Origin of the sequence: Paenibacillus sp. MER 180, assembly GCF_023713665.1 — a bacterium.
Lineage (GTDB): Bacteria > Bacillota > Bacilli > Paenibacillales > Paenibacillaceae > Paenibacillus_B > Paenibacillus_B suaedae.
The window spans coordinates 288,358-346,028 of the sequence record NZ_JAMAVT010000006.1 but is presented as its reverse complement, the minus strand read 5'-3'; the positions used below and the strand labels follow the sequence as shown (position 1 = coordinate 346,028).

Genomic DNA, 57,671 nt, shown 5'->3' with positions numbered 1-57,671 from the left:
ACATCCCAAACATGTAATTTCAAATGTTCTCCCTCTTCTCTAACGCAAACATCCGTATAGGTCTACGAATATTCACCGTTTTCCCCGGCCAGGTAAACCAATGATAAAGTACTTGGGAAATTAAATATAGACTTATAATTTTTAATAAGTTATACTCATAATATGGAAATCGATGGAACCCATTTTTAATTTAATTGCTCCAAAAACGAACATTTGTTCGGAATAAACTCATAAAAAAGACGCTCTTTATGTGAGAGCGTCTTTGTTCGTATGTTCACGATCTCTTATGTAACGCCACGAACAGCCGAAGCTCCTCGTCACTCTAATCTTAATCTCTAACAGGGCCGCATAAGGATCGCCGCCAATGTTCAGCCATTTAGCACTGGATGGCGCTGTCTTCAAGCCATGATTGTTGGTGGAAACGGCTATCGAGTCGTCGCATCTCGCCTATGCAACTAATCACTTAGCGTTGCAGATTGTCCTATTTTTCCTCTTCCATTTCACAATCGTTTTCCTTTAAGTGATACTTACTAACAACACTATTAGGGCCAGAGAAAATGGAACCGCCGTTGCGAACGGTATCGCGAATAAGTCTGATCATCGATTCTCGATCGGCTTTCACCGCGGAAATCCATTCCTGTGGCGCATCAGTCACAGGGTCGTACTGGGCGCCCCAATCGGCTAAATCAAGCAAAATTGGTATTAAATCCAGGCCTTTGTCCGAAAGAATATAAACCTCTTTGCGTTTATCAGTAGCGTGGGGTTTTTTTATGAGAATGCCTTTCAACTCCAAATGAGCAAGGCGGCTAGCCAGTATATTTGACGAGATTCTCTCTTCAGACTCAATAAACTCCCCGTATGTGTTCTTTCCGAAATACAAGATGTCTCGGATAATCAGCAACGACCAGTGATCGCCAAAAGCCTCTAAAGAAAAATTAATCGGGCAGTGTGATTTCGTATCCAAACGTTTCATATGACCAACTTATCATACTTGCATAACGAAAGCAATATCACTTGCATCATGAAAGTAATAATCGTATACTGAGGTCATTACAGCATGTTTAAAATTTCCAACTCATGTAGGGAGGAATGGATTATATGAGCATTTCTTCAATGCCTCGGATCGTTTCAGAAGAAGAGTGGCAGATTGCCCGTCAAAAACTGCTCGTCAGAGAAAAGGAGCTCACCCGCGCGTTAGATGCACTTGCTGCGGAACGTAGAAGACTGCCGATGGTGAGAATTGAAAAAGATTACGTGTTCGAAGGATCGAACGGCACTGCAAGCCTGCTTGATCTTTTCGAAGGACGGCGCCAACTCATCATTTATCATTTCATGATGTCTCCAGGCTCCGATCATCGCTGCCGCGGCTGCTCATCCTTTGTTGACAACATTGGCCACCTATCTCATCTGCACGCCCGTGATACTTCCTTCATACTCGTTTCGCCAGCACCCTTTACTCAGATCGAATCATTTCGAAAGCACATGGGCTGGACTATCCCTTGGTATTCCTCAAACGGCGACAATTTCAATTTCGATTGCGGTGCAGGCAAGGGATTTGGTTTGAGCATCTTCCTCCGTAATGACGATAGTGTGTTTCGAACCTACTATACGACTGCACGCGGTGTGGACAGGATAAGAGCCGATTTCAATCTCCTCGATCTTACGCCTTATGGTCGTCAAGAGGAATGGGAGGATTCTCCTAAAGGGTGGCCGCAAACACCTCCATACACGTGGTGGCGATTACATAACGAGTACGAAGTGAACCAAGATGGAAAATAACCCTTTCATATGTCCCGTTAAATGAGGAGAACTGTTTAGGAAAAATGCTCGTTTCCTGCAAGAACTAATGGATACGATATTCACGGTTTGGTACGACCCCTAACCCGTTCCAATTCAGAGATCAGAGAAAATGAGGCTGCCGTTACATGTCGGTAGCCTCGTTCCTGGTGATTGTTATCTCCGAAATAAACCGCTTTACCCTGGCAAAAAGAAATTAGAACGTTACGCTTGTTCTGCCCAGTTAGCCGGATATGTTACATAGATAAATCGTGCATATTCTGGCACAGAAAATTGAATCTTACTTCCATTTGGAATCAGGATCACTTCTCCTGGACCAGCTGACACCTTTGTACCATCAATGATAACATCCAGATGTCCCTCTATCACATAATCAACTTCATCATAGTTAAGTGTCCAGTCAAAGGTGGTTTCTTTCATCTCCATGATACCGCAGCCAAGTCTTGGACTTTCCTGTAGCGAGAAAAGATCCTTACAATAGACGATATCATTCGGGTTGCCTGTATCGAGACGATCCTCTTCCGTTACTTTCATATTTGGCACTTTAACAGAAGTAATCCCTCCAGGACCTCTATGAACGTTCTGTTCAATCGCATCAGCCGCTATTTTTTCCATGATGATATTACGAACCATCTCTTCAATCATCTTTTTATCGATACTCATAGGTATCCTCCTCTAATTTCTAGGTGCAGTTTTTTTGGAACCATTTTACTTGGAATGAGCATAGCAACCATTACAGCCAGAGAATAAACACAAAGAGGCCTAAAGTTATACCGATTCCGTAGGAATGTTATAACCTTAAGCCTCTTTGCTTTAGTAAGACTACGCCTTTGTAGTCCTCTATTACATTTTAAACGTGATGAAACTGTTGTTCTACGCTGTAGATTCCAATTGTATGCTTTCTTTTAGTTTATCCTCTACATAGCTATTTACAATAGATAAACCTAAACATTTTTGTGAACATTCTTCAACATTGAATCCTTTGCCGTCATCTATTACTCCAATCGTGCTCAACATTTGATATAACTTTGTATCCAACCGAAATTTTGGTGTCCTAAAAGGAATTATTCGACATCATCTCCTACTGAACCTATGTGAAATAGAGTAAATAGAAGTTATAAAGTGATATCTGTATATTGCTGTCGTTGATTACGCTTACCTCGGGATTGAACCAGTTTTTACCTTATCTTATACTGACAATTGTTAGCCTAGTTATTTAGCTAGCAACAAAAGAATTCAAGAGAATGGAAAGGAGAGATTACGATTATACACACCTATTCCCGATTTAGGAAAACGTTGTCCGTCGCTCTAGCCTCAGCCTTGCTTTTTTCATTAGGTACTTGGTCAAATGGAGCTTACGCTTCAGAGAGTGGACAGTCCTTTCCAACGAGCAAATCATTCTCCAACACTGCAACTTCAGTATTCGAAGAAAAAATTGTTGTCAAACTTAAAGAACAATCCTTCCTTCCAAGTGAGGAAGGAAAACTTCAATTGCAACAAGAAGTATCCCCCCTCTCAGCTATACCAGAATTATCGTTTGACCCGCTAATCTCAGAGGAATTCTTACCGTCAGCTAACAAAAGCTTAGCTGCTAATCCTTTTGCATCCGTGTTTGATCGCTATTATTATTCCAAAATCCCCGCTGGTGCTGACGTCGAACAGTTATTGCAAACGTTGCGAAGCTTCCCGCTAGTTGAGGAAGCATACGTAAGTAAAAAACCAGAATTGGCCAATGCGCCTCTTCCGAACACAACACCAGTCCTTCCAAGTGATGATCCGCGCTTCTCCTTGCAAAGTTATGCGCAAGCAGATCCTCTAGGTACTAACGCTCCCTATGCTTGGCAATTTGAAGGTGGCGATGGCAAAGGCACCAAGTGGGCCGATATCGAGTGGAATTGGGCACTAAATCATGAAGATTTAGCCGCTCACAACATTCAGCTTTTGCCCGGCGGCACTAATGATGGAGATGCTAGTCACGGTACGGCTGTACTCGGGGTTGTATCCGCGGTTGACAATGCTATTGGCAATATCGGGCTAGCTAACAAAGCTACGCCGATTGTATCCTCTTTAGTTCGTACAGGTGGTACAGCAGAAGCAATTTTAGCGGCCACACAAGTATTATCTCCGGGTGACGTTATTCTGCTCGAAATACAGATCGGTTATAACGGCGGCCCTTGGTTACCTATCGAAACACAGTCGGCAGAGTTTGATGCAATCCAATATGCAACAAGCCTAGGGATTGTCGTTGTAGAAGCGGGAGCCAATGGTGGTGTTGATCTCGATCAGTACAAGCATTGGGATAATAAATACATCTTCAATCGGGATCTCCCAGATTTCAAAGATTCTGGAGCAATACTAGTTGGAGCGGGATCATCAACTGCACCTCACTACAAACTCGGCTTCAGCAGCCATGGCAATCGAATCGACGCTTACGGTATTGGTGAGAACGTTGCAACTTTAAGTTCAACAAGCACTGCTTCGACAACTGGTTATACCGACTACTTCAATGGAACATCTTCCGCTTCACCTGTCATTGTAGGTTCGATTCTACAACTGCAAGGGATCGCGAAAGCCAAATTCGGCGTGCCGTATTCGCCAGATGAAGTTCGTAGAATACTGAGATGGTTACCGTTTAATACCCCGACTTCCGATTTAGCAAATGACAGAATCGGTACCCTACCTAATTTGCAACAAATTATAACGAATTTACCTACGCCAGGTGCTGTACCTACCGATACAGAAGCACCACTAGCACCAACCAATCTAATTGTTAATACTACCTCTGGCACAGCTAGCTTGAATTGGACAGCTTCTACGGACAATGTTGGATTGATCGGCTATGACATTTACGTAAATAACGATCCTTTTGCTAAAGCAAGATCAACTAGCAACTCTGCTACGATCAGTGGATTAACTAGTGGTTCATATACGTTTACTGTCAAGGCTCGGGATGGCTTTAGTAATTTGTCTGCGGCAAGTAACTCGGTGACCGTTCAAGTACAAGTTGACCCCTGCCCTGCTCCATGGAACGCTTCCTCCACTTATGTTCAAGGTGACATTGTTTCTTATAATGGAGTGAAGTATCAAGCCAAATGGTGGACGCAAAATGAATATCCAGATCTGAAAAATGATCCGAACGATGTTTGGACTGTGCTCGATCCATGCTAAAAGAATAAAAACTTGATTAAATAAAAGAGAGGTAGGGGCATATCCATTCCCTATCTCTCTTTTATTATCTTCGATACCCCCCCACTTCAGATACTACTTTCAATCCAAAATAGGCAGAGAATCAAATCAATCAGATATTAATTTTGAATAAATATTGAGATCGTTAAACTTTCCATCTACTCTTTCATATTGTCTGAGTGTTCCTTCAAACGTAAAGTTGAGCTTTTGTAATAGCTTCATAGAATTCACGTTTCTGGGGTCAACCCTTGCTTCGATTCGATTCAGCTTTAAAGATGAAAATCCATGTTCGATCAAAGAAGAGATAGCTTCTGTAGCGTATCCTCTTTCCCAAAATGATTTAGCAATGTCATATCCAATTTCTGCGCTGCTATTTTCAAAATCTAAGGCATTATAACCACAAGAACCTATAATCTCATTGGACTCTTTTTTAATGATGGAGAAACGAATAGCCTTACGATCTTGAGAAAGATCATCAAAGAGATTAATCATTTCCTGTGCTTGATTTTCATTAGTAAAAGAAGAAATATTCATAAATTTAGTAACGTCTGGATCTGACCAAATTTTAAACAAACTAGACGAGTCCGCTATCTTCATTTTTCTCAAATGTAAACGTTCTGTGTGTAACTCTGTAATCAATACTTTTACCTCCATTATATTTAATAGTTAGGTTGAAAATATTGACATCTGCGCATAGTTCAGTCCCTTCATTTTTGAAGATAGTTTCATTATATAAGAGGCTATATGCTTTATCTACGCTTATCCCCAAAAAAAGGACAGGGTGTAGGCAGGCAGATCTTCTTCCTTGTTCAAATATTTTCTTTCTCACGACATCATCAACTAAAAAATGTTAATAATTATTTTATTCCGCCCGTAAACCCCCTAATTTTTTCAGAGATTTCTTTTGGATGGGAACGATATAAATAATGGTTCGCTTCCAATAACACCATTTCTCCATGTATAGAATCCTTTATTTGCTTCTCATGTTCGGGGATCCATCGATCCGTCACAGGATGATTCGCTTGGACAAAGAAAAGAACAGGTAAATCGGGAGGGAAAGATTGCTGTTCTGCTGCTTTAAAGTTGGAATACATGCTCTCTGCCTCATTTAATTGAGTTGTATTATACATGTTTTTCCGTATCAAAATGTTCAATTGTTCTTTCGTTTGTTCATCATAAGGCAGTCCATCATAAGGGTCAGCACCCAGTTTCAATTGTATACGGGCGAAGCCCAAGTCGCGGAACCATTTAATCGGTTCTGTCACAGACGAATCAATCTTCTGTTCACTCAGCGAGGGAACACTGCTATCCAGCCCGATAAACGCTCTCACTTCGTTAGGATATTGGTTCACATAATCCAGACTGTAGATCCCCGAAATTGAATGGCCCATGAGAATATAACGATTTATATGGAGACTTTGTAATGCTTCATGAATTTCACTTACGATATTGGCTGTACTGCGCTCCTTCTCGGACTGTTCGCTCAATCCATAACCAAAAGGTTCAATCACGACGACTTTATAATATGGAGATAACTCTACTATGAGTGGTTTAAAATCAAGTGCAGGTGCCGCTGTTCCAAAACCGGATAGAATCACAACGGTTTCTTCGCCTTGACCTTGAATGAAAACATTCATCTGTTTCCCATCTACAGACACATGCTGACCATAAGGTTGCATTCTTTTTTGCTCCGAATGACTGCTTATTTTATTAACGGTATACACGATGGCAACAAAAAGCAGGATCGCTATAACTACTGCGACGATTACTTTAAGCAAAATACGTAGTACACTCTTTGTTCTTGTACTATTCCTTACTTCCGTTCCTGCTGGTTGTGCCAAACTCTTCAGCTCCTCTTGTTATCTGTACAATGTCCCTGCGATCCACCACTGCAAGTCTAGCCAACCAAGATGTCCTCACAATGAATGCAATATGAACGGAGCATGAACAACGTTTTTTGGCAATCGGGACAAGAACTTGTCACGATTAAACAATAAAAACACTATATTAGTTGTCCAGAGAAAATAAAGTGCTAAACTGACGGTATTAAGGCCGATTAAAAGCAAAATAGCCCACACCTCGATAACAAGGTGAGGGCTATTAGACACTTACTAGTAAAGCAACACAACAATACTATTTGATAAGACGAGCATTTACCCAATCGGCATGGTCACTATTTATACCATCTCCACCATCTGTGACAATGAGTTTTAGCTCATTCTTTCCAGATAGATTAACGTTTACCTCTTTTGCCGCTGTATTTTTATTCATTACGCCACTAGTGAATACAACTTGATTGTCTACAACAACTTTGAACTCCACAGTACCTACAGTACCTACCTCACTATCTACTCCAACTAGCGCGGCAAAGGATGTGTACTGCCCATTCAGTTTGTAGACAATTTCACTGTTAGCATGTGTGCCCAAACCTTTTGTATAGGTCTTGTCATTTAACTTGAGTGTATTTCCATCAACACTACGATCTTTTTGGACTGTTCCCCAACCTGCTGTGGCAGAAAACCAATTCATATCGCTGAGATACGTTGTAACAGGTTGTGGTGCTTCAAAGAGTTTAATCTCACTTGCAGATGCAAAACCATTTGTGCCACCACCTTGAGGTACTTCAAGTCGAACATATTTGGCAAGAGTAGGTGTGAAAGTGGCTGTCTTTTCTGTTTTGTCCTTTGCCCAAGTGCCTGTGGCAACCTCATTGAAGGATACTCCATCAAGACTAGTTAGGATTCTATATTTTGTAATAATTCCATTTTCTTCACTTTGTCGTGGTAGATAGGTTAGCTTGGTGAATGTTGTAGGATTTAAATACTTTGCTGTAATATGGTAAGGAAACTGATTTGGGTTATTCCATGCACTGTGCCAAATAGTTTTTGTATCTCCATCAAATGCATATGCTGCGGCATTACCCTGTGAAGTCTCTTCGCTATTTGCTGTTGCGGCAATGATACCTCCAATACCTTTTACCTTATCCATTCCATCTGTCGGTTTAATGATGTTATAATCTGACCCAAACCAAATTGGTGCGGTTAGAAGAGGTAAACCCAATGCATTAATCTTGTTTTTTGTTTCATTTGTTGCAGGTAAACCCCATTTATCAAAGAAAGGCGTCAAGTCATATTGAGCTACTTTTGAAGTGTTGAGAATAAATGCCTGTTTTTTCTGATCATCTGTAGTTGGCAGATCTGCTTGCGCTAACTCACGATATAATCGATGTAACGCTGGATAGAAGTTATCCCCAAATGCAAGATTAAGCTGCCACAGCATTTCTAATTTTGAATTAGAGTCTGCAAAATTCTTGGTTGGCTGATCTACAAACGTGAAAGCAGCTAAGTACTCGCCTTGGGATCTTGCAGGCTCAGTAGGTTTAAGAGCCTTCTTAGCGGCTATAGAATATATATTTACATTCACCTCAGTCATCCCATCCCAATTCCAAGGTGCTTGTTGTCTCAGATGACCTGCCTCATGATACTGACCCCACCCCGTTCTTGTAAGGTCTAAAGCATCGGCACTTGCTCCAGTATCTTTAGGCATAATTGCCCCATCCCAATTTGCATATGCATACGCTCCTGGTATGGTATTTTCTGATTCAATAAAGCCAATCAAATGCCTATCTAACCGATGCCTAGGATCAGGATCAGAACTAGATAGTCCAGATATTTGATCCTGTGCTGTAATAAACTTATCATAAGTCTGTAAAAGAGTAGTTGGGTCTTGATTCAAGATATGATCTCTAGCAGTAGCATAATAGAAGACAAAGAGAGCTCTTTCAGATTGAAGAACAACAGAAGGTGCATTAGGATATGCATTCATCATTGCCTGCCAATCCGCATTTGTATTCTTGCCTAATACAAAGAATGGAACAGGACTCCCCCCGCTCACTACATTTACATTAATACTACCTTCATTGTTGCTGTTATCAAAAGACAACAAACCGCCATTTGGTGAGGTAATTGTGTTTATGCCTGGTTGTAATGGATAAAAAAGCGCCCATTCTTTATCATGACGATGGATCCCAATAACCGCTGTAATTGGTTTGTCACCTGAAACTTCAATCTTAATTTGTTCATTGGGTTTTGCATATAAACCTGTTGGCTGATATATTTTTCGAGCATTTATGAATCTACGTTCTCGGTCGCCTTCCGCCCATATATCTCCAAGCGCTTTTACTTCAAAATTTCGCTGAACAACAAGATTATTTAGCTCTGTAATGGCTTCCTCTGATGGTTTGATGGCTGGCTCCGTTGGCGTGATGACTGGCTCCGTTGGCGTGATGACTGGCTCCGATGGTGTAATGACTGGCTCTGATGGTGTGATGACTGGCTCTGTTGGTGTGGTGACTGGCTCTGTTGGTGTGGTGACTGGCTCTGTTAGTGTGATGACTGGCTCTGAAGTTTGGGCTAGTGCCCAAGATGGCGAGCCAGCTACAACAACCGCTGTTACCACCGTAAGAGATAAAACCTGAAGTGACTTCTTGAGTTTTCTCATCAAATCCTCCTAGAACAAATGAAATTTATGCATAGCTAGCATTTAAATGCTGGCATATCCATCTTGGTAAGTAATAAATGGATTTCAGACTAAAATGATACTTTTTCATTCCACTTTTTTACATTTGTTAAATAACACCGTTTATCTCTATTGCTTCAATTCCACCTTTATTCTGCTTTTAATAAAAAAAACAAACTCACAACATAAGCTGTAAGTTTCTATTGACAAATCGATTGATTCATCTCATCATGAATGTCGGCAATGTTCTTGCCTGAACAAAAAAATCCTAATGCTACGAAGCAGGCGTATGCCATTTCCATAGCAGAAGGATTTATTAGACAGGATCTACAAATTTCTCATCTCATAGATTTTTTGCAAGGTATTAAGGTGCAATGATTTATTTTCGGGCGACTCAGCGAATTTATACCACTCCACAAGCCTATATCCGAACATAACAAGGATTAGTTCATAAATACAATGATCGGAATTGTGGGACACATCCGCATATTCCGAAAAACCCCTGTAATACGCCCGAACGCATCTTTGGTAGTATTCAACCATATGACAGACATCCGCTTCGTCCGCTATTAAACTCGCAATATCCTCACCCATATACCCCCAACCGGCGGTATCCCAATCAATAAGTACGATTTTACTGTCCGAATAGAATATGTTTGCCACCCAAAAATCTCTGTGACAAAGTACTACTGGCAGCTTTTCAATGCGACTGAATATTTCGTCCGCATTGTTATCTAAGTCTATAAGCATTTTACATAGGTGCTTCGGAATTTCGCAGTCTTCGGAGCGTATGTAATCATACAAAACATTCCATGACCGATATCGCAGATAGTAGTTTTTTGTAAACTCAACCTTGCTTAAATTGGTCAAACTCTGCAATATGTTTGGTCTTTCAGCGTACAGCTTGCCTTGAAACCGCCCCAATTCCTTGGCTGCACGTTCATACATTTCGGAGGTCAGATTTAAGCCTGACACACCATCAATATATTCCATCCACAATTGAATCTCATCGCCATTTATTTCGGCGTGATAACACTCCGGCCACCGGAGCGAGTCGAAGAAAACCTGTTTGAAATCCGATACATAGAGGTCGTATTCCCTACGCCATGAATCCGGATCACCATAACGCTCAAATTTTTTCTGTGTTTTCCAAACCATCTTATACGGCAGATTTTCACCATCAGAAGTTTCAGCCATACCTGTTACAAGCCGAACAGTTCCTATTGTCCCGCCTTGCAACTCTGTGAGTTGATAATCTGCGCGGATTATCGTCTTGTCGAGCATTTTACTCAAAACAAGCGCCAGTGTTTCGGGCTTAATACACCTTTCATCATGGTTGTTCATTTCTTGTTTCCTCCCTTTTTACCCTTATGCTGCATGGCAATCGACTTTTGCCGTGCCCGTTTATCGATGAGGTACCCCGATTTATCATTCACAAACTTGTTTTCACGCTTCTGTACAAGGTAACGCTCCCAATGCTCTGGCGCCAATGATCCATCGGCAAGAGCGGCAAGAACTGCGCAGCCCGGCTCCGACTGATGGCGGCAGTCACTGAAGCGACACTGTGTGATTAAATCCTCCACATCGTGAAATCCCGCGCTGATCCCGTCGTCCGCACCGAACAACCCAAGTTCACGCATTCCCGGTGTATCAATAACCATCGCGCCTGAAGGGAGCATGAAAAGCTGGCGATGCGTTGTTGTGTGCCGACCCCGGCTGTCGGCCTCGCGGATACCCTTGACAGTCATTACATCCTGATTCATCAATGCGTTTAGCAGCGAGGATTTTCCAACGCCGGACATGCCGAGGAACACCACGGTTTTTCCAGGTTGCAGATATTCACTCAACCCGTCTAAACCACTCCCGGTATGACTGGAAACTGCGTGCACCGGCACACCAGGGGCGGTTTTCTGAACCTCAGCTAACGATGCGCTGAAATCCGGGGCCAAGTCAGCTTTTGTTAAGATTACGACAGGCTGGCCGCCGCTCTGCCGTGTCTGTGTCAGATAGCGCATGATACGGCTGACCTTGAAATCCCAGTTTAGGGACGACACGATAAATACGTAATCAAAATTCGTTGCTACGACTTGCTCAAGTATGGTTTTGGCATACCCTGCTGCGTGACCCGAATAGTCAGCGCGGGAAAATTTCGAGCGGCGAGAGAGCAACTTGGCAATGCGCGAAACGCCGTCGTCATTGTATTGTATAAATACAAAATCGCCAACGCACGGAAAATCCTCCCGACTCCCCACAGTGTGGTAGAACGCGCCTTTCAATACAGCTGTCACTTCTCCATGTTCGGTGATGACGGTATATTGATCTCGCTGAAGTTCCGTAACCCTTCCGGGTATCAAATCTATCGGCGGCGTCTCGGAATCGATATAGCCATATTGTTTCAAATCAATCATTGAACCGATCCACTCCTAAAAAATTCAAGTTGTTTTTGGGCATAAAAATACCGCGAACAAGCAGCCTCCTAAGAAGCTGCTGTTTCGCGGCGACAAGCCAAAAGTCGGCTTATAATCAAAAAGGGATACGACCTACATCGTATCCCGCTAACAGCAGTATTCACGAAAGGTTACTGTTTACGGCATAGCAAAGAAACACGGGTAATATTCCCGATTGTCTCATTCCAAGCTATAATCAAAGATTGGAATTTACTACGCCCGATATTCGGCTAAGTTAAAATCACCAATACCATATAAGCAGCCATTTAAAACATCTCCTTTCGAGGGAAAAAGTGGAATTGCAATTTCACTTCTATAGTTTTACATAAACCTTTGTGGAAATCAATAGGAAATTAGTATTTGATCTTTCGTACATATTGATCCTCGCCCTGATTTTTCACAACGATTCCTAGTTCACGTAAGTCCATTTTTAAATTTGTGGCCTTTTTCTTATCCCCTTCCCTAATTGCATTTCGACGTTCATATAAGATAGCATTCGCATTTTCTCCACATGCATGATCATGCAGGGTCCAAAGATTGAATTCATCTTTATACGGATCCTGTTCACTCCATGGGTAATGATGATACAGGAAGATTTCCCGTATTTTCTCCTTCTTGATGTCTGTCTTTTCTCATAAGCCCCTTAATGAACTTGGACACTAAGAGTGTATATGATTTACACTAATAGTTGACAGGGGATGATGAAAATGAAACGAACGAAACATTCAACAGACTTCAAATTACAATTGGTGAAAGAAGCACTGGAGACTGAAAATACAGCGGCGGTTGCTCGCCGCTACGAAATAGCAACGAATATGCTCCATCGTTGGATTAAAGAATATCGTGATGGGAAGTTCGGCGATGTTCAGATGGAACAAATCTCGGTGTTTGACTCTAAAGCAATAGCTGAAGAAAATGATCAGTTAAAAAAATTGCTGGGAGAACAAGCACTAGAGATCGCGATTCTCCGTGATCTTATAAAAAAGAAAAACCCTCACTTGCTGAAAAAATTGAAGTAGCCGATTTCTACATCGAACAAGGATATAGCACCCAGCTCGTTCTGCATCTAGCTAACATTCCACGAGTTATTACTATCATAAGAAAGCACAATTACGCAGCAAATTAGTGAGTGAGGGACGCCCAACACCTGGATTCTCCCAGCTTACAAATGGTTGCACAATATCTGATGAACAAATTAAAAGAATGGATTATGGAGCTTATTGCTAGCGATGGGGCTGGTTATGGTTACCGTAAACTGACGGTGGCATTGCGTGAGCAGTACAAGCTTCGTATAAACAAGAAGAAAGTTTATCGACTGTGCAAGGAACTAGGTATCCTAAAGCCACAACGTCAGAAACGAGTTCGATTTCCGAAAAAAATCGCGTCAAATCGAACAATAACGAATTCCAATAAACTGTTTGAAACCGATATTAAATACGGTTATATAGCAGGTGAACAGCGATTTTTCTTCATACAATCCATTATTGAAGTTTATGATCGTGCAATTGTATCTTTTCATATTGGCCTTCGATGTGAAGCCAAAGACGTTGTACGAACCATACAAGCCGCTTTGTTTAAGCGTCAGTTGTTTAGCTCTCAGACGATGCCAGTAATCCGTTCAGACAACGGCCCTCAGTTTATATCAAGCACTTTCGAGGAAGCTTGTATCGACTTTGGTATGGAGCATGAAAGAATACCGCCCAGAACGCCAAATATGAATGCCCATATCGAGTCATTTCATCGAATATTGCAGGATGATTGTTTGAATAAATACGAATTTCAAACTTATGGTGAAGCATATCAAGTGGTATCCGAATTCATACGATTCTACAATGAGCGCAGGATTCATTCCAGTATTAGGGATATGGCACCAGAGAAATTTTACAACCAGAATCAAGTGGAAGCGATTCCAATCAAAATGGTTCGGGTTTAAACGAAAATGAATGAAAAAGAAAGAATTAGTGTCTATGTGTCCAAATTTATGGGGTTAATCCGCGAACATATGCTCACTCAGCAGCACGACGTCCGGCTTGTGCTTGTCCAGCAGTTTTTCCATATCTGCTGCCGTATCCGCCTCAGCAGTGCTAATGATTTCAACCTCAACATTCGGGAATTTGACATTGAAATAGCTTCCGTAATCGCGGTAGAACGATTCCTCACCGTAATAAGTCACTTTTATTTTCCCCTTGTCCTCATCCAATGGATCCAATAACGGCTTTTCCAAAAAACATCCCGTTAATACAGACAACATGCTCAGCAGCAATATGCCCAACCTACATCTTTTACTCAAGTCTTTCTCTCCTCCTTGTATTTGAATAGCCTCTCGGCATTCACCGAGGCAGATGGGACAAGGGATTCCTTGAACCATCAATCTTGTCATCCTCCTACTTCCATAGGAATAAAACACTTGACAAATTCCAAAACCCTCCAAAATCGCGAAAAGGGGTAAAAACTCATGCCCATCAAGCTAAGATTAAATAAAATTCCGTTTAACTAGGTTTTTTTCTAAAGATCCAGTGTAAGTTTTTCAAAGATTTGCATACCAAATAAACCCTATCGGAGACTACTGCAAAACGAATACAGTTTATGTAAAAAGCAACCCAGTACCGAGTCGGTACTGGGTTTGTTGTATACTGGGAGAAAAGGGAAAGCGAGATGAGAGGATTTGCTGCAGCCAGCCAAACAATTAACCGCATCGTTTCATGCGGAGTTATATAAACTTGTACCAGAAAACCACCTGCTTCGCAAAATACATGCCACTGTAGATTTTGGATTTATTCATGAACTAGCAAAGCTTTCCTACTGTAAGTATTATGGCAGACCGGCAAACGAACCGGAATTACTGTTTCGTTTCTTACAGATCCTGTACAATCTCTCGGATGATCGAATCATACAGGAAGCTCAAGTAAATCCGGCATACAAATGGTTTATTGGGATCAATCCAGAAGACTCACTTCCAGATGCGTCACAGTAGTCACGGTTCCTAAATCACCGCTTGGGAGCCAGCCAAGTTGAAGATGTGCTGAAACATGTGGTTGGCCAATGCATGGAACAGGGATTGGTGAAAAGCAAATCCATCATTATGGACGCAACACACACGCAGGCAGGCAGCCAAAAGCAACGGCCGCTCGACGTATTGCGTGGTGCAGCCAAACGACTGTTTCGAGTTGTCACCAAACATCATCCCAAGCTGGAGAAGAAACTCCCTAAGCTACCATCCGTAAAAAGTGAGCAAGCGTGCCGAGCAATTCATGCTGGCCTATTTGGCGCAGCTTGGCCAGACGGTAGAGAAGCTCTTGCCGGATCATGAAGTTGCGGTGAGCGATAAACTTGGCATCGCTAAGCAGATTGTCGAGGACGAGCGGCTACTCTCACATAAGGGGATTCTCTCAGCCATCGACCCAGATGCGCGCTTCGGCTGGAAGAGCAGTTCCAAATCGTTTTTTGGGTACAAAGAACATATTGCAATGACGGAAGAAGAAATCATTACCGCCCTAGAGGTGACACCGGGAAGCACCGACGGTGGAGACAGTCGCTCTCTCGTGTATTACTTTGACGTCGAGAAGTGCAAGACGTGTCCGATGCGTGAAGGATGTTACAAGCCAGGCGCCAAGAGCAAAACCTACTCGATTCGAATCATCGCCGAACATTTCAAGGAACAGATCGAGTTCGAATTAAGCGATGCGTTCAAGGAACGAATCAAGCGCAGACCAATCATTGAACATAAAAATGCAGAAATGAAAAGATTCCACGGTATGGGCACGGCTAAATATCGAGGTCTCTTTCGTATGCGAATACAAGCCTACCTCACCGCGTTCGTTGTAAACGCAAAGCGGATGGTAAAGCTAATAGAGCAAAAGCAGCCTATTCCTCAAGTGAGGATAGACTGCTTTTTTCTCTTATGAGACTACTGCAAAACGAATACAGTTAACGTCTATTTGCTCGTTCTGATGTACACGGGTTTCTTTTCAGCATCCAACGCTGCTTGCAATACCGTCTCTTTACCTTTAACAAAATAATAATCTTTAAATAGGTTGTCCCACTTCACTTCACATCCCGAAATATCGATATTGAATAATTCCTTGGCAAGCGGAGCGACCACTTCCTTTGCATCTTTTTCCGTAACCTCTTGGTTGGTCGTTACCTTTTTTCTTGTATTATTAAATACGTTCAAGACCTTTCCCTTTTTTGCTTCCATCTGAAGTGAAACATCGTTATCCTTAAGTGATAACGTTTGAACTTTGTCACCTTTAGAATAAAGTTGAGCTTCTGTGATTTCAAAATCATGATCAAATGCCGTTTTCATCGCTTTTGCTGCCGTTTCCAGCGACTTTGAATCGAGCTCTTCCTTGGCAAGCTTTATTAAAACTCTACTCTCAAATTCCGCCTTACCCGATGCTTCCCAATGTGCCTCAAAATCCTTCCCTGTCAACCAATACGAAAAATAATCATCTTTTAATTTTTCATTTTTACCATCATAAAGGCGACTCAGAACCACTTCTTTATCAAGGACGTATGTTTTCTTCGCGTATGCACTTTTCAGTGCTTTCAGGATCTTCTCCTGATCCTGTTTGCTGATTTTATCGATTGGGATCGTTCCGTCGATCTGCCTTACTTCTCCTTTTTTATAATCGAAGTAGACGACATATTTTCCATCAATCGATGTAACCTTTGCATCTGTAGCAAATGTAGTCTCGGCAGCCTCCTGCAACTTTATCTCTTTCTCCGCGAATTGCTTTACCGCTTTTTGCAGCTTGGCCGCCAGCTTCTGGTCGATCTGAACCTTCTTATTATCCGTTTGCTTCTGCGCTTGCGCAGCCTCGGCTCCTGCAGCAATCGGGCCTGCCACGGCAACTAACATACTGGATACGATCATAGACGCTAGAATTGCTTTTTTTAAATTCATACTAAACCCTCCTACATATTCTCATTGCGTACCACTGGTGTATCGCCTACAATATATAACAGTTTCAACCCGCTCATTTGTGACATCATATCTCTAACACTCTGAATTCATTATCATACACGCCATGAGATTGGTGATACGGATCAACATTTTTAGTCAAATACACAAAAAAATCCACCGACATATGGAAGCCAGTGGATTATTCGATACTGAGTCAAAATATAATTAAATGGTTCATTTGCAACGTTTATTTAGATTTCACTTCCATATCTGCTACATAACCGTCGAACTGCGCATCAGCAGCTTTCCCGGCGCATATGTATACAATCTTTTTATTCGCATCGAGCGCTGCTCTCACATTCATGCCATTTTTGCTGGTGAAATAATAATCCTTCCTGTGTTCATCCCATTTCACGCTATGTCCATTCATGTCGATATTAAATAATTTCTTCGCTAACGGGGCAACCGCTTCTTTCGCCTCTTTTTCTGAAATTCCCTTATGATCTCGTACTCTTATTCCAAACTCATTGTACATGCCTTTTATTTCTCCTGTATTGGGATCCGCATAAACCGTAACTTTGCCATCATGAAATACCCACGCTGCCTCTGCTTTATTTTTCCCATGAGCCGTTATTGGGAATACATTAACTGCAAGCTGAGCACTTGTCATTTCAAATTTATGTTGAAACGCCGTCTTAGCAGCAGCTATAACTGTTGACAGCAATTTCGGATCAAGCTCTTTCTTATCAAAATCAATACGGAGATAATCAGTTTTCAGTTGACCATCATCATCAAAATCGATTGAGAAAGTGGAGAAATCTTTTCCTTTCAATTCGTACCGTTTCTCCTTAGATAGCTTTACTCTGTCAAGAGGATTAAATGCTCTAACGTTTAGTTTACTCACCCAAACTTCTTGTTCAAAGGCGTACTTCTTCTTTGCATACTTGGCATACTTCGCATCTATTACTTTCAACCACTTTAAGACTTCTTCTTGATGCTGCTTGCTGATTTGGTCGATCGTGGTTTGGCCGCCTACCCACAAGATAATTTCCTTATCCTTAAGACTGTCAAATTGTACACAATATTTTCCATCTACCGATCGAACTTCTGCCAGACCTGCAACAACCTTATTATAAATTAATTCACGCTTGCCCACCTTCTGCAATTCAACATCTTTCCCGGCAAATAATTTTATCGCTTGATTCAGCTTTTCAGCAAGCTTCGGATCTATTTGAATCGTCCGGTGATCCGATTGTTTCTGTTCTTGCGCCTTGGCCCCCGCAGGAATCGGGCCTGCCAATGTAGTCAGCATGCTGGATACGACCAGTGTTGCGACGATTGCTTTTTTCAAATTCATGATAAATCCTCCTATGTAATTACTTGAATATAAAATCGATTAGATATTTTAGCGTAGGAATTGGTAAATAACCACATAACATTCCATTAACATCAATTAAGAACACGTTACTATTCCTTAAGGCTTCTTACCTGACGCTGCTCGCGCTTGTATAAGCAACTCTTGCGCCTTGGCCTCCAATACGGCAGCCGCTTCATCCACTGACTTCTTGTTATCGACAACGGCTTGCAGCTCTTCCCGCAGCGGCTCATCGAACAGCGTGAAGAACTTGAATGGAACACGACCGCTCTGCCGTATGGAGTCAGCCTGCTTGACCTTCAGCATATAGAACGCTTCCATGCTCTTGCTCTTGAATTCCTTCACATATCCGGTACGCGAAGGCAAAGTGCCGTCCATCGTTTTCGAACGGGCATGAGCCATTTCCGGGCCGCACACGAACTTGACGAATTCCCAGGCAGCTCGCTTATTAGGCGAGTCGGCGGCAATCGCAAAGAGAGAGTCAAGGTACACGCCTGTAGATTCATCCGCAGGATCAATCGGTACCGTGACAGCTTCCCACTCTACCGGCGCCTTATCCGCGTTAAATCCGACTTCTCCCGCATGGGGGACACCTTTGAACGTTATCGCGGCCACGCCGTCGTCGAAGAGGTTTTGCGACGAATCGAGTTGAGCTACGGGGTCGAAATATACCACATTGTTGCGTACTGCATCCGTAGCCAGACTCATCGCCTCTTTCCAGCCTTTGGAATTAATGAGCACCTTCTCTCCCTTCAGATCGAACAGCTGCAATCCGTAGGTCTTGGCGATATCGTACATCAAATCGCCAACACCTCTCAAGTCATCAAGAAAAACGCCGCGCACCGGACGATCGCCGTGTTTGATATTGGAAAATCTTGCACCTAGCTCGAAAACTTCCCGCCAGGTCATCTTGTTCGTTGGCGGATCGATATGATTCTCCCGGAACAATGCGGTGTTATAGTGCAAAGCCTTAATGCCGACTGCAGGAGTCAGCCCATATAGCTTGCCGTCGCCTAAATTTTTGATCACATCGATCAGTCCCGGCATGAACCCTTTGATATCATAGTTGTCCTGCCGAATCGCTTCCTCTATGCCGTACAGCTTCCCATTGGCGGCGAATTGCTCAAAATTTTGCTGATCCAGCAATAGCACATCTGCTCCAGAGCGCTCCAACAACTTCCTTACCTCTGAATCATATTCATCTGGAATAATCATTTTCCCGAGATTTTTCAGTACCTGAATTTTAGGGATGACTTCAACTTCAATTTGCGGGTAGTTCATCTTAAAATATTTTCCATAATCTAGGTCAAATGCTTCCTCAGTCTGATAGATCACCTTGATTTTGCTTGGCTGTAAAGGCTCCAGCACTTCCTTCTTGCCGAAGCAGCCGCTCATTAAGGAAACGATCATTAGCAGCAAGATCACAATCTTCCATCTATTATGCATATTTTCTATCTCCCTCTTTGTTCAAGCGCAGTTTGCAATGAACCCTGTACTTCTTCTAGTTTCAAACTGAAAGAAAGGTTAGTCCGATAACATCTATTTGCTCGATCTGATTCAGCATCCAACGCTGCTTGCAATACCTTCTCTTTGCCTTTAACAAAATAATAATCTTTAAATAGGTTGTCCCACTTCACATCCCGAAATATCGATATTGAATAATTCCTTGGCAAGCGGAGCGACCACTTGGCCGCCAGCTTCTGGTCAATCTGAACCTTCTTATTATCCGTTTGCTTCTGCGCTTGCGCAGCCTCGGCTCCTGCAGCTATCGGGCCTGCCACAGCAACTAACATACTGGATACGATCATAGACGCTAGAATTGCTTTTTTTAGATTCATTTCATTTGCTCCTATGTATGAATTGATGAGTTCTACTTTTATGCTAACATTGAATAAATAAGATTCAACTTAACATAATCTGAATATAATTTAAGAATAAAATCAGAAATAAAATGCGGCCAGATGGAGGCTTCTTACCCATCCCATATAGCGAAGAGCCTTTTTAATTCACTTTTGCCCCTACCTGGTTTCCCGCAATCGTTCTAACATTTCTTTGCCCCTTGATCTGAAGCTCGGCAACCGCATCGTCGAGCGTTTCCTCTTTGTTAATAATGGATTTCAGCGCAGCCGACAATAACGAATCGAATTCAGCTTGGTAACGCTGGGGCGATATCCAGTTATTAAACAATTTAAACCTCGTTACCTCCACTTGAAATTGTTATAATTAAAATGTTTTTAATATTTTTATAATGGAGGGCTAGAGAATGAAAATTGCAATAGTCTGTTTCGATAACTTTACTGATATAGATGTTTTTTTACCATGGGATTTATTAAATCGTGTACGTCTAGTTGGCGGTATTTCTGATTGGAATGTCCAACTATTAGGAACGGAAAAAACTCATATATCCATGTCTGGCTTACGTATCCCCATGACAGGAAGCATATCTGATATTCCTTCCGCTGACGCTGTAATATTTGCAAGTGGTAAGGGTGTACAAGATTTATATCAAAATCAAGAATATCTTAATAGCATTCATGTAGATCCTCAAAGACAATTAATAGGCTCTATGTGTTCTGGTTCACTACTACTAGGAGCTAAAAAATTGTTAACTGGCAAAAAAGCAACTACATATCCATCCGTAGTAGAACAACTTAAAGAATTTGATGTAGACGTTATTGAGCAAAGTTTCGTAAACGAAGGAAATATCTCGACTGCCGCAGGTTGTTTTGCTGCTCAAGATCTCTCAGCTTGGATTATAAGAACCCTAATTAATGAAGAAATGGTTGACACTGTGCTAGAAACTGTTCAGCCAGTGGGCAAAGGTTTATATTTTTAATTTCAAATCAAGTCAGAAGTAGATAATGCTACACACGACAGCTACTCAACTCGGCGCCTTCGGCTACCGCTTCTGGAGCAAGCCGATGCCGAAGCTGAAACGATATCTTAAAAAGGGAGAACCACATCCGTTGGAGCAGGTCACCGACGAGAAAGACAGACAGCGGATTCGATTGACGTTTCAGGCCATCGAAGGATTCGTCATGTGCAGTTGCTTCGCAACGGGACTGGTACAGATGATCTCCTTGCGCTTTTCTGAGTGCGCTCCTAACCTGCTCTTCCGCTATCTCCGAACGCCATCCAAGACCGTCGTTTCTGAGGCGACCGTGGTGGTGTATTTGCGCAAGTCTATTTTTCGCTTGTTTGCCCAAAATCCGCATTTATCCATAACCCAAATAATTCGTTCCAAGCATGAAATGCCTGATATTGACGAGGATTTTCTGGCTTCTTAAGCGTTAGAACTTTTCACTGTCCAGTACCATACAACTCATAACTTTATATGTACCGACTGCGATGTTTCCTGTTCTTTTCTTGGTTATACATATTTAGTATTATTCCCCTTCCCCTAATTGCTTTTCTCGCTTCCATTTCTTTTTGTTGGTACTACCTGCCATATCGTACCCTTTTACCATGTCTTTGTTCTTTTTGGGCTCCATTATGTCATGCTCTCATTTGCTGCATATGCGAAGGAAATTACCGGACGGTCACTGGGTTATATTACATGCTCCCTCTACGGTTCTGTTTAAACAGCTTGATCGTGTTATCAATTTTCGCTTTGATCGTGTTGAGCGGCATTTCCGTCATCTCCGTAATTTCTTCTATCGTATATCCTTCTACATACTTCAGTTGAATAAGCAATCGCGTCATTGGCGACTGTTGTTTCATAAAGGCTTGCAACTCCAAATTCTCTTCCGTCGTTTGGCGTTTCACAAGTCCCTTAACTTCTTCATCATCGATGAAGACAATTAATTTACTATTGAGCAAATGGGATTTGCATTTATGAATCACAATCCGATTGAACCAAATATTGAATCTTTCCAAGCTATTCATATCGTCCCGCTGCGCACGGTCAATCATCATCTTCTGATCCATAGTTTCTCCTTGGCAACGAGGCATGAGTGCTCAAAATAGTTCTGGAATCTTCACATATAATTATATTCGGATGTTTTTTTAAAACGAAGATTCTGTCACTGTGGCTCTCTAGCAGCATTGTTATCATTCGATTTTTTGTTGCACTCATAGTAACCCACGGTTCCATTAAGTCTAAAAATGTCTTTGATTATAGAGGTATTGTTCGTAAAAACGGTTAATATCACGCTTAATGAGGGTAACTGACAAAGGATCTGCCTGGCGGCAGTTTTCTACCTTTCCAACAGATCCTTTGTTTTGTAAGCAGTTTATTGTAACCTTCTTATGATTTCATCGCTTTAACTTATTAATTTTTCAGGCCCTTCATCGGCCGCTGCTCGAATGTATGGAATGTCCCTTACGGATTGACAAGTGCGATAACGGTCGGCTGTCCTTGCTTTGTGAACGTATAGCGGTCGAGTTGTATCGATACCTTCGATCCCTTCAAATCAACGCCAAATAGCTGCTTTACCGTCGGCGCGGCCTTGGCTATCGCCTGTTCTGACGTGAGTATCGGCTGGGCGAACGTTTGCTTATATTCATCGTCGGATTTATAGGATTCTTCTTCCCGAAGCAATTCGGCCCCCCATACCTTCCCGGTATCCGCTCCGATATGCACGATGCGCAGGATAGAATTCTTCAATTCTTCATCGTAGAACTCCAGCACCTTTCCCTCCTTGTTCTGAGGATTATAATTTAGGTTCACCCCATCACGCACCTTTACGTCCTGCCCGCCGTTTAAGAGCTTCATCGTTTTGCGCGCTATATCAACCTTTGATTTGTCTGGCGCCTTCGCATAGCTAACTGTTGCCTTTGTTACTTTGCCGCTTTTGCCATCAATCGTGACAGAAGCGAAATTCTGACCTTGCAGGATCCATGTATCCTGTCCTCTATATGCGCCTTTCACCTGTGCCATCTTCGGATCCAATTCTTTCAATTTATTCTTGCCCGTTGTCAAAATGGACATAGGTACATCCTTAAGATCTGCAACTAAGCTGAAAGATACGATTTCTCCAGATTGCGAATTGACGACAATGTCTCCGCGTTTATCCTTAAGCTTGAACATAATGTACTCCCCATCAGGCAGATTCGGCATTCTACCCGCGAATAATCGGCAATTTCATAAACCGAATTTGGCATGGCATCTTTTATTGCCTTTTTCACCTTCGCAATGATGTCTTCGCTAACTTCGATTTTGGCCTTCGATTGTTGGGCAAAAGCCTTTGGCAAATAAGCCACTTCGGATAAAACTCCTATAGAGAGTGCACTTACAAGCATTACAGCGACAACGGTTTTCTTCACATTCATTTCGATTCCCTCCTAAAGTTGAAATACTATAAACAAATTTTCCGCAATCATGACAAAAATGTATTTCATGAAAAAGTGCGCAGGTTGATCATCGTCTAAGAACCCTTTCTTCTTACTTGCCTCCATGTCTATGTATACTTCATAATCGAACGATTGGATCGCTATAAGACAAAAGGGCAATCCTTTGTTATTCACTTGAAAGAGAACGTCAGAATACAGAAGGTTCCCCTGTAATCAACTTTTCAGGGAGAGGTCTGCTCTTTTTTCTCCCTCTCCTCTGTATGCGCCTTGTTCAGCATTTGCTGCCCCTTCGCTTCCAGCTCATTGACCGCCTCATCCGGCGTCATCTCGCGCTGCATGACCGCTTGCAAAGTTTTGTCCAACAATTCACTGAACGGTGAGTAGAAGTCTTCCGGCACATGTTTGTTGCCGTACCCTACCCAGAATCCCAAGCTCCCTTCAGCAGGCGAAGATTCCGTAGATGACCTGGGCTTCAACATATAGAACGGTTCTGTGCTCCTGCCCTCCAATTCCTTGAAAAATTGGTTTCTCGTCGGCAAAGTAGATATCGGATTGCGGGAAGCAACCTTCTCCATGCTCGATCCATTGACGAATTGGACGAACTCCCAGGCAGCCCGCTTGTTCGCGGAGTCCGCCATTACCGCAAAAATTTCCGACAAGCGCACCTTAGAGGACTCGTCAGGTCTTGCTAGGTCGATCGGTACCGTAACGATATCCCAATTGATAGAGCTCAATTTTTTATCGCGCAGAGGGGCACGCCGCAGCTCTTTGGCGAACCAAGGGCCATCCATGACCATGGCCGCCTTCCCCTGAAGGAACAGATTGTTCATTCCTTCTACTTGTACGGGCGGATAATTCCGCACCGCATCCGTTGCCATCCGAATGGCTTGCTTCCACCCGTCGGATCGGATGCGCATCTTCTCTCCCTTCGCGTCAACGACTTGAAGGGAAGAAGTCGATGCGATATTTATCAATAATTCGGAAGGCCTTTGATACAAACCGTAAATTTCGTTAGTGCCTGTTCTCATATCGTCAAAGCGCTTGGATAAAGACAGCACTTCCTGCCAGCTCATCTTGTTGTGCGGTAGTTCGATGTTGTACGCTTGGAACAAGTCGCGATTGTAATAAATCACTTGATTATAAAAATAAGGGGTCAGCCCGTACAGCTTCCCTCTTCCTTTCGTACGAATCATATCGATCACGCCCGGCATGTAGCCTTCCAGGTCGAATTTTTCTTGTGCAATAATGTCATCCAACGCATAGAGCTTTCCTTGCTGCGCATACGATTCGAACATATGCTCACTCAGCAGCACGATGTCCGGCTTGTGCTTGTCCAGCAGTTTTTCCATATCTGCTGCCGTATCCGCCTCAGCAGTGCTAATGACTTCAACCTCAACATTCGGGAATTTGACATTGAAATAGCTTCCGTAATCGCGGTAGAACGATTCCTCACCGTAATAAGTCACTTTTATTTTCCCCTTGTCCTCATCCAATGGATCCAATACCGGCTTTTCCAAAAAACATCCCGTTAATACAGACAACATGCTCAGCAGCAATATGCCCAACCTCCATCTTTTACTCAAGTCTTTCTCTCCTCCTTGTATTTGAATAGCCTTGGATGAACGGTCACTGGGTATAGTTACATGCACCCTCTACGGCTCTGTTTAAACAGCTTGATCGTGTTATCAATTTTCGCTTTGATAGTGTTGAGCGGCATTTCCGTCATCTCCGTAATTTCTTCTATCGTATATCCTTCTACATACTTCAGTTGAATAAGCAATCGCGTCATTGGCGACTGTTGTCTCATAAAGGCTTGCAACTCCAAATTCTCTTCCGTCGTTTGGCATTTCACAAGTCCCTTAACTTCTTCATCATCGATGTAGACAATTAATTTACTATTGAGCAAATGGGATTTGCATTTATGAATCACAATCCGATTGAACCAAATATTGAATCTTTCCGGATTACCGAGTTTTTGGATATTAATAACGGCTTCTTCCACAGCATCACACACCGCGTCCATGCTGGCGGCTTCATCGAGTAAATAGCTATTCGCAATTCGGTACGATTCGTCTTGAATTTGTTGTATTACAATCGCGAAGCTGTTCTTATCGCCCCGCTGCGCACGGTCAATCATCATCTTCTGAACCATAGCCCTTTTATTAAGTTAATATCACGCTAATGAGGGTAACTGACAAAGGATCTGCCTGGCGGTAGTTTTCTACCTTTCCAATAGATCCTTTGTTCTGTTTGCAGCTTATTGTGATCTTCTTATGATTTCATCGCTTTTAATTTTTCAGGCCCTTCATCGGCTGTTGCTCGAATGTATGGAATGTCCCTTTCGGATTGACAAGCGCGATAACGGTCGGCTGTCCTTGCTTTGTGAACGTATAGCGGTCGAGCTGTATCGATACCTTCGATCCCTTCAAATCAACGCCAAATAGCTGCTTTACCGTCGGCGCGGCCTTGGCTATCGCCTGTTCGGACGTGAGTATCGGCTGGGCAAACGCTTGCCTATATTCATCGTCGGATTTATAGGTTTCTTCTTCTCGAAGCAATACGGCCTCCCATATCTTCCCGGTATCGGCTCCGATGTGCAGAATACATATCTTCAATCCTGCATCAATGAACTCTAGCACCTTGCCCTCCTTGTTCTGAGGATAGTAATTCAAGTTCACCCCATTAAGAACCTTTACGTCCTGCCCACCGTTTAATAGTTTCATTGTTTTGCGCGCAATATCAAGCTTGGATTTGTCTGGCGCCTTCGCATAGCTAACTGTTGCCTTTGTTACTTTGCCGCTTTTGCCATCAATAGTGACAGAAGCGAAATTTTGACCTTGCAGGATCCATGCATCCTGTCCTCTATATGCGCCTCTTACCTGCGCCATCTTCGGATCCATTTCTTTCAATTTATTCTTGCCCGTTATCAAAATGGACGAAGGTACATCCTTAAGATCTGCAACTAAGCTGAAAAGTACGATTTCTCCGGATTGCGCATTGACGACAATATTTCCGCGTTTATCTTGTAGCTCGAAATCGATGTACTCACCTTCCGGTAAATTCGGCATTCCTACCCGCGAATAATCGGCAATTTCATAAACCGAATTTGGCATGGCAGCCTTTATTGCCTTTTTCACCTTTGCAATTATGTCTTCGCTAACCTCGATTTTGGCCTTTGCTTGCTGGGCGAAAGTCCTTGGCAAATAAGCCGCTTCGGATAAAACTCCTGTAGATAGTGCACATACAAGCATTGCAGCGACAACGGTTTTCTTCACATTCATTTCGATTCCCTCCTAAAATGAGCAAAACCTAAGTGACTTATTTGTCTTCTGTTGGCATTGGCAATGGTACTTTCCAATTCAGCTCATAGCTCTTTTCTGCCAATTCTGAAGTAAGACTAATCTTTTGAGGGAGTTCTTTCATTTCAGAACTTTGCAATTTCATTCGGATATGGTTTCTACCTTGTTCATCCTTTCCTATCATTTTAAAGTCTCCACCTGTTACATCGTATACTTTGCCCGCTTCATCCTTAATCGTCCAACCAAAACAATTTTTTTCTGTGTCATCATCCATTAAAATCGTATCTGCTATATTAATATAGGTTATATCCTTTAAATAAGCCTCTAGTAAAATCGTAGCGTGCTTCTCATTCTTCGGAGATGCTTCATTTAATGGTTCGTCTAAGGTTACTGACTTGATCTCAATTGTTTTGCCATCCTTATCTACTCGTACAGGTTTGTCGGCAAGCTGTTTCGGCTCGAATGATACGCCTAGCTCATACGGTTCTGTTTTTACTAAAGAATCCAATACTAGCGTATATTGATGATCAGGAGACAGTGGAGAAAATCCATACTGCCGATTCGAATGACCGTATTCTCCCAAGGCCTTGCGTGGCGTATCAAGCGCCCTAGTTAAATCACTTACTTTCTCTCCTTTTTCATTTTCAACATGGAAATTCAGCTTAAAATCATCATAGCGAACATAAGGATTAGCTGAATCTACTTTTCCTTTCACTTGTTTGCTTTCCTCTACTAATCCATTCTTTGCCTCTTCCGTCCATTTCGTTTCATAATCCACAAGAGCAGCAGTTGGTGAATGCATAATGCTGTTTAGTTTGATTTGCAGTCCCTGTGGTGTGGTATACGTCTTATCGATTGGCAGCACCTGAGAAGCCTTCGTTGTTTTTTCTAAATCAAAAGGAATCTTTAAGGCCCAATTTCCCTTAACCGAGTCGATCTGATTTCCCTCGAACTGTAATACAAGCTTCTGTTCTTCTGTTTCCCCTGGATTTTTTAGAGTGAGATATCCGTAATTTTCTTGCTTTTTTAACTGATATATTTTAGTTTCTTTAATGACATTCCCTTTCAAATCTGTTACCTCTACGTTACTTATTTGAAGCTTATCCGGATGAATAAAGTTCTTTTGCTGATCCTTGATCGAATAAACGGCCACAATTCTCATTGGATCGGCCAATATCTCCTCTATTTCAAGTGTATAGCCCTGATCAGTCACAGAGGCATTTACCTTTTGTGAAAAACCCTCCTGTACTGCATATTGCAGTTCTTTATCAGAACCATTAAATAAGGATTTAACATAGGCTGCAAAGGTAGGACTCACCGAAATCGTTAAAAGCAAAGCGCAGCCAATAGAGACTGGAAGTACCACGGCACCTACGCCTAGTAAACGTGACCTTTTTCTTTTATCGGCTGCCACTTGGTAAGGCATCACAAAGTTAGGATGCTCCAATTCTCCAGCTACCTTTTTTAAAGTTTGTGTAATTTGTTTGTCAAGATTAGTCATGCATGATCACTCCCATCTCGGTAATTACCTGTTTTTCTTGATTAACTTGCATGTTTTCAGCAATTAACTTTCTGGCCTTATGCAGCCTTGATTTTACCGTCCCCTCAAACACACCAAGGATTTTTGCAATTTCAGCTACACTAAACTCTTCATAATAGTAGAGAATAACTGCAGAGCGATGCTTCGGCGTCATCAACTGAATCGCTTGCCAAATTTGTTGCTCTTTCTCCCTTTGCAGAATACTCTCCAATGGGTTTTGTCCAGGGTCAATAGAGTCCATATATTCTTCTGTATTTTTCTTTCTACGCACTACATTAAGTGCACGATGTGTCACAATTTTCATAAACCAAGCTCGAAACGATGTCCCTTTTCGTTCATCATATCGATAAAGGGATTGATACGCTTCCCATAGAGCTTCTTGAACGGCATCCTGAGCGAGATGGTAATCATGGACGATCAAATAAGCAACTCGAAATGCACTAGTTAAGTGAGGTTGAACAAGTGTTTCAAAATCAACTGGATTTCCCTCCCTGGGTATTGGATAATGATTGCTTTCTTTCACTTCAAAGACCTCCTCGTTTTTCCTTTCACTTCTTATTCACCAGTTCTCGTATTTTGGTTCATAAATAGAGAAAAAAACTATTCCCTCACTTGGGTGAACTGGTTGATGATCAAATTGACAGAGCTTTTTTACATCTGTAATTAACTCTGGGAAATACAAAAAAAAGAGCCGCAACCGCGACTCAAACAAGTCAACTGAAAAAACTGCCATCAAATATGTTCCATGTACGTAAATCAACTGGTTCCAGGTATACCCATCAGGCAGAGATAGCTCGGCCGTGACATAGCCCGCGTTTCAGTGTGGTATCTGTGTCTCATCCGGATTGTCCTCTGAGAAATGCAATGACCAGCCTACAACCTCATTATAATTAATATATTGATGTAAAAGTCAACTTCTCGATTACTTCGATTTTGTTTTATTCGATTTATGCCAAAGGCTGGGCCACTGACCTTTATGCACGAATGACGCCTAATTAATGCTATCAGAGTGTCTTTCTTCAATAAACCCCGTATGAACCGACACGAGCTGAATATAGCACGAATACCGCTTAGATCGCTCTAAACGGTATTTGCAACTTGCTTCACTTATTTAGCGGAGACTCTCCCGTGCCCTTGCTTTCCTCCGAATCGATTCCCGCCTGGCATTCCTCTCCCATATCGCCATGCTTCGACAAATCAACAGATGATACGTCGATCAACTTGCTGGAGTCCGCTTGGCATTATCAAAAATAGCGGAATAGCTGCTGATGGCATCGTCGCTTACACCAGAGAAACACCATTCTGCGCGCATAACCCCACATTTCATGATTCAGGTTATTTACGTCCTGAAAAATCAAAGAACCCGAACAGCAGCAGGAACGTCTTAGTAGACGAAATATTCAGGAAATGAATTACTCCAAAATAAACGAGCAGCATAAATACTCTCTCGGCAGCCATTGCACCAAGACCAACGAGCCTAGCATGCAATTATCCCCTTCTTATCCCCCGATCCATCTGAGCAGCATTGATCGGGCCATTTGGAGCGGCCAATGATAAACCTAACAGGTAGTGATTAATCGATATATTCACTATCGTACCTCCTCATATGTACTGCTTATAGATATATGAGGGGTATACAGCAATAAATCTACTCTCTTAGAGCACATTACTTAAAAGATTCAATCTGTACCTAAATTTGTTTGACTGGATAGGAGGACTTGCTGTGACTAATCCAATTGCAACGCATGAGGTGTTGGAAATCCATGAGCTAATGAATTTCAAAAACACCTGCATGAATAAAACGGCATCTATGTACAATTTGGTTTCTTGTGAACAGTTAAAAGCATTGATGGAAATCGACATTCAAAACTCGGCTCAAGCGATAGCCGACTATAAAAACATTCTGTCTCGCATACAACAATAGTTTCTGCTGATACGGCAGCCAGCATGGTTGCCTGCAGCCAAGTAATGGGGAAATCCATTCGGGAAGACATTGGTGCATTGTTTGGAAAATACCACATGACTAAAGCAGCTCTTGGATTGAAAGCTCTTGAAATGAGTAAGGAAAAAGGGTGGCTAATTCCGCCTCCACTGCTAATAAAGAGACCGGAAACAGATTAGAAGAATAAACGACAAGTTAGAGCAAAAAACTTAACACTCCAGCTGTTGTTTAGATTAATCATCGCGTAGCGGTGAGGATATTAACGGTATCGAGAGCAGAATATTGACAATTGAGAAAAATAGAGGGTGCAGAGTTTCCTCAGCACCCTGATTTTTTTCACTAAAATATGGAGCTAGTCCTGTTTATCCTGTTCAGATCCGGTATTATTATCAACTTGATCGCCAGCCTTGTTGCCCAACGATGCGCCTACGATACCACCAACAACGGTTCCTACAGGACCCAAAGCGGAACCAACTACAGCACCTACAGCACCACCACTTACAGTTCCTACAGTCTCTCCAGTTCCCAGACCAGCCGTGTTGTGTTTAGAATCATCGTTTCGGTTACGTTCGTTGTGTTTAGCCATTTCAGTCACTCCTCATTTTGTGATAGGAAACGCTGCTGTTGCCTGCGTATCATTCCAAAACATATCGTTCCCTACCCTAACTAAATTGATTCACTGGGTGCTACTGGGTGCTTTAAGTAATCCCCTCCGAATAATTTCTCTTCTACTGAAAGATAGCCTGAAATTCACATTATTGATTTGAATTCAATCTAAGTTACGATAACGGAAATGCATAATGTAAGGACAGAAAAACAATGATAACTGTAATGAGTACCATTTATGAAATTGAGTTCTTATACCATGCATTCAGATTTCGAAAACTCATTTACACGAATTCACCTGTTGTGTCATGCGAATCAAAACGCAATTACAGCTGAGGAGATCCATCCTGAAATTAACAGCCATGGCTGTCAATTTAGCCCTCAGCAAGTAAAACAAGAACTGGATCAACTGACGAGTGAAGGTTTCAGGATTTAAAAGCAAAATTTGCTGAGCTCAGTGGAACACCATATAGGTATTTGTCATAAGTTAAATAGATGTGTTTTCAACTTATGACAAAGGAGTATACAACTCATGTATCGTTTTGAGTACTATGGCTTTCCACAAGCCGTACCCCCAGCTCCGCTTTATTATCAAAATGAAGACGTACAACGCAAGGAAACTTCGGTATATCCAGAACATATTAATTACACGGCAGCTGTGGAACCCAAATTCACCGAACAATTGATCCAATACAAAGGGTTAATGATTGTCATCACAACAACTGTCGGCAAATTGGTAGGTATTCTGGATGATGTTTTCATTGATCACGTAACCCTTATCGTTCATGGAAAAAAACATCACATTCGATTATGCGGAATCGTATATTTTGAAAAAGCGGCCGAAAAATAAGCCATGAACGGCCATAAACGTGATTTGGACTTCATCATAAAGATGATACCCTCACAAGGGATGATTGTTAACCTACTGTATGGAACTAACTAGAATCGCTAAAAGAGGCAGCCGATCGTTTCTAACCGGCCGCCCCTCTATGTGTCTAGTAGAACTATCGTTCTCCGTCTATACGATTTTTGAAAACCTGAATCTATTTATATTTACCTATACATCTCTGTAAATAAAATTAGGCACAACATTTATATATAACAGCTCCGCTATCAGTTCAATAATGGTCTGGGTTACGATCACAGACGCTGCTATTGTAGCCATCTCCCCTGGTAAGGTAAGAGCAAGAGGAAGGACAACAAGCGAATTGCGAGTTCCAGCACTGAAAATAAGTGTTCTTCCCTCTAATGGGCCTAAACGAAAAACAGTCGATATGATTCGTGAAATTACCGGAGAAATGATATGGAATAATACATAAATGGGTATCACAGAAATAATGACATGAAAATCCTTTACAACCCTGTCAATTTGAGAGCCTATCACCAAAAAGAGCACAAGTGCCATAAGCGGGACTGGCAGCCATGCTGTAAAGTCCAGTGTTTTCATGCCGCGTATATTTCTTCTAGCTACATATTGAATGATTAATGCAAAGAATAAAGGAACAATAATCAAATAAACAAAAGCTTCAACGAATGGTCCAAATCTTACGATCTCAGATGCCTCAGCACCAATGAATAACCAAAGATAAATAGGCAGTATAATCATTTGGACAATAAAAAGGATTGGAGTAGACGCAAGAATTAGCTTTTCATTTCCTTTGCCCAATTGAGTAAACACAATGACATAATCGATACATGGAGTGAGAAGTACCAAGCAAACTCCGATCAGAACCGGACCAGGCTGAGGGAAAATCTTAATTAATAGGAATACAAGCAATGGAATGAAGATGAAATTCACAACCAGCAAGACCCCTATGAAGTGTCTATTCGTGAGTGCTTCCCTTAATTTTAGAAAAGGAATTTGACAAAACATGCTGAATAAAAGAACCGCAATCGCAAATGAAACCAAGGGTTCTAGCAAGCCCCCTAATTGTGGACTTGCCAAGCCCACTCCCCCTCCTACAATTAATGCCACTGCATACACGACGATCTGATTCTTTTCTAAACTCTCCCGTGAAAACACCGATATATTCTCCTCTTTTTATTCGAATTATATCATATCGAGAAATCCATAAGTCGTGGAGATGACGTTCACTGCTAAGATCGGAATGAAATCGAATGAATCTCTAAGGGTAAAGAATTGATATTGACAATATACGAGCAGCGATGCCATGATGATAATGGCTTCCTGTGCTTTGTAAGTACGAATAGTCGATTTCAACTTTGCATAGGTATGTTCTATTCAAAAACGGAGATGTCATCAACTTCTTGTCTTTTTATTTGACCACGAAGTTGATGACATAAAGAAAAAAACCGCATTTTAGCGGTCTTTTAACGTCACTATGTTCTTGTCATCCGACAAACTAGTACATGTGACTCTCTCAAGTCTCAAGCCATCAATTGTTCAATCAGCTGCTTTACTATGTATATCGCGACAGCCCAAATAATAATGGCCGAAATCTTATTGATATTACGGATTAACCTACCATTGCTATCTAATTTTCCTACGGCCTTCCCTACAATCGCGAGCGCAAAAAACCAGCACCAAGATACAACGACGCAGGCAACAGTGAATACAAATTTTTCATTCCCCGTATAACTTAGTGAACTTGTGCCAATGACGCCTATCGTATCTAAGATTGCATGAGGATTTAGCAACGAGACAGAAAGTGCAAACAATATCTGCTTCTTGGCATTTAATACATTCCCGTCCTGCTCCGTGTTAGGAGGCTCACTCTTCCAGACGGACCATCCCATATAGACTAGAAACACCAGCCCAGCACCAAAGAGAATAAGCTGCAGCCATGCAAGCTGTAACACAACGATTGAGACACCCAGCACGGCCAGCAAGATTAGCAAGGTGTCACATAATGCGGCAGTTAGAATTACGGGTAACGCTCGTGAAAATCTCTTCTGCAATGCTCCTTGATTAAATACGAATACATTTTGCGCCCCAAGTGGAATAATGAGACCAAAAGCTAATGCGACGCCATGAAAAAATGCAACAGTCAAGATCCTTCCTCCTATTGTCCTGCTGAAATGCTATTCTATTCTTTTATTGCGGCTATTGCGGCCAAAGTGCCTTCCACAGATGTCTTCGATGGCGCTAAAGAAGCCGGGAACAAATGATTTAAAAAATCCAGTACAGTGATGCGCCTTCCTATATTCCTCGTCCTCCATTAGCAGTATATGGGCTTTCTTCAAGTTGTAATGAGGTACAGCCGGAAATAGGTGATGAACTAGGTGGAAATTGTCGTGGTGGGGATGAATTAAAAAACGTTCAAGTGGATTGCCGAACGTATTGCGGCTTGCGTACAGTTCATTGTCTGTCTTCAGACCGGAATGCTCTGCCATCTCAGCCCAGTATCGAAAGATCTGGAAGGTCGTTAGCAATGGAACAAACCAGAATAATAAGAGTTCTTTCCAAAAGCCGAAAGAAATACTACTCGCTATTATTGTAAGCCAATAAATTGACTTGGCAAGCTTTTCTGACCATGGTTCTTCCTTGGATAGGATGTTTACACGAATCGTACCGTAAATATACTTGGGAACATGTGTTAGGGTTAAGGGCTTGAAGATGTGACGAATCAGAAACTGTTTGATACTGTCCTGTGGCTTATCCAGCCCGATCAACGCGTAGCGTTTCGTATCTGGGTCATATTCTGGATCCCACAGGTGCTTGTGATGCATGTAATGTGATTTGCAATAAGTCGTGTAGGAAGTAAATACAGGAAATGCTACAAAAAAGCAAGCCATCCACTTATTCAGGTTGCGGTTCTCGAATAACAGAATATGACTAGCCTCGTGCATTAAGTTGTCGAAGGCTCTCATCCTGCTGCCAATCAAGCAGAGACTAATCAAGTACATCCACCAGCTTGGATAAGCTTTGGCGAGATAGATACCTCCTGCAATAATCAGCCAGTCGTAGCTAATTGCGAAAAAATTATACCAATTGTTCCTTTTCTGCAGCTTTTGTACTTTCTTTCGTATCTCAGTTGAGAATATCGCCTTCTTCACGATATGTTTCTCGCTGCGTACATCTTCCTCCATCATTATGCCTCCTTCTTAGGTTTCTCTACATCAACAAGGATTCTGTCTTATTAAAGAAGTAATGATACTAGGTGACATATCTTGATGGGCAACGGGTTGAATTCGCCGATTATCTCCAATACAAGCCCTCCACCACCTTCCATAAAGGGGCTTATAATGGTAATTTTTTATATATTTAACATCTATATATTACCTTATCTGATACTTTGTGTAAACATCTCTTTAAAGGTTTAACGATGTCAAAACAAATCCCCCTGATTTCAACTTCATCAGGGGGATCTTATTAATTATTAGTCAGTTTAGCTACACTAACAGACAGCTTTACCTCCTTGAATTTATAGTCGCTGGAATAATCACGTGGCGACACATTAACGGTCATATTGCCATTTATCTGTTAAGGACTGATCGGATCCGTTTACTTTAAAGGTAATGCCGTGATTGAGATAAGCGTTGATATTCTCCATATACACCGGCGGCTCCCGATAGAGTCATTCCCAATACGATAGTGGATAGAAGTACTTTTTTCACAACGAATCTCTCCTTTTTATTGAACAAATTCATCTTTTGAAATCGACAATATGGGTTACGGCAAGCTTCTCTTTGTCATCCACAGTGATACCCAGCCTGGAGCCAGAAGGGTTCCAGCTTAGCGGATATGCCGGATAATACGGTAACCCTAGCGGCGAAACCTTACCGGAGACTGTATCAAAAATATAGATCCCATTCATGCCGCCCTTATCCTCGGTATAAACCGCGAAGGCCAGCTTGGAGGAATCGGGAGACGCCGCGGCTGTCCATCCAGCTTGCGGCATACGTCAAAACCGCTTACACGAGGCATCATGACATCTAGCACCATAACGTCAGGTGAGAACGTCTCCACCTTTTCCAGCGCCTTCTGACCGTCCGAAGCTGTCTCCACTTCATAACCTTCCCTGCTCAGCGCGTACACTAAGGCCGCCTGGATGCTGCTCTCGTCATCCACCACAAGTATTTTGATCATGGACATCTCCACTGATTTATTTATGGTTAGCTCAACAATCTATTTTTGACGTTACGAGTCCTTATGGAATATAATACCTATTTGATGCTTTCCCGCGATAGGCAGAATCGTGTTTTACTCTAATGCCGAGTCAAATGCCTTTTCGATCTGCTCAGCATCAGCTGAGACCACAAACAGAACATAGTGAGACTTCACCTTTAGTACATGTTTTTCAAGCAGAGCATATTCATCAGGGCGATAATCTTTGAATTTAACTGCTTGAGCGTCGATTCTTTGTGCAATACTTGCCTTGACACTGTCTATCTGCTTTTCATCCTTCACTTTAATGACAACAATTTCATCCGCTCTGACGTTAGAGGAAGCAGTATATAGCAGGAAGTCCTCTACTTGTTCCGTACCAAGGTCGTACAGCTTCTTCAGCTTATGCGCGTCCCCTTTTTTCAGCTTATCCAACTTGACCGATTGTTTCATCTGATCCTCTATCTTGGCAGCAGACACGTTGATGTCTGACTGCTCCGAAGCACATCCCGATAACACGCTAATTGCAAAGATGAATATGAGCAATGCGAAGAATCGTTTATTTTTAGCAATATAATGATAAGTGCTCATGGGTATGATCCTGTTCCTCCTTTACCCTTCTTCGTTCGCTAAATAATTGATTGATGGATCTTCAATGAATGTATTCATGTTATACAGAATCAACATGTCATGGATTTGATGCTGCCTCGCAAGCGCTGCTACATCTCCTTCATAATAGCGAAGGTCAACCATATAAATTTCACTGAAATGCGATGTTAAAAAAGGCACGAAGCTGTTCGCATAGGAATCCTTGACCACTAGCAGCTTCTTCCCTTCTCGATGACTTGTTTTCAACTGAATAAGAGAATGATTGCCGTTAAAAAACACAGTGTACTTGTCCTTCTTCTTCACATTGTCCATCGCATACATCGAATTCGTGGACTGTTCCTCTTCGACATAATCGACGGTAACCTTCCCTTCATTCTTTGGTACATACAAATCTATACTGTCAGAGTGCAAATTCCGAAATCCGCTCTTTGAATATAAGGAGCCATAGAAATCTTCCGTTACCGTTCGGATCTCGAATTCCTCTTCCTTCATCGGCTTGTATCCCATCCAATTGCCTAGCTGTTGGTACGCATAGTAAGCACCCTTACTTGTCCAATGATGATCAGTTTTATAGTAGATCGATTCATTCTGATGCGAAGACAGTGCAGGGTATACATCGACATAGCGAATGCTTGGATTCAATGATGTCTTTACGGTATGTAGAGCATCCAGCTCTCGATTCTCAGATACGTATTTAGGGAGTTTGCTTTGAATCACACTAACAGCGGTCGGAGCAAGGATTACATACTTATTAAGTTCAGGTGTCGCTGTATGAAAGGCATTGATCGATTGGATTTTCTCTTCAAGCTCTCCTTTTTTCATTGCAGAGAATTTCTGAATTAAATAGCTGTCTTTACCAAGGTACACACCGTTACTTTCTTTTTTACCTATCGCTTGATCCGCATTAGACTTTATACCAACCCATACATCTCTAACTACGAATTGATCCGTTATAAACTTTTCAAAGTTGGATGTGAACTTCCCCGAAATAAAGCTGTGAAACGTAAACGCAGGTAACTGCTCAAGCTTCCGATTTTCTGCCTCTGAGAATTCCCGCTTCGGCAAGATCAAGTTGAGTAGTAAAATAAGGCCGATTACGCAAAGAAACAACACGGCCATAACAGACAGAGACAACTTGTCATAACGATTCAAGCGAAATCACCTCCTTTGTAAATTGTGATGTACGACTTCTTAAAATCGAAAGTATAAGAAGGGATTATACGTGTCATTGACCAAATAGGCTGTAGAAAGAAACAGGAACAGAACATACAGAATTGGCGATAAAATTGCGCTCCCTAATGGGTATCTTTGCTTTAGTGCTAAAAACATCTGCTTCGGCAATGGCGTCGCTGCCAGGATCGCAAGCAGCAATATAATAAGATTCGTCGACAAGTAATAATAAGTGTTGTTATCAGCAAAATGATGTGTGTATAAGCCAAACATAGCCCCTAAATATGCTAGGGCTGCTGGTAAACGATCGAGATCAAAGAATACCCATCCCACCATAACAATGAGAAGTGTATATAAATTCCCCATGAAACGAGGGAGATACAGCAGCCATTTGTGCAGGAATAGCTTCTCCATCACAATAAAGCATCCGAAATAAAGGCCCCATATGATAAAATTCCAGCTTGCACCATGCCACAAACCGGTCAGAAACCACACAACAAACAAATTGCGAAGCTGCTTTACGATCCCTACCCTGTTCCCGCCTAAAGGAATATATACGTACTCTCGGAACCATGATCCTAGTGACATATGCCATCTACGCCAAAACTCTGACACGCTGGTTGCTATATACGGATAGTTGAAGTTCTTTGTGAGATCAAAGCCGAACATTTTCCCAAGACCACGTGCCATATCCGAATACCCGCTGAAATCAAAGTAGATTTGCAACGTAAAGGCAAGGATACCGATCCAGGAAGTTGCTACTGTCACGTCAGACATAGCTGTTGCTTTGATGCTTGACCAGAGCATGCCGATATGATTTGCAAGCAGCACTTTTTTTGCAAGGCCTCTTACGAACAATTGTGTCCCTTCCCCAAACAGTGATAATGTAATTTTTCGTAGTGTAAGTTGTCTCGCAACATCGCCGTATGCAACGATAGGCCCTGCAACTAGCTGTGGGAACATCGTCACATAGGTACCGAAAGCGATGAGATTTTTCTGAACGGGAACCTTATCTCGATACACATCGATAATGTAAGACATCGTTTGGAACGTGTAAAAGGAAATGCCGACAGGGAGCGGAAGTGTCGTCACTTCGACATGCAAGCCGAACAAAGAATTGATGTTCTCTACCAGAAATCCGTAGTATTTAAAGAAACCGAGAATCCCAAGATTTCCGACAAGGGAACAGACCAATAACGCTCTAGCTGTGCTTTTTCGATACCGATATTTATCAATAAGCAGCCCATACCCATAATCGATTACCGTTGAAAAGAGCATGAGAAAGATGTAAACAGGCTCTCCCCATGCATAGAACACTAAGCTTGCTACAATCAAAATTGCATTTCGCAGCTGATTCGGTGCTATAAAATAGATAAGAATGGTTATCGGCAAGAAGAAGTACAAAAAAATCAGACTGCTGAATACCAACGCTCGTCGACCTCCTTCTTGAGAAGCGTATTACAGTTCGCCTTTCAGAAAGTCGAGCAAAAGCGGATAAAATTCAGCTTTGAAATGAATGCCGTCCTCATCATAGAGGGCTGGATTCTGCTCAGCAATAGAGGACACATCTACATACTTCACTTGTTTTTTGCCAGCCAGTTCTTTTAACATTTGATTGTACGCGGCAATATTGGAGTACCTCGGCTCTCCTTTTAACGCTTTCTCTGTTACCGGGGTCACCGACAAGATCGTTATTTTGGTATGAGGGAGCTCCTCTTTCATTTTATCGAGCAGCAAACCGTATTGTTGAATCGCGAACTGTAATGGATTCTCCGTCGGCCAAAGGATGTCATCTGAGCCGAGTGCGATAAATAGATGTTCCGGATTTCTCTCGACCAGTTTGGCCACGTCATTGTCTTTTAAGGCGAAAAAGGCTGTTTTTCCGGCCTCTCCAAATACATTCCTGATGTCCAAAACATCATGAAACATAAATCCTTCTGTAATGGAGTCGCCAAAGAAAACACTTTTGTTGAATAATGCTTTCAGTTCATCATTTTCATTCATTGATGTTGAGGCTTCTTTTAACGTTTTTGCGTCTTTGTTTGCTGACGTTTCTGTATCACCTTCCTGCAGAGATGCCCCGCCATTTTGATTTACACAAGCTGTTAAGGAGACAACAATCATCCCAGCCAGAAGTATCGTTTTCCATGTGTTCAACATAATCTTCTTCCCCTCCTGTGACTCACTTTTTGTCCATTAATGTACGTGACGTCCTTATCTCATAACAATGGATAGTTTAATGTGGAGAGATGCAGATAAAGTGCAGACGAGATTGATATCAAATAAAAAAAGAGCAGTTCTTGATATTATCAAGAAACTGCTCGCATATATAACGAATCTGAATGGGTTAGGCTTATTTAAGAATTGCTTTTCTTCAGGTTGAAAAAGAAGAGAACACCGTCCGTTGTATTACATGCGCCATAATCGACTTCATGCAATTCCAATATTTTTTTGGAAATAGCCAGTCCAAGGCCAGTCCCCCCAGTAGAACGATGGCGGGAAGCTTCTCCACGGTAAAAGCGATCCCATATTTTCTCGATTTTCTCTGACGGTATATGGACACCTGTATTTTCAATACATACCTTCACCGATTCCTGTTTCTCATTCATGGAAATATGAATGGAATTCCCTTCAGGTGTGTAGCGTATCGCATTCGTGATAAAGTTGACGATTACTTGACCGATGAGGAGTTGATTGGCCACGACTTCGACCGGAACAAGAGATACATGTAAACTCAAATTCTTCCCAGCAATTTCTGTAGAGAGCTTCTTACATGATTCTTCAATGACTGTATCGATACGGAACGTGTCTAGTTGTATTTTATAGGTACCTGATTCATATTTCGCTAATTTCAACATGTCCACGATGAGAAGATCCATCCTCTTCACTTCACTCTCCATCGCGGCAAAGTAATAATCCTTCTTGTGGTTCGCTACCCCATCCTTCAAGATCGACAGACAACTCTGGATGACACTCAGAGGAGTTTTCAATTCATGCGATACACCGGAAATGAATTCCTTGCGTGTATGCTCCAACTGCTTTTCTTTTTCAATGTCATGCTGAAGCTTTTGGATATAGGAATGCAACTTGTCCGATAGCTCATTAATATTACGTGAGAGATCTCCGATCTCATCTTTTGACGTAATCGGAAGCTTTTCAGAGAAATCCAGCTCCGTAATTTTCTTTGTCATTTGATTGATTCGCAATAAAGGTCTTGCTATACCTTTGGAATAATAGAACGAGGCCAGCAATATAAGCACCAGAACGAATATAATGAGATAAAGATAATAATCTTGGATCATTTGTACAGCTTCATCAACTGGCTGCAGGGAGGTCATTGCAAATAGATAAGCGTCCTTCCCCTCTTTGTCTTTTATAGGCAAAATAAACTGTTTATATTTGATATCATTCTCTTCGTACGTACCCTCTAATGCAGCTGATGCCTCTTCTACATTCTTCAACAGCAATTCAGCTTGAAATGCTCTGATTCGGTCTAAGAACAGGTGGTTCGAATAAATAAATCGTATAGGTTCATTTTTTGCAGGAAGTTTCGTTTTCGTTATGGTTCCGTATAGGGAAAATATAGGGAATTTCCCAGCATTCTTATCTCCTTCATATCCATTTGGAAAAAGCTCATGCTCTTTGTTTGCGATTTGATTATTCTCCCACGTAAGTGCGAAGTTATATATGCTCATTCGATAAGGAATAATTTCTGTCCCTTTTCTAAGAACTTGAATTACGGCATCGGTCCCTTTTCGTAGAAATTCATGTCCTTGTCGGATTCCCTGAAAATCAGTAAAGCTATATAAAGGGATTGTGATGATTTTGGCAGCGTAATTCCCACCGCTAACGCCATTTATTTCAATTTCGATTGAGGAGTCATCATTGCTTCCTTTAATATTGCCGAGTTGATCCAGTACAGTTACCCATGTATTATGCTCTCGATAAAATTCCTGTTCCAGCCGCTGTATCTCTACCGTGTGATTGTCTGGGTTATCATAGTTTTGAGCGAATGCTTCAAGGCTTGCTTTCACATTCTCTACCTTTTGGTGAATATAATATTTCTTGAAAAATACGGTCTGGCCAAAATAAATGATGGCGAGGATGAGTAAACATAATGCGGTTGTTAACACAAATAATTTGAATACGATACCTTTTTTCATGTTATCTCCTCAAATTTATAGCCAGACCGAACAACCGTTACGATGCAATCAGATTTGTCCCCTAGTTTTTGACGCAAATTCCGTATATGACTGTTGACCGTTCGTTCATCGCCTTCAAAGTCATAGCCCCATATTCTTGTTATCAATTGTTCGCGCGTGATAATAATCCCTTTATGCTTCATTAAGTATGTTAATATTTCAAATTCAGTATGAGTTAAGCCACAGCTAACTCCGTCTACTGTAACCGTGCGAGCATGCACATAGACCGAGATTCCGCTGCTAGAGATGATTTCGTTGTCCATTTCTTGATGATGTCGGTTTTCTAGCAATCTCTTCGCTCGAGCGAGTAATATTGGAGGGCTGTATGGCTTGGTAACGTAGTCGTCTGTCCCCAGTTCAAACCCGAGCAGCGTATCATCTTCATCGACACGAGCGGTTAGCATAATAATCGGTACATTTGAAGTTTTGCGAATTCGACGACATACGGACCAACCATCTAATTCTGGCAGCATGATATCAAGAATAAGTAGATCTACATTGTTTTCCTGAAACAGTTGTAATGCTGCTTTCCCATCCCCTGCATCTAGAACGTTATATCCTTCGTTGCTAAAATAGTCTTTCATAATTTCCCGCAATATATGCTCGTCTTCGACAATTAAAATTGTTTTTGTCATGTTTTAAACCTCTTTGGTTATTGTAGTGTGAATACAAGCTGATCTTACAAGAAGTTTAACCATGATCCGGTATATATTTCAACTGTTTCACCGGGGGAATGCATAATGAAGGGATAGAAAAACAATGATAACTATGATTGGATACCATTTATGAAAAGGGGATTTTTCACCATGCATTCTGATTTCGAAAACGCATTTACACGAATACACCTGTTGTATCATGCGAATCAACATGCACTTACACCTGAGGAGATCCAACCTGAAATTAACAGCCACGGCTATCAATTTAGTCCACAGCAAGTAAAACAAGAGCTGGATCATCTGACGAGCGAAGGTTATCTAACTATCACAGGTTCCCTATACGATATTACATTAAGGGGAAAAGATGAACTTCGAGACGCTCAGCAGCATCTGGAGACATTATATCAAGAAGTCGCAAAGAAAAAAGTATAAGCAGCTGCTTATATCACAAAAACCAATCCCCCATACGGTTTGTAATAACCGGGCAGGAGATTGGTTTTGAATTAACCAAAGTTAATTACAGCAGAAGCCAGTCAACTGTCTTAGCTATTGCTTCAGCAATGGCTACACCGTATGAATCAGGAACACCTGCCATGCGAAGGCCATCGAGAACAATGGTACTGATGTCTTCAGTCGCATAATCCTTTGCCGTATCGATTTTGGCTATTGCATTATCGATACCTTCAATGATTTTGCTGGAGTTGTTGGAAAAATATTTTGCTGTATCTTTATTAAGCCATTTTGCAACATTGTAAAGTACTTCACCACCAGTAGTAACGGATCCCTTAATTACACCAAGAGCACCTCTAACCAGCACACCCAACTTTTCGGAAGCTTCAACTTGTCCATCCATAACTTTAACGGCTACTGATGTTACAGGTGCAGGTTTTGCAGCAGCAAATGCTTGTGTCGCCGGAAGTATCGCACTACAAAATAGAACAGCGGCCATCGAAGTGATCATTAATGATTTCTTGAACAATTGGCAAACCCTCCTGGAATGAGAAAGTATGATGGAATAAATACCCATCACTGATAATGATTATAACATTCCATATTTAGACAGATGAGGTTCTGTTGAACTATTTTGTGAATTGTAAAGTAAATATTAGTGCAGAAAATTCCGTTATATTGTCGAACTATCACTACAGAGCGAATCCAGTCCACAGCATCGAAAGTCCTGAACACTAGAGGAGAACATCCAATACATATCGGAATGAAGCAACACTCATACGCTGCACCACTTTCTTTGCAACGAACGTGCCAAGCATGAGTGGGGTACCTACAATAACACCCTTTTGATATTAATCCGCTCTCTTTTGAAACAAAGCTGCCCATAATCCCGATGTGCCAAAACAGTCACTTAGTTGTTCTATATCCTTCATTCTCCGGATTTCAACAATTTGAAAGTCTTTAAATATCATCTTTAATTTCTCAGGAGTATATCCAAGTCCTCCTCTTAGACTACGTTGACGATAAACTTCCCAATCAGTAATATCAGAGCCACCTACATTACCATTCTCAACGAAACAAGTGATTCCAAAGAATCCACCAGGTTTTAAACCTTCGTTAATCAGGTTTACATAATCAATTCTTCGATGCGGAGCAATATGGTGAAAGCATCCAGAATCGTATATTACATCGTATTGTATCTTCTGAATGTCCAAATCAAAAATGTTTTTACAAATAAAACGAATGCTGACCCCTTGCTCTTTAGCCCTTTCATTCCCCCATTGCAAAGCTTCATTGGATGCGTCTACTGCATCAACGTCATACCCTTGCTTAGCCAAATAAATAGCGTTTCTTCCCGGTCCACAACCCAGTTCTAGGCCCCTTCCTCCTGGTGTAATCCATTTTTCCTTGAAATATTGAACCAAGTTTTCATCTGGGGCATTAACGAAAAACGGAACTGACCTACCTCTTTCAGAATAGAAAGTATCCCAATTAAATGTAGATTGTTCTTTTAATAAGGAATCGAGCATAGTCAGGATATCCTCATTCGTATAAATTGTCTCAACCATAACGTTCCTCCTCGTCGTCTTAATGTAAATAAACGGTCAAGTTCGGATACGACAATGCCAATCTTTCTATTTGTTGATTAAGTGTATCTCTATCGAATCCTCTGCCAAATAATTCAGGGTCGGGTCTAAAGGTTATACTAGTACCATTAGTTTGTGTTACGCCTACCGTCAATAGATCGGATTGTGGAATCCCATGTTTATAATCTTGACGATAGATATAACCTTCTCTTTGGACTTCAACAGTAAGACGGTAGGTAAGAGCGTTGACGATTGCAATGCTGATACCTTTTTCCGCGCCAGGTGCTTGGTACGGAGCCTCACTGCTAAATCTTTCGATGTCTGTTAATACAGTTTGTACCGTTGATTTATTACTATTTTGAAATGCTCCAACGGGTATGCCTCTACCGTTATCGCTAACGGTTGCATCCCCATGTTGATGTAAGAAAATATGAACCTCACTCACGTAACCGGCAACGTGCTCAAGTATTGAATTCTCCAACACTGCCCATAAAAGCAAATTAGCATCAAAACCATCCTTGCTTATTTCCCCCAGATATGAACCTGCAGAATTTCTTACCTCGACCATGTCTAAATAATCGCTAGTATCTAACATATCCACCACGGCTGATAACAACAAAAGTAGTGGTAATTTCCGATGATCAGGCAATGTGTAGCGTCCACTTTTGTCCTGTGATAACAAGTCTGCACCTTGCAATGCCTTCAAATGGTGATATAACTGGCCAGTGGTACCCAAACCTAACTTTTCGACGATTTGTGTACCAGTAAGTGACTCGGTAAGAATGGATATTATAATATCGAGACGCGGTTTACTGCCTAAGGCTGAAAGTATTTTTGAAATTTTATCGGTGCCTATATGAAGTAACTGCTTTAATTGTCTTTCTTTTGGTTCCCAACGCAATAATTGTCCATTTGATTGATACTGACCAGCATAATAAACGGAACCAGACGATTCACTTTCATTACTTGCATGAATCTCGTCCGGCAGCTCAACAGAAGGACGACTGGTTGCAATATTTCGAACGAGTCGTTCTAGTCCTGCCATTTGTGTTTTCAATGCGTCTATCTCAATACGCAATTCTTCGTTGCTAATGAATACCACCTCCAAATATACGTTATTACGTAATATTTAATTATGTATTTACTATATCAATATTCTGACCACATGTAAAGGATTACCATGTAAGTGTTTCAATAATAAAGTAGGCCACCACTGTGATTGTGGCGGCCTACTTTGGCATGATTTTATTGACTTCTATTTCCGATCCGGCTTCATTAAATATTCCACTATTTTTTGCTCCTCCGGTCCTTGGCCGCTGAAAACGGCCTGATAACAAACCTTACCGTCAAACCAGAAGTAGCTGACTAGTCTAAGATCATTAGGTCCTTTAGGTTCGCCATCCAGATTGTAAGGTTCTGTACGGAGTACTTCTTTCCCCTGTAGAGTTATGGCCGTGAGCTTAACATTATTCCGTTCACCGTCAATTTTCGAATAAGAAACCTGGCCGTTCTTTTTCATCTCCTGATACATATTCCCGTTTAACATCTGCTTAAATGAAACGTCTCGGATGCCAGAATCAGCTTTATTTTTCTGTTTGTGATCGCCTCGGCTATAAAGGACATTCAACAGTTTGCGCATGGAATCCTCATCATTCTCTACATGATTGAAATTCGCTTTACGGGAAACATAGGAACTGCTGGCGGCAAATTCCCCGGGCAGCTTGCGTGGAAAAGCGGCTTTAAAACCCACCAGCTTCTGAGCACGTCGGATATCCTCGGCATCATACAAACCGGTCAAGATTATGCCATGATACTCATTGTCTTCATGAAGTTTGTTAACCTTGGCCTCGGGAAATTTCATGGAACCTATCATTTGCTCCATTTCGCTGCTAGACAAGATGTAGGAGCTTAATTCATAGCTTATGCCTTGATCCTTCCAGATATAATAATATCTTTCCGGCTGTCCCTTCCAGGTGGTCATGCGAATCGTAATTTTGTAGCCTTCTTCTATGCCGGCTAAGGATAGGGATTCTCTCTCTATAACTTTCCCGCTATCCTTCTGATCGATTCTGTCTTGCTCTCCCTTGAAAATTTGATCATACTGTTTCTGAAGATCAGTGCCTGGCTTAATTCTCAAGCTGAAGTTGCCACTACTTTTGTTTATTTTAGCCTTAACATAATCTAGTCTGACACTCGGTGACGAAGCATCGAATTGAATGCTCAACTTGCTAAAACCATAGCCCTCTGGCAACAGGGAAGGAACTTTAAATGTAAACGGTGCCACCTTCGCCCCTTTTTCAAGGTTATCATATACCCGGAATTCTTCATTCGGAAATAGCATTTCATTCCCGCCGTCTTCGGCATGAATCCAAGCGGAAGCTCCCCCTTCGGATGCGCTCGCATTTGTCAGCGTTGCCGTACCGATCAAGAGTACGAGAATGACTGCCATCATTGATAATTTATAAGAACCCTTTTTAAAAGATTGAATCATACTAATTCTCCTTATCATTTCTTTTTGACCGTTAGAGCCTTTGAAATAAAGAAGATGAGCCTTACTTCTTCCCGTAGCATACCGTCTTAGAAATCCGATAATCGTCATGCCGTAAGGCACTGCCTCCTCTTCCCCAAGCACCTCCAGGACACAGGCATCACAGGCCAGCTCCCGGTCGGCTTTCATCTGCCGCAGCATGAACCATACGAATGGATTCATCCAGTGAACAGCAAACACCAGACTGCCGATCATATTCCAGATCGTATCCTTTCGTTTGTAGTGAGCCAGCTCATGCGCGATCACGTGCTTGAGAAGTTGTTCATTGACTGCTTCTGAAATAAGCGATTTCGGCAAATAGACCGCTGGACGGAAAACTCCAGTAATATACGGACTTTGAGCGGATGGATCCGCGTATATCCCCACAGGGCGTTTAATGGAAAATAAGATGCGACATTGTTCCGCAATTTTCAATATCGCAGGACTGTCGACAGGACTGAAATGTTTTTGTTTTCTTAGGAAGCGCAGCCAGTAGGTCAGGTTATATCCGAGCAAGACGACCGCACCCGTCAGCCAAACTACAGCCAGCACACGAACAGCCGGGTGGCTTTCTCTCTGTATGCCCGCTTCGGCCTGTTCTTCCGTATCCTTCATGGTCATAAGAGGCTGAAAAACAGTGTTCTTCTCAGCTTCATTCGTTGTATAATGAGATTGATTGGTGTTTTCTATTTGGCTGTGTTCGGATATCGTGTCAGGCTTACCCAGCTGATACGAAAGCCCGAAGACAGCATTTTTTATGTCTGTCAGTGTAGGAACTGCATTAAACAAGCTTACCGGACTTTGCAGCAGAACCGGCAGCATGAGCCTCAACAATACAATTAGCCATAGTGCGTGCCTCAAACGCGCATGGATGCGTCTGCGGAACAGATGCTGAACTGCTAGCACCACGACTGCAACCGCGCTTGCCATCAGCGTCGAAGCAACAAACCAATTGAAAAGATGTTCAGCGATATCCATGGCATAACCTCATTTGGTTAAATTTCACGCTTGTAAGGCTGTGATCAGTCTTTTGAATCTTTAGATTCTTTTCCTTGCTTCTCCAGCAAAATTTGCTGCAATCGCTCAATCTCCTGATTTGACAGCTGGGTCTCCTCCAAAAAATTGGTCATCATCAATCCAGCTGCGCCATTGAAGACTCGGTTTAAAAAAGAACGGCTTTCCGCGCGCACGCACTCTTTTTCCGAAATTAGCGGATAGTAAAGATAACTTCTTCCAGATTTCTGGTAACCCAGCGCTTTTTTCTTCATTAGCCGGTTGATAAAGGTTCTGACCGTCTGATCGCTCCAGTCCGTGCCCTCCGGCAAATGCTGCACAATTTGCTCAGCTGTCATCGGGTTTTCCCGCCAAATGACTTTCATGATCTCCCACTCAGATTCCGAAATCTTGGGCATTTTCTCCATTGTTTGTCCTCCCTTCTTATCTTAGATTAACTATTACATATGTAAATATAACTGACACAAACAACTATTACAACTGTAAATTTAATTTCATTCCTCTTAAACTGGTAAATATCAATAAGCGCTGAAAAAGCAACTGGCTTCTGTGTCGGCCTACTTTGGCAAGCAACTAATAATCGAATTAAAAAAGCCAAGACGGAAATTATCTGTCTTTGGCCCTTAAATAGTATCTATTCCTATTTATTAATTTCGTATCCTGCTTTTTCAAATGCAATCCTCATCGGGATATTTTCAACATCTGTATCGGCAAAAATTCTCCAAACTCCAATATCCTCTAATTCCGGGATTACTTTTGTAAATTCGCAGCGATCTGGCACAACTACCTTTTCCTTTGGTTCAGTCCAGACAAAAGCAATTTTCTCATAGCTTGAAGACATGTATCAATTCCTCCTTAGGTTCAATGAAACTGCTTCCTCGCTACAGTTATAGTTAACTTAGTTCAATAAACCATCGGCAGTATAGAACTTAATTGATCCGGTCTAAGGCTGCCGATGGCTTTATACTCGGGTCAGTCTAACACTCATTCTTCTTCGAACAATTTCTCTCCTCGATGGAGCCTCCATGCGATTGTCGCCGTATGAGGAGTCTCACGTGAGGTAGGAGCATGCGCCGCTAAATAACGGGTAACCGCAAGAATCAGTGTTTCACGGGCTTTCTCTGCGAACGTTCCCGACTCGGAAGCCCAGCGGTCATATTCTGCTACGGCCGCCTCGTACATCTGGAAGGAGTGGAATTCCGCATCCTCTCGAAGCAGCGCATGCCCCAATACATTGAATAAAGGCTCCGGCTTCCCGCCGCTGCGCAGATATCGGATTACCCATTCCGCTGCCGGCGCCACCTGTTGCTGCTTGTCGAGAATCTCAAGCAGCTCGGCGGGCTGTGGCACTTCCTTGGTCGCACCAGTTGCAGACGGTCTTGGAGCCGCAGGGATGTTCAAAAACCGATCAAGGTAAATCGTAGCTGCTGTATGAAAAATCCCACGAACCAACCATGGGTCGGCGGAACGGATCAAACCTTCGTGAACTGCGTGAGCGTGCGTAAAAGTGTGCAGCACCGAAATCCAGTCTCCGAAATCGTTTTGCATATGAAACCGGACAACCCGTTCAGCCGCTGCCAATGTGGCAATTTGCGAGATTCGAAACGGAGAGGCGCCATTGAGTAAAGCTTCCTTCAGCATGCTAACCGTCCTGAGCGGATCGTCTCCGAGTAGAGCTAGGAGCAGCTCCTCTTCATCGATGCCAGATCCCTCCCTGCTATCGAATGCAATTTCCTTATTAGACAGCTCCTCGAACGCTTCTTTTAATGGCTGAACCAAATTGATCGGAGACTGCCAGCTATGAAGCTCTTCGCTTCGAGATGCGCTTCCAAACATCGGAACGAGTGAAGCAAGGACATATTTACGCTGCTCTTGCCCGACATACTTCAAGCTCTCAAATGCTTTATTATGAAAATCCAGTGTATGGCCTCCATTAATATAGAAATGATCCGTTGCCGCCATGCTCATCATTGAGAATAATCGCTTCTCATCCGCCCCTGCCTTCACGAGGGTCAGCAGCACCCTTTCCGCGCCTTGCGTATCCCTAACTTCGATGCAATCACGATACCATTCTGTTAACCGTTCTTCGGAAACGTCTGTATTAGGGAGCGAATCGAGCAAGAAGCGGGTTCCACTTCTGGCAAAGTCGCGTGCCGTATGTAGCAAGCCTTGAAATAACGCAAGAATTCGACCTTGTTTATCAAGCTTAGGTAGGATGTTGACCATCGCGGTCAGGATCGTTAATCCAGATCCCCACCCTTGCCTGCGTTGTTTAACTCCTATTTCGATCCCGATTGCAGCGATTTCCGTCTCAGGAACGCCAGCTTCTATTAATCCGACTACAGCTTTGGCGATGACAAGTCCGATATTTTGCTCAATACCACTCAGAAGTCGGTCTTTATACAGTTGAACTTGATTGCCGTTCCGGGAATTCGGGTTGACCCAAATGAATCCGTCATTAACGGTTATATCGTGCACAGGTACATCATCCGCCCAAGGGTCAAGCGTTCCTCCACTGCATACGTCAAACCGCGCATGATGCCAATGACATGTCAAAATTCCATTGCACACACTTCCCATGTGAAGCGGAAAACCAAGGTGAGGGCACCGATTGTCAAGCGCATGCACTCTATCCTCGTGATAAAAAACAACGATGCCACCCTTGATTAGCTTCGATCCCCGCTCTCTCAGCTCATCTACCGTACCAGCCTGAATCCAACCATTCATGAAAACGCCTCCATTTTCAATATCAGATGACTCCCATATTTAGGATATCTTATTTCCAACACTTTTGAAACATATTTGTTTAGAAAGTCGATATTATTTTTTCTATGCCTTAGGTCATAACCTTTTTCCCTAATGGAATTCTCACCATCTGTTGGCTGGAATTCTTCAATATATAAAAAAAATAGACTATCGAACAGCGATAATCTATTTCCCTCTTAGCTATTTATGCTTTTTTCTCAAAGATGATTTCGAAACTCAGAGTAGACGCTCCATGATATGGTGGGATAACTTGAACTAAGCGCCAGCCGTCCTTAGCATGTTCGTGGATGATCTCTTGCACCTTAGTTTCTACGTTTTTTTGCGACGACAACCCAATCTTTACTTTCTCAAAATGATACGTATACATGTATGTATCCTCCTCATGAATCCCCTGCTTGATATACTCAGTCTAACACTTTATTTTTCAGTCTAGTACTTTCATTTTTTTACATCACTGCTCACAAACAAGGGTACCTTTGTGTCGTTTAACAGCATAAGATATGTTTCATTATATGGTTGATGTAGTCTAAATCTCATATTTTCACTTATGAAATTAGGTCAAAAATAAACCTCTGCATTTGATAAGCAAGGTCAATCGCATGTTCATCCTTGCCATGTTGTAAAGTCCAGTGTAACAATACCATGGCGTTTGCCGCATACAAGCGGGCCAGATATTCCATTGATACAGCCGGCGCCGTAACTTCCTTTTCCAGAAAGGATAAACAAGTTTGATATAAGATCTTCTCGAATTCCACATGCAAATCCGCCGAAGGTACATGTACGTTTAACAGCGTGGAAATTTCTGCATTTTGCTTAACCGTTTGTTCGACGATCATTTCGATGACTTCGGCCACATTGCCTTGTTTCATGGAATCAAAACGCCGCGATATTTCTTGCTCGAATGAAGCCGCATGCAGTTGAACAAGTTTCTCCAGAAGATCGTATTTATCGATAAAATGGCTGTAAAAAGTGGATTTGCTCGACAAAGAGAGGGTGCAGATATCTTTTACCGTAATGTGGGCAAAGTCCTTCTCTTCTAGTAAATGAATAAGTGCGTCAGCAATGTTTTTCTTTGTTTTATATACGCGAACATCTTCTACCATGCAATCGAATCCTTTCTAAAGGTTGTTTTTCGAACTCTTGGTGTACATAGCGTTCAATTTCGTACGTTAAGAATTTTTTTGCTTGTTGCTGGGTAAAGCCCCTTCCTTTAACATGGCCTTGTAACAACGCAAAGGAGGGGATTGTATGTTTAAACAATATGTTGCCAATGAACAATTCAATTTGCAAATCAACCGTTTTTTGAATGATTTTTATCAGGATGACGAACGGGCAAACAGCGATTTGCGAGGAATAATTCCAAGATTGAAGGATATGAACAGCTGGTATGAATCTTGGCTGGAATATGCGGTTATGCGGGAAGAACGCCAGGATTATGATCTGGCTTCCGTCTATTATCAGGCTGCTGAGTTTTATCTGAATCCGTCGAATCCGGCCAAAGAGAATATGTATCAAAAATACCGCGAGACTTTCTATAGAGGTTTCCATGATTTTGACTATGAGTCCTATCAAATTCCGTATGAACATTCCTATCTGCCAGCGATTAAATTGGTAACGCCCGGCGCCAAGCAAACGCTGCTCGTATTTGGCGGATATGATTCATACATGGAAGAAATGGTTAAGATGATGAACTTCATAAAAGGAATTAACTATAATATTATTGTCTTTGACGGTCCGGGACAAGGTACGGCACTTAAAAACGGCTTGAAATTCATTCATAACTGGGAAAAGCCGCTTGCAGCGGTTATCGATTACTTTAAGATCGATCGCGTAAGCATCTTGGGGGCTTCATGGGGCGGTTATTTGGCGATGAGGGCCGCCGCTTTTGAGAAGCGGATCGATAAAGTGATTGCGTTCAATATTTTCTATAGCGGTCTGGATGCATTGAAGATTCGAATGCCAGTGGATGTCTGGAACGAACTGAGTACGCTTTTGGATACCAATGAAGCTGATCAAGTTAATGCCCTGATCGAAAACATGATGAAGAAAAGCATCGATTTGAGCTGGAAAGTCATGAAAGGAATGGAAAACACGGGCGAGGCAACGCCGTTCGCTCTGCTCAAAAATTTCGAGAAGCATACGATGGCCGGGATCGGCGCGTTTATCAATCAAGATGTATTGCTGCTGGCCGGAGAGGATGACCAGTATGTTCCGATCAGCCGACTGCCGCAAATTCAAAATGAACTATGCAACGCAGCGTCCATCACGACGAAGGTGTTCACCAAGGAAACAGGCGGCGAGCAGCACTGCCAGGCAGGACATCGCAATTTGGCTTTCAACGAAATGATCAAATTTTTGCAAGAGTAATGCCGGATTCATCTAGTGTAGGATGAAGCAGCCTTATATAGGGCTGCTTCTACGCAGCATATCATGCAGATTAGGAAAAAATTGCTCTTAAAAGAAAGTCGTTAATAAATCCTTTCCCACGGAAATTAGGAATGACACCTATATAATGAATCGTCCCTTTGAAAATTTTCTTCGTCTACGTTATAAATGTCGTCCACGAGTTCAAGATGACTCTCCGGTATGATGTGTTTTTTACCCTTAAGTTCATTAAACCCTGCTTCCTCGCTAAAATGAAAGTCTATTGACTGATTGATGTTAATTCTATAAACAGGCGGACACCCTGTCCCGAAGGAGGCAGCTGTTTGAAACAATAACGTTCTTACTACAACTCCTCCTGTTTCTTTGCTTGCATTTTCGATATTTTGACCAATTTCTGAAGAGTACTATGAACCGCTTCGAGGTCATCCATGCTCACCTTGGAGTAATAATCTCTTACCAACAACTCATCGATTCGGTGCAACAAAGCGGAATATTCCAGACCGCGTTCCCCTAATCGGATCAGCGCTTCCCTTTTATTTTCCGGATTCGTCCAGCGAACGATCATTTTTTGTTCCTCGAGTTTGGGCATAACGTGGCTGACGGCACTCATCGAGACGTCCAAATATAAAGCGATTTGTCTTGCCGTTACGGGCTCATTACGGACGATATAGTACATAATGAACTCCTGCTGCGGGGTCAGGTGGAAATGTTCCAGTTGTTTCGCTTCCGCTACCTCCCTTTGAACGATCGCCGTGAATTGCTCAAAGGCTTGATTGATTTGTTCTACTATTTTAAGATAATCTTGCATCGCCGCACCTCAATCAATAAAGTTACCTGTAGCATAAAGAAGTATTTCGATTTCGTCAAATCATACTAGTTCCTCTTTTTATTCGCTTCATAGTCATAGAACTGATTTACATGCTCCTCTTTCAACAACAAGGGATCAATCTCTTCATTCATAACATAATGATTAAAGTAAGCTACAATGTAGCGATTCATCACTTGATGAAATTCTTCTATATCGATCCCCTTCGACAACAGCGGCGATAAAAATGGAAAATCGGAAAAAGAATAATGATCTCCGGCATTAAAAATAAGTTGATAAGTATCTGCCCTAATTCCCTCTCTAAAGTGATAATCCGCAAGCTTTTTAATTTGACTATGATATTGCCGGAATTGCTCTGGCGTGATAGATGTATATTTAATTTCCTCATCGTCTAAATCCAGATAGTCTTTATTCAAAATAAACATAAATGGCCGTTCGAGCCCTTTGCTTGCTACCGGTTCATGCAATGGGCCGTCTATGTTGACCCCCGCCAAAATTCTTGCATCGTCCAATAACGACTGAGCAGCGGTTGAACCCCCGTAGGAGTGCCCCAAAATACCGATTCGTTCCATGTCCAGTTTGCCGGTGAACAAACCTTCGGGGTCCCACTCATTCAATACCGTCAATTGATCGAGGACAAACGTCATATCTTCCGATCTTGCCCTCACATTTCGTTCATCTTCAATCGTAAATGAATACGAATAAGCATCGGCCTTACTCATGACTTCTCGCCCATCGGGAAATTGCGTAAAGGCCGCATCAATCATATGATCCACACTGACAACGATATAGCCATGGCTGGCCAGTTCCTCCATTTGAGAAAAGCTTTGCATTCTCGTGCTGCCAAACCCATGTGAAAATAACAGGATGGGGTATCGGTCTTGCTGATTGGACACGGCAATATCTTGTATGCTGTTGGTTCGGCCATATTTGAGATAGTCAAAAAAGAAGCGGGGCGTAGAAAAAAGAAATTCCATAGTTCCTGCCCATTCTGCATAGGGAAAGGATTGGTAACGGATAGGTTGTATGTTGTCATTGATTTCGGCGGGATACCATATTTGGATCATGAGCTCTTTTCTTACTCGCTCCGGCAAAGCGGCGTTCGTTCGAGATTCTTCAAGCAAGTGTCTAGAGCTCATCCCCACTTCGAACGATCCAGTTGGCTTGGGAAGTTGGAATACGGGAATCAATGTTGCAGGAGCGACGCTGCCGAACGCATACAGAATGAGCAGCAAGGCGTATAAAAGTTTTTGTGCTTTCCTTTTTTTTCTGTTCTCTGTTTTATCTTTCCTTCGAAAATATAGCATAATCGTGACTACAGTCAGAACAACAAACAAAGTATAGGTCACCGCCATCTGCCAGCGATAACCTTCTGCTGCCAGATGAAGAGTTAACAGAGCGAATGCGGCTATATTGGCACTAATTTTGATTTTGGCATCCGCCTTGAGTGAAAAAGAAAACAACCAAGCGATATGAACAAATATCAGAACTCCTTCAAACAACCTCACTCATTTCATCTCCTTTTTAAAATGAAGTAAATCTTTCTAATCAACCCTCTTACAAATTAGTTTACTTTAGTAAAGTAAATTATAATTCAATATTATCTATTTATTTCCTGTTCGTCAACCTGGAAAATCACGATGGCCCACCGTGGCGTAATCCGATGCATAGAGGTCGTATTCCATTCGCCATGAATCTGGATCACCATAACGCTCAAATTTTTTTGTGTTTTCCAAACCACCTTATACGGCAGACTTTCACCATCGATCATCAAAAAGGGATACGACCGTCATCGTATCCCGCTACCAGCATTTCACGAGAGGTTACTGTTTACGGCATAGCAAAAAAACACGGGTGATATTCCCGGTTGCCCGCATTCCAAGCTATAATCAAAGATTGAAATTTACTACGCCCGATATTCGGTTAAATTAAAACCACCAATACCATATAAGCAGTCATTTAGAACATCTCCTTTCACGGGAAAAGTTGAAATACAATTTCATTTCACTTCTATCGTGTGACATAACCCTTTCACGTGCTCCCTCGCGGTTCAACGCGTTCGCCAGCTACACATTACTTTCATAATATCACCAAAGGAAACGACGTTTTTCAATACTAACCGGTCGAAATAACCTGCCCGTTCGTATTATAAGGTCAACCAGTTCTTTCTGGTTGATCCTTTTTTCATTAGCTTTGAGAATTGAGGTAGCCGGGTCGAACGTACCTGCCCGTGGGACTTGATCCCGAGCGCTATAATGTTCACCCCTACTTGTCATGACCATGATTGAGGCTGGTTGGGACTTGAGATCCCGTATAACAAGCGATGCTATGGAGCGACAAGATGAAATCACAGGGGCTGCCGGTAAAACTAACTTAGGAAGGTGAATTGAATGAATCCAGTGATTGGTCTGGATATTTCTAAAGATGAAAGCCATGGACAATCCTTTTTAGAACGAGGTAAACCGTACAAAGGGACGTTTCAATTCGAACATACCCGAGAAGGGCTGGCGAAGCTACTTCAAGCTATTCAGAATGTTGAAAAAGCTTCTGGACTACGTCCTTTGCTAGTTCTCGAAGCAACTGGTCATTACCAAAGTCCCGTTGTTCAGTTCTTAGAGGAGCATCATTATTTGTATATTGTCATTAATCCACTCATCTCAAATCGGCTTAGAAAGTCCAACCTTCGTAAAGTGAAGACGGATGCTGCTGATGCTTTTCTGTTGGGAGAGTTGTCTACAAAGAAGAATTTGAACCCTATAAAAAAAGAGGTGTACAACTGCTTAATCTGCGTTATCTAACCAGACAATATGAGTCTCTTTCAAAAATGTGTGTACAAACTAAACTGCAGTTTCAAGCTGTTCTTGATCAAGTTTTCCCTACGTACAAAAGGTGTTTTCGGGGACATATATTCTAGTATCTCACTTCGATTTTTAAATGAGTTTCCAACTTCCTATTTGGTATTGCAATCGGACGAAGGCACGCTTAAGTCCAAAATTAAAGAACTGCTTTCTTCAAGACGAGGGCGTTCAGAGAGTTGGATCTGTGTACGAGTTGAGCGGTTGTTGGATGCAGCAAAACAAAATCCTTTTCAACAAACCATGTACTCTAGTCACTTGATCAATCTAAAAGTTTTGATTTCACTCATTATTCAGTACCAAGAGCATCTATCTCGATTGGAAGAGAACATAGATGCTCTTGCTAAAGAAATTGAAGAATATGATTTAATCCAGTCGATTCCCGGTATTATCGGAAATTGGAGAAGTCGACCGTTTTGATCATCCAAAGAAACTAGTAGCCTTTGCAGGCATTGACCCAAGTGTATTCGCTTCAGGAAAGTTTACGGCAACACGGAATCGAATTACCAAACGTGGTTCCCGGCAACTTCGTTATGCGTTAGTTATGGCTGTCCAGTGTGGACTCATCCGTTCTCGTAATATGCGACTTAAAGATTTCTATGATCGCAAGAGAGCCGAAGGGAAGCCTCATAAAGTAGCTCTGATCGCA

General features: G+C 42.1%; 54 protein-coding genes and 6 pseudogenes (2 of these 60 only partly in view). 13 read left to right on the top strand and 47 right to left on the bottom strand.

Annotation, left to right across the window (positions count from 1 at the left end; genetic code table 11):
- Together M3661_RS12930 and M3661_RS12925 are read right to left on the bottom strand one after the other, a co-directional pair.
- A protein-coding gene (locus M3661_RS12930) for an MFS transporter (RefSeq protein ID WP_251485573.1) crosses the window boundary here: on the bottom strand, positions 1-23 show its 5' end (the start). It extends 637 nt beyond the left edge of the window; the window shows 23 of its 660 coding nt (coding positions 1-23); its start codon is at positions 21-23; its stop codon lies beyond the left edge, outside the window.
- A 458-nt stretch (positions 24-481) separates the two neighbouring features.
- Complete coding sequence (locus M3661_RS12925; protein ID WP_251485571.1) at positions 482-973, bottom strand: winged helix-turn-helix transcriptional regulator; 492 nt, start codon at positions 971-973, stop codon at positions 482-484.
- Between the two features lie 125 nt (positions 974-1,098).
- On the opposite strand from M3661_RS12925, the gene M3661_RS12920 reads away from it, so the two are divergent.
- A complete protein-coding gene (locus M3661_RS12920) occupies positions 1,099-1,779 on the top strand; it encodes a DUF899 domain-containing protein (RefSeq protein WP_065293063.1) in 681 nt (226 codons plus the stop codon).
- A gap of 222 nt (positions 1,780-2,001) precedes the next feature.
- Here M3661_RS12920 and M3661_RS12915 read toward each other — a convergent pair whose 3' ends face one another.
- Positions 2,002-2,460, bottom strand: a complete 459-nt coding sequence (locus M3661_RS12915) for a cupin domain-containing protein (RefSeq protein ID WP_065293064.1) — start codon at positions 2,458-2,460, stop codon at positions 2,002-2,004.
- Between the two features lie 633 nt (positions 2,461-3,093).
- On the opposite strand from M3661_RS12915, the gene M3661_RS12910 reads away from it, so the two are divergent.
- The gene (locus M3661_RS12910; protein ID WP_251485569.1) at positions 3,094-4,965 is read left to right on the top strand and encodes a S8 family serine peptidase; all 1,872 of its coding nucleotides are present in this window, start codon (positions 3,094-3,096) and stop codon (positions 4,963-4,965) included.
- Between the two features lie 126 nt (positions 4,966-5,091).
- Here M3661_RS12910 and M3661_RS12905 read toward each other — a convergent pair whose 3' ends face one another.
- From M3661_RS12905 to M3661_RS31030, 6 genes are all read right to left on the bottom strand, one after another.
- Complete coding sequence (locus tag M3661_RS12905; RefSeq protein WP_065293066.1) at positions 5,092-5,622, bottom strand: GNAT family N-acetyltransferase; 531 nt, start codon at positions 5,620-5,622, stop codon at positions 5,092-5,094.
- 218 nt (positions 5,623-5,840) lie between these two features.
- A complete protein-coding gene (locus M3661_RS12900; protein ID WP_251485567.1) occupies positions 5,841-6,824 on the bottom strand; it encodes an alpha/beta fold hydrolase in 984 nt (327 codons plus the stop codon).
- A gap of 292 nt (positions 6,825-7,116) precedes the next feature.
- On the bottom strand, positions 7,117-9,483 hold the full coding sequence (locus M3661_RS12895; RefSeq protein WP_251485565.1) for an NPCBM/NEW2 domain-containing protein: 2,367 nt from the start codon (positions 9,481-9,483) through the stop codon (positions 7,117-7,119).
- Between the two features lie 345 nt (positions 9,484-9,828).
- Positions 9,829-10,845 (bottom strand): aminoglycoside phosphotransferase family protein, encoded by a 1,017-nt coding sequence (locus tag M3661_RS12890; RefSeq protein WP_251485563.1) that lies wholly within the window; start codon positions 10,843-10,845, stop codon positions 9,829-9,831.
- Positions 10,842-11,909 (bottom strand): ribosome small subunit-dependent GTPase A, encoded by a 1,068-nt coding sequence (rsgA, locus tag M3661_RS12885; protein ID WP_251485560.1) that lies wholly within the window; start codon positions 11,907-11,909, stop codon positions 10,842-10,844. The genes M3661_RS12890 and rsgA overlap by 4 nt, the downstream gene beginning before the upstream one ends.
- A gap of 392 nt (positions 11,910-12,301) precedes the next feature.
- Positions 12,302-12,475, bottom strand: a complete 174-nt coding sequence (locus M3661_RS31030; RefSeq protein ID WP_483310773.1) for a CysS/YqeB C-terminal domain-containing protein — start codon at positions 12,473-12,475, stop codon at positions 12,302-12,304.
- Positions 12,476-12,655: 180 nt separating this feature from the next.
- Here M3661_RS31030 and M3661_RS12880 point away from each other — a divergent pair, with 180 nt between their 5' ends.
- Positions 12,656-12,967 (top strand): transposase, encoded by a 312-nt coding sequence (locus tag M3661_RS12880; protein WP_251485556.1) that lies wholly within the window; start codon positions 12,656-12,658, stop codon positions 12,965-12,967.
- A gap of 167 nt (positions 12,968-13,134) precedes the next feature.
- Entirely contained in the window at positions 13,135-13,881 is a 747-nt protein-coding gene (locus M3661_RS12875) for an IS3 family transposase (RefSeq protein ID WP_251485553.1), read from the top strand.
- Between the two features lie 54 nt (positions 13,882-13,935).
- On the opposite strand, the gene M3661_RS12870 is transcribed toward M3661_RS12875, so the two are convergent.
- Positions 13,936-14,238, bottom strand: a complete 303-nt coding sequence (locus M3661_RS12870; RefSeq protein ID WP_251485550.1) for a hypothetical protein — start codon at positions 14,236-14,238, stop codon at positions 13,936-13,938.
- A gap of 375 nt (positions 14,239-14,613) precedes the next feature.
- Between M3661_RS12870 and M3661_RS12865 the strand changes: the two are divergent.
- Positions 14,614-15,853: pseudogene (locus M3661_RS12865) on the top strand (transposase).
- Positions 15,854-15,882: 29 nt separating this feature from the next.
- Here M3661_RS12865 and M3661_RS12860 read toward each other — a convergent pair.
- From M3661_RS12860 to M3661_RS12840, 5 genes are all read right to left on the bottom strand, one after another.
- Positions 15,883-16,854: a hypothetical protein gene (locus M3661_RS12860; RefSeq protein ID WP_251485548.1), complete on the bottom strand. Its 972-nt coding sequence runs from the start codon at positions 16,852-16,854 to the stop codon at positions 15,883-15,885.
- Between the two features lie 247 nt (positions 16,855-17,101).
- Positions 17,102-18,211 (bottom strand): hypothetical protein, encoded by a 1,110-nt coding sequence (locus M3661_RS12855; protein ID WP_065294402.1) that lies wholly within the window; start codon positions 18,209-18,211, stop codon positions 17,102-17,104.
- Positions 18,212-18,328: 117 nt separating this feature from the next.
- Complete coding sequence (locus M3661_RS12850) at positions 18,329-19,675, bottom strand: extracellular solute-binding protein (protein ID WP_251485545.1); 1,347 nt, start codon at positions 19,673-19,675, stop codon at positions 18,329-18,331.
- Positions 19,676-19,680: 5 nt separating this feature from the next.
- Positions 19,681-20,067, bottom strand: coding sequence for a hypothetical protein (locus M3661_RS12845; RefSeq protein ID WP_251485685.1), 387 nt, complete (start codon positions 20,065-20,067; stop codon positions 19,681-19,683).
- Positions 20,068-20,230: 163 nt separating this feature from the next.
- A complete protein-coding gene (locus M3661_RS12840; RefSeq protein ID WP_065294448.1) occupies positions 20,231-20,416 on the bottom strand; it encodes a hypothetical protein in 186 nt (61 codons plus the stop codon).
- A 76-nt stretch (positions 20,417-20,492) separates the two neighbouring features.
- Here M3661_RS12840 and M3661_RS12835 point away from each other — a divergent pair, with 76 nt between their 5' ends.
- Entirely contained in the window at positions 20,493-21,065 is a 573-nt protein-coding gene (locus tag M3661_RS12835) for a DJ-1/PfpI family protein (protein ID WP_065294447.1), read from the top strand.
- 25 nt (positions 21,066-21,090) lie between these two features.
- Positions 21,091-21,516 carry a hypothetical protein gene (locus tag M3661_RS12830; RefSeq protein WP_065294446.1) on the top strand — a complete coding sequence of 142 codons (426 nt, stop codon included), beginning with the start codon at positions 21,091-21,093 and terminating at the stop codon, positions 21,514-21,516.
- Between the two features lie 265 nt (positions 21,517-21,781).
- Here M3661_RS12830 and M3661_RS12825 read toward each other — a convergent pair whose 3' ends face one another.
- From M3661_RS12825 to M3661_RS30275, 9 genes and pseudogenes are all read right to left on the bottom strand, one after another.
- A complete protein-coding gene (locus M3661_RS12825; protein ID WP_251485542.1) occupies positions 21,782-22,156 on the bottom strand; it encodes an RNA polymerase sigma factor in 375 nt (124 codons plus the stop codon).
- A gap of 394 nt (positions 22,157-22,550) precedes the next feature.
- On the bottom strand, positions 22,551-23,258 hold the full coding sequence (locus M3661_RS12820) for a hypothetical protein (protein WP_251485540.1): 708 nt from the start codon (positions 23,256-23,258) through the stop codon (positions 22,551-22,553).
- Positions 23,183-23,500, bottom strand: a complete 318-nt coding sequence (locus M3661_RS12815; protein ID WP_251485537.1) for a hypothetical protein — start codon at positions 23,498-23,500, stop codon at positions 23,183-23,185. Before M3661_RS12815 ends, M3661_RS12820 begins: the two co-directional genes overlap by 76 nt.
- A 242-nt stretch (positions 23,501-23,742) precedes the next feature.
- The gene (locus M3661_RS12810; protein WP_251485534.1) at positions 23,743-25,104 is read right to left on the bottom strand and encodes an ABC transporter substrate-binding protein; all 1,362 of its coding nucleotides are present in this window, start codon (positions 25,102-25,104) and stop codon (positions 23,743-23,745) included.
- 56 nt (positions 25,105-25,160) lie between these two features.
- Complete coding sequence (locus M3661_RS12805) at positions 25,161-25,673, bottom strand: RNA polymerase sigma factor (protein ID WP_251485531.1); 513 nt, start codon at positions 25,671-25,673, stop codon at positions 25,161-25,163.
- 136 nt (positions 25,674-25,809) lie between these two features.
- Positions 25,810-26,802 carry a hypothetical protein gene (locus M3661_RS12800; protein ID WP_251485528.1) on the bottom strand — a complete coding sequence of 331 codons (993 nt, stop codon included), beginning with the start codon at positions 26,800-26,802 and terminating at the stop codon, positions 25,810-25,812.
- Between the two features lie 37 nt (positions 26,803-26,839).
- Entirely contained in the window at positions 26,840-28,321 is a 1,482-nt protein-coding gene (locus M3661_RS12795; RefSeq protein ID WP_065293453.1) for a DUF4179 domain-containing protein, read from the bottom strand.
- Entirely contained in the window at positions 28,314-28,883 is a 570-nt protein-coding gene (locus M3661_RS12790; RefSeq protein WP_065293454.1) for an RNA polymerase sigma factor, read from the bottom strand. Before M3661_RS12790 ends, M3661_RS12795 begins: the two co-directional genes overlap by 8 nt.
- Before the next feature lie 833 nt (positions 28,884-29,716).
- Positions 29,717-29,875 (bottom strand): annotated as a pseudogene (locus M3661_RS30275) (LysE family transporter); the annotation flags it as partial.
- Between the two features lie 208 nt (positions 29,876-30,083).
- On the opposite strand from M3661_RS30275, the gene M3661_RS12780 reads away from it, so the two are divergent.
- On the top strand, positions 30,084-30,284 hold the full coding sequence (locus M3661_RS12780; protein WP_083189518.1) for a spore coat protein: 201 nt from the start codon (positions 30,084-30,086) through the stop codon (positions 30,282-30,284).
- A pseudogene (locus M3661_RS12775) lies at positions 30,284-30,481 on the top strand (DUF3231 family protein); the annotation flags it as partial. The gene M3661_RS12780 and the pseudogene M3661_RS12775, both read left to right, overlap by 1 nt.
- Positions 30,482-30,654: 173 nt before the next feature.
- Here M3661_RS12775 and M3661_RS12770 read toward each other — a convergent pair.
- On the bottom strand, positions 30,655-30,888 hold the full coding sequence (locus tag M3661_RS12770; protein ID WP_021253306.1) for a glycine zipper domain-containing protein: 234 nt from the start codon (positions 30,886-30,888) through the stop codon (positions 30,655-30,657).
- Positions 30,889-31,440: 552 nt separating this feature from the next.
- Here M3661_RS12770 and M3661_RS12765 point away from each other — a divergent pair.
- Positions 31,441-31,758 (top strand): DUF2642 domain-containing protein, encoded by a 318-nt coding sequence (locus M3661_RS12765; RefSeq protein WP_065293456.1) that lies wholly within the window; start codon positions 31,441-31,443, stop codon positions 31,756-31,758.
- A 207-nt stretch (positions 31,759-31,965) separates the two neighbouring features.
- On the opposite strand, the gene M3661_RS12760 is transcribed toward M3661_RS12765, so the two are convergent.
- The 11 genes and pseudogenes from M3661_RS12760 to M3661_RS12710 form a co-directional block, all read right to left on the bottom strand.
- Positions 31,966-32,931, bottom strand: a complete 966-nt coding sequence (locus M3661_RS12760) for an arsenic resistance protein (protein WP_251485525.1) — start codon at positions 32,929-32,931, stop codon at positions 31,966-31,968.
- Between the two features lie 365 nt (positions 32,932-33,296).
- Positions 33,297-33,920 carry a LysE/ArgO family amino acid transporter gene (locus M3661_RS12755; RefSeq protein WP_065293458.1) on the bottom strand — a complete coding sequence of 208 codons (624 nt, stop codon included), beginning with the start codon at positions 33,918-33,920 and terminating at the stop codon, positions 33,297-33,299.
- A 30-nt stretch (positions 33,921-33,950) separates the two neighbouring features.
- Positions 33,951-34,958, bottom strand: coding sequence for a fatty acid desaturase family protein (locus M3661_RS12750; protein ID WP_065293459.1), 1,008 nt, complete (start codon positions 34,956-34,958; stop codon positions 33,951-33,953).
- 557 nt (positions 34,959-35,515) lie between these two features.
- Positions 35,516-35,740 (bottom strand): annotated as a pseudogene (locus M3661_RS12745) (hypothetical protein); the annotation flags it as partial.
- A gap of 2 nt (positions 35,741-35,742) precedes the next feature.
- Positions 35,743-35,958, bottom strand: a pseudogene (locus M3661_RS12740) (response regulator transcription factor); the annotation flags it as partial.
- Between the two features lie 114 nt (positions 35,959-36,072).
- The gene (locus M3661_RS12735; RefSeq protein WP_251485522.1) at positions 36,073-36,567 is read right to left on the bottom strand and encodes a DUF4358 domain-containing protein; all 495 of its coding nucleotides are present in this window, start codon (positions 36,565-36,567) and stop codon (positions 36,073-36,075) included.
- 21 nt (positions 36,568-36,588) lie between these two features.
- Positions 36,589-37,737: a DHHW family protein gene (locus tag M3661_RS12730; RefSeq protein ID WP_251485520.1), complete on the bottom strand. Its 1,149-nt coding sequence runs from the start codon at positions 37,735-37,737 to the stop codon at positions 36,589-36,591.
- A 39-nt stretch (positions 37,738-37,776) separates the two neighbouring features.
- Positions 37,777-39,183 (bottom strand): MBOAT family O-acyltransferase, encoded by a 1,407-nt coding sequence (locus tag M3661_RS12725; RefSeq protein WP_251485519.1) that lies wholly within the window; start codon positions 39,181-39,183, stop codon positions 37,777-37,779.
- A gap of 30 nt (positions 39,184-39,213) precedes the next feature.
- Positions 39,214-39,915: a GDSL-type esterase/lipase family protein gene (locus M3661_RS12720; protein WP_251485517.1), complete on the bottom strand. Its 702-nt coding sequence runs from the start codon at positions 39,913-39,915 to the stop codon at positions 39,214-39,216.
- A gap of 197 nt (positions 39,916-40,112) precedes the next feature.
- Positions 40,113-41,918, bottom strand: a complete 1,806-nt coding sequence (locus M3661_RS12715) for a sensor histidine kinase (RefSeq protein WP_251485515.1) — start codon at positions 41,916-41,918, stop codon at positions 40,113-40,115.
- Positions 41,915-42,592: a response regulator transcription factor gene (locus M3661_RS12710; protein ID WP_251485513.1), complete on the bottom strand. Its 678-nt coding sequence runs from the start codon at positions 42,590-42,592 to the stop codon at positions 41,915-41,917. Before M3661_RS12710 ends, M3661_RS12715 begins: the two co-directional genes overlap by 4 nt.
- Positions 42,593-42,763: 171 nt before the next feature.
- Here M3661_RS12710 and M3661_RS12705 point away from each other — a divergent pair, with 171 nt between their 5' ends.
- Positions 42,764-43,045 carry a hypothetical protein gene (locus M3661_RS12705; protein ID WP_251485510.1) on the top strand — a complete coding sequence of 94 codons (282 nt, stop codon included), beginning with the start codon at positions 42,764-42,766 and terminating at the stop codon, positions 43,043-43,045.
- Positions 43,046-43,130: 85 nt separating this feature from the next.
- Here M3661_RS12705 and M3661_RS12700 read toward each other — a convergent pair whose 3' ends face one another.
- From M3661_RS12700 to M3661_RS12660, 9 genes are all read right to left on the bottom strand, one after another.
- Positions 43,131-43,592, bottom strand: a complete 462-nt coding sequence (locus tag M3661_RS12700) for a hypothetical protein (RefSeq protein ID WP_251485508.1) — start codon at positions 43,590-43,592, stop codon at positions 43,131-43,133.
- A 322-nt stretch (positions 43,593-43,914) separates the two neighbouring features.
- Positions 43,915-44,631: an SAM-dependent methyltransferase gene (locus M3661_RS12695; RefSeq protein WP_251485506.1), complete on the bottom strand. Its 717-nt coding sequence runs from the start codon at positions 44,629-44,631 to the stop codon at positions 43,915-43,917.
- 19 nt (positions 44,632-44,650) lie between these two features.
- Entirely contained in the window at positions 44,651-45,706 is a 1,056-nt protein-coding gene (locus M3661_RS12690) for an ATP-binding protein (RefSeq protein WP_251485503.1), read from the bottom strand.
- A gap of 198 nt (positions 45,707-45,904) precedes the next feature.
- A complete protein-coding gene (locus M3661_RS12685) occupies positions 45,905-48,154 on the bottom strand; it encodes a M56 family metallopeptidase (RefSeq protein WP_251485501.1) in 2,250 nt (749 codons plus the stop codon).
- A 44-nt stretch (positions 48,155-48,198) separates the two neighbouring features.
- Entirely contained in the window at positions 48,199-48,597 is a 399-nt protein-coding gene (locus tag M3661_RS12680) for a BlaI/MecI/CopY family transcriptional regulator (RefSeq protein ID WP_065293469.1), read from the bottom strand.
- Between the two features lie 233 nt (positions 48,598-48,830).
- A complete protein-coding gene (locus M3661_RS12675) occupies positions 48,831-49,031 on the bottom strand; it encodes a hypothetical protein (protein ID WP_251485499.1) in 201 nt (66 codons plus the stop codon).
- A 143-nt stretch (positions 49,032-49,174) separates the two neighbouring features.
- The gene (locus M3661_RS12670) at positions 49,175-50,917 is read right to left on the bottom strand and encodes a Rieske (2Fe-2S) protein (RefSeq protein ID WP_251485498.1); all 1,743 of its coding nucleotides are present in this window, start codon (positions 50,915-50,917) and stop codon (positions 49,175-49,177) included.
- A gap of 223 nt (positions 50,918-51,140) precedes the next feature.
- Positions 51,141-51,323, bottom strand: a complete 183-nt coding sequence (locus tag M3661_RS12665; protein WP_065293471.1) for a DUF4177 domain-containing protein — start codon at positions 51,321-51,323, stop codon at positions 51,141-51,143.
- Positions 51,324-51,501: 178 nt separating this feature from the next.
- A complete protein-coding gene (locus tag M3661_RS12660; protein ID WP_251485496.1) occupies positions 51,502-52,059 on the bottom strand; it encodes a TetR/AcrR family transcriptional regulator in 558 nt (185 codons plus the stop codon).
- Between the two features lie 145 nt (positions 52,060-52,204).
- Between M3661_RS12660 and M3661_RS12655 the strand changes: the two genes are divergently transcribed.
- Positions 52,205-53,323, top strand: coding sequence for an alpha/beta hydrolase (locus M3661_RS12655; protein WP_251485494.1), 1,119 nt, complete (start codon positions 52,205-52,207; stop codon positions 53,321-53,323).
- Positions 53,324-53,684: 361 nt separating this feature from the next.
- On the opposite strand, the gene M3661_RS12650 is transcribed toward M3661_RS12655, so the two are convergent.
- Both M3661_RS12650 and M3661_RS12645 read right to left on the bottom strand, forming a co-directional pair.
- Positions 53,685-54,149, bottom strand: coding sequence for a MarR family winged helix-turn-helix transcriptional regulator (locus tag M3661_RS12650; RefSeq protein ID WP_021252308.1), 465 nt, complete (start codon positions 54,147-54,149; stop codon positions 53,685-53,687).
- A gap of 65 nt (positions 54,150-54,214) precedes the next feature.
- Positions 54,215-55,675 carry an alpha/beta hydrolase family protein gene (locus M3661_RS12645; RefSeq protein ID WP_251485492.1) on the bottom strand — a complete coding sequence of 487 codons (1,461 nt, stop codon included), beginning with the start codon at positions 55,673-55,675 and terminating at the stop codon, positions 54,215-54,217.
- 882 nt (positions 55,676-56,557) lie between these two features.
- Between M3661_RS12645 and M3661_RS12640 the strand changes: the two are divergent.
- Positions 56,558-57,671: pseudogene (locus tag M3661_RS12640) on the top strand (IS110 family RNA-guided transposase); it runs 69 nt beyond the window's last position.

Coding starts and splice junctions, on each gene's coding strand:
- M3661_RS12830 (WP_065294446.1), top strand. CDS start 21,091: ATGCTACACACGACAGCTACTCAACTCGGCGCCTTCGGCTACCGCTTC.
- M3661_RS12655 (WP_251485494.1), top strand. CDS start 52,205: ATGTTTAAACAATATGTTGCCAATGAACAATTCAATTTGCAAATCAAC.
- M3661_RS12880 (WP_251485556.1), top strand. CDS start 12,656: ATGAAACGAACGAAACATTCAACAGACTTCAAATTACAATTGGTGAAA.
- M3661_RS12795 (WP_065293453.1), bottom strand. CDS start 28,321: ATGACTAATCTTGACAAACAAATTACACAAACTTTAAAAAAGGTAGCT.
- M3661_RS12915 (WP_065293064.1), bottom strand. CDS start 2,460: ATGAGTATCGATAAAAAGATGATTGAAGAGATGGTTCGTAATATCATC.
- M3661_RS12770 (WP_021253306.1), bottom strand. CDS start 30,888: ATGGCTAAACACAACGAACGTAACCGAAACGATGATTCTAAACACAAC.
- M3661_RS12815 (WP_251485537.1), bottom strand. CDS start 23,500: ATGAATGTGAAGAAAACCGTTGTCGCTGTAATGCTTGTAAGTGCACTC.
- M3661_RS12660 (WP_251485496.1), bottom strand. CDS start 52,059: ATGGTAGAAGATGTTCGCGTATATAAAACAAAGAAAAACATTGCTGAC.
- M3661_RS12765 (WP_065293456.1), top strand. CDS start 31,441: ATGTATCGTTTTGAGTACTATGGCTTTCCACAAGCCGTACCCCCAGCT.
- M3661_RS12895 (WP_251485565.1), bottom strand. CDS start 9,483: ATGAGAAAACTCAAGAAGTCACTTCAGGTTTTATCTCTTACGGTGGTA.
- M3661_RS12825 (WP_251485542.1), bottom strand. CDS start 22,156: ATGGATCAGAAGATGATGATTGACCGTGCGCAGCGGGACGATATGAAT.
- M3661_RS12925 (WP_251485571.1), bottom strand. CDS start 973: ATGAAACGTTTGGATACGAAATCACACTGCCCGATTAATTTTTCTTTA.
- M3661_RS12720 (WP_251485517.1), bottom strand. CDS start 39,915: ATGTTGAACACATGGAAAACGATACTTCTGGCTGGGATGATTGTTGTC.
- M3661_RS12800 (WP_251485528.1), bottom strand. CDS start 26,802: ATGAATGTGAAGAAAACCGTTGTCGCTGCAATGCTTGTATGTGCACTA.
- M3661_RS12695 (WP_251485506.1), bottom strand. CDS start 44,631: ATGGTTGAGACAATTTATACGAATGAGGATATCCTGACTATGCTCGAT.
- M3661_RS12685 (WP_251485501.1), bottom strand. CDS start 48,154: ATGGATATCGCTGAACATCTTTTCAATTGGTTTGTTGCTTCGACGCTG.
- M3661_RS12735 (WP_251485522.1), bottom strand. CDS start 36,567: ATGAGCACTTATCATTATATTGCTAAAAATAAACGATTCTTCGCATTG.
- M3661_RS12855 (WP_065294402.1), bottom strand. CDS start 18,211: ATGAATTTGAAAAAAGCAATCGTCGCAACACTGGTCGTATCCAGCATG.
- M3661_RS12835 (WP_065294447.1), top strand. CDS start 20,493: ATGAAAATTGCAATAGTCTGTTTCGATAACTTTACTGATATAGATGTT.
- M3661_RS12920 (WP_065293063.1), top strand. CDS start 1,099: ATGAGCATTTCTTCAATGCCTCGGATCGTTTCAGAAGAAGAGTGGCAG.
- M3661_RS12850 (WP_251485545.1), bottom strand. CDS start 19,675: ATGCATAATAGATGGAAGATTGTGATCTTGCTGCTAATGATCGTTTCC.
- M3661_RS12710 (WP_251485513.1), bottom strand. CDS start 42,592: ATGACAAAAACAATTTTAATTGTCGAAGACGAGCATATATTGCGGGAA.
- M3661_RS12715 (WP_251485515.1), bottom strand. CDS start 41,918: ATGAAAAAAGGTATCGTATTCAAATTATTTGTGTTAACAACCGCATTA.
- M3661_RS12650 (WP_021252308.1), bottom strand. CDS start 54,149: ATGCAAGATTATCTTAAAATAGTAGAACAAATCAATCAAGCCTTTGAG.
- M3661_RS12845 (WP_251485685.1), bottom strand. CDS start 20,067: ATGAATCTAAAAAAAGCAATTCTAGCGTCTATGATCGTATCCAGTATG.
- rsgA (WP_251485560.1), bottom strand. CDS start 11,909: ATGATTGATTTGAAACAATATGGCTATATCGATTCCGAGACGCCGCCG.
- M3661_RS12820 (WP_251485540.1), bottom strand. CDS start 23,258: ATGTTCAAGCTTAAGGATAAACGCGGAGACATTGTCGTCAATTCGCAA.
- M3661_RS12680 (WP_065293469.1), bottom strand. CDS start 48,597: ATGGAGAAAATGCCCAAGATTTCGGAATCTGAGTGGGAGATCATGAAA.
- M3661_RS12670 (WP_251485498.1), bottom strand. CDS start 50,917: ATGAATGGTTGGATTCAGGCTGGTACGGTAGATGAGCTGAGAGAGCGG.
- M3661_RS12860 (WP_251485548.1), bottom strand. CDS start 16,854: ATGAATTTAAAAAAAGCAATTCTAGCGTCTATGATCGTATCCAGTATG.
- M3661_RS12705 (WP_251485510.1), top strand. CDS start 42,764: ATGCATTCTGATTTCGAAAACGCATTTACACGAATACACCTGTTGTAT.
- M3661_RS12675 (WP_251485499.1), bottom strand. CDS start 49,031: ATGTCTTCAAGCTATGAGAAAATTGCTTTTGTCTGGACTGAACCAAAG.
- M3661_RS12805 (WP_251485531.1), bottom strand. CDS start 25,673: ATGGTTCAGAAGATGATGATTGACCGTGCGCAGCGGGGCGATAAGAAC.
- M3661_RS12890 (WP_251485563.1), bottom strand. CDS start 10,845: ATGAACAACCATGATGAAAGGTGTATTAAGCCCGAAACACTGGCGCTT.
- M3661_RS12750 (WP_065293459.1), bottom strand. CDS start 34,958: ATGGAGGAAGATGTACGCAGCGAGAAACATATCGTGAAGAAGGCGATA.
- M3661_RS12875 (WP_251485553.1), top strand. CDS start 13,135: ATGAACAAATTAAAAGAATGGATTATGGAGCTTATTGCTAGCGATGGG.
- M3661_RS12665 (WP_065293471.1), bottom strand. CDS start 51,323: ATGTATACGTATCATTTTGAGAAAGTAAAGATTGGGTTGTCGTCGCAA.